Raw genomic sequence first — 57,671 nt, 5'->3', positions numbered from 1 at the left:
GCTGAAGCAAGTATTTGAATTTAAAACTAGCTTGCTAGGGCCGCTCTAAAGAAATGATGTGCATTGTCCTAGGGCTCAGTGATTAGCTATTATTCTTATTCGTTGGGCGCTAGGCACGCCATACATGGACCGGCCTTATTAATAACCTGTTTAATCAGTTTAAAATAACCTGCTATCACCCACATCTATTGGTAAAAAGTGCTTTCGTTTCATAAATTACTCCTTGTATTGCAAATGCTTACTGTGTTGTAAACGCTGATTTGATAGGCGTTTTTTGCTGAATATTACGGGAGTTAACATGCAGGTTGAGAATATGAACGGCCTCGAATTGATGCAGGCAGTGGTGCGCGGTGAGCTGCCGCATCCGAATATGGCCGATACCATTCCAATGAAATTCGTTTCGGTGGATAGGGGATTTGTGGTCTTTGAAGCCTCTGCGGATGATAGACATACTAACCCTCTTGGTGGAGTACACGGCGGTTTTGCAGCGACAGTTATGGACTCTGTCACAGGCTGTGCGGTGCATACTATGCTTGATGCGGGTGTAGGTTACGGCACTATCGATTTGAATGTGAAGATGCTTAAAGCGATACCCAAAAAGACTGCCTTGATCGCTGAAGGTAAGATAATCAGTATGTCAAAATCACTTGGTGTGTCTGAGGGCAAGCTTATTGATAAAAGTGGTAAAGTTTACGCGTATGCTTCAGCCACGTGCATGATTTTACGCCCTAAAAAACCGTAAATTTACAGATTATTTATCGTTAAGCCTTGAGTATTTTGTACCGATAAGTTTTGATTGTCGGCAAGTTGTCATATTTTTATGGGCATAATCGCCTTTTTATTTTCTGGAGTACAAGATGGGTTTGAAGTTTGTGAGTCGCCGCTTGACTAAAAGCATGTGGTTGAAAAGCGCGTTGTTGGTATTGTCTTTTGGAAGCAGTGTTAGCGTGCTTGCTGAAAACAGAATAGACACTCAGCGTCCAGATGCGCCTGAGTTAGCCGGCTATGGTGAACACAGCATTGGTGTACGCCAGCTTGAGGTGGTTAACCCAAAGCAAATTGATATTTTAAAACTTGACCCATCTAAGGCTGAACCGGTTGAATTGCCGCACTATGATCGACCGCTTATCCTTGAAGTTTGGTACCCTGCGGTAAAAGGTAGCCAAGGCAATACTAAGTTAAACGCGTATATACGTGACGGTAAAACCGAAGTTGTCTTGCACGGTAAAGCGCTGCGCGATGCCAAACCTGAGGCAAGCAAAGTCGCCTTTCCTTTGGTGCTGATCTCACATGGTTACCCAGGCAATCGCTTTTTACTGGCCCATTTAGCAGAGAATATTGCGTCGAAAGGCTATGTGGTGGTCTCTATTGATCACACTGATTCGACTTATCGCAGCAAAGCGGCTTTTGCTTCAACTTTGGTTAATCGTCCTGTGGATCAATTGTTTGTTTTGTCTCAGGTTGAAGCGATGTCAAAAGACAAACAATCATTCTTATATGGGCTAGTTGATGCGTCAAACACTGGCCTTATTGGTTACTCAATGGGCGGCTATGGTGCAGTAATTAATGCCGGCGCCGGCGTGACCGAGCAAGCGGTAAGCAGTAAATTAAGCGCACCTTTTGGCACGCTCAAGCGTCATCAAACAGGTATTAAGGCAAGCGCGGATAAGCGCTTGAAAACCGTTGTCGCCTTTGCGCCTTGGGGCATGAATTACCATATGTTCAGCAACGACACGTTAAAAGAAGTGACTGTGCCTATGTTGTTGATTGCAGGGTCGCAAGATGATGTGTCTGGTTATGAAAATGGTGTTAGGGCTATTTGGCAAGGGATCACAAATGTAGACCGTTCATTATTAACTTATGATAATGCTAACCACAACGCGGGCGCAGTAATGCCAGCGCCTGAAGAGTCTTTTGTCTTTGATAAAGAGCTGGGCTTTAATGTTAGCGAACATTATCTTGATGCGGTGTGGGATAACGCCCGCATGAACAATATTGCCCAACATTTTGTTAGCGCTTGGTTAGATAAATATCTGAAGAATGACAGCACGATGAATGCGTATCTAGATTTAGTGCCGAGCTCAAATGATGGTGTTTATGCTGTTGATGAGCAGGGAAATGCAAAACCGGAAAATAGCTATTGGAAGGGGTTTGCTAATCGTACCGCGAAAGGGTTACATTTCGAGCACTTGGCGGCGTCAAAATAATTCGTTATCAACCTTCAACTGATATCAGTTGAAGGTGTTTCTTAAGCGTATTTATCCCTGTTAGCGTAGGCCTTCAGGGGCTAGGTCACGCAGGTAAATTTTACATACTCTTTCGTTTATATTAGGGTTAAATTTGTTGTTGGCATGGATAACCACATGATTTTTATGGTTTATCTATCTGGCTCTAGTTTTGCTTCTGTCACCTGCATGATACAAATAATACTGCGCCAAAGCGCGAAGCCGGTGACCAATCATGGATTTAATACCCGAACATCTCATCAACTTTGAAATTGATTTACAGATGGTGATTTATCACCTGTTTCAATTAGGTTTAGCCTTTTTGTTTGCGTTACCCATTGGACTCAATCGAGAAAGCAGCTCAAATGGGGCAGGGCTTAGAACCTTTCCATTAGTAGCGCTGGCGTCTTGTGCATTTATGCTCATTGCCATGAACGCTTATTCGGCTGGCGACGGTGAAGCTGAAGCAAGGGTGATGTATGGGATTATTACAGGTATTGGCTTTATCGGCGGTGGGGCAATCTTTAAACAAAATGATGGTGCAAGCGGCACGGCAACTGCTGCAGGTATTTGGAATACCGGAGCCATTGGTATTGCGGTAGCGTATCAAAACTACGAAATTGCGCTCATTCTGTCGATCTTGAATTTCTGTATTTTTCAATTTTCACGACAAATTAAACCAAAGAAAGTCAAAGAGTTAGCGGACTAACTGAATTCAACTTAAATTTCTATATTGCAGTCGCTAAATGACTAAGGTGGGGAAATAAAGGATAAGATACATTAACATTGAGCGATAATGCGGTAGCTGAATTTATTATCGTTTAGTCACTTATAATAAAAGCGGGCACATGTCATATGCCGCACAAGGAGTAAAAATGAAAAGTAAACTGATCCTGATACTAACGACGATGCTATTGGCTGGCTGTGCTAGCCAACCTGATTACCGTGAGGCCACAAAAGGCGGTTTCGGCTATACCGAAAGTAAATACAGTGATACCCAATACCGAGTTCAGTTTAAAGCGCGTGGCACCGATAAAGGCAAAGCAATGGATTACGCCATGTTACGTGCCGCAGAGCTTACGCTCGCGCAAGGTTACGATTGGTTTTTGGTGACGGATAGAGAAACCTTGGTAGACAAAGAAAATGTGCAACTCAGCCCTCAAGTCGGGTTTAGTCGCCGTTATGCCACGGTGACGGATTGCGGGGTGTTAACCTGCCGCACCTCACAATTCCCAAGCAACCAATTTGAAACAGGTGTGTTTATTGGTGGTTCAGAGCAAAGTGAAATAGAAAGCACGCTGAATATTGAAATGGGCAAAGGCGCCCGCCCTGACAAAGGATCTAGCTTTGATGCACTGCAAGTGAGCGAAAACTTGACGCCACAAAAAGAGTAGTCAGTAGGCCTTTGGTGTATGCGCAAGTAAGCTAAATACTGACCGCTAGTACGCTTTATGTAAGCAGTCAAGGCTAATGCCAGTCATTCGAAAGACTGGCATTTTTTGCACTTAAAAAGGCAATTTATCAAGAAGTATTTTATAAATAAGTAAAAAAGTGCTTCACTTGATAAATAAATTTGAAAGTGCTCGAGTTAAATATGAAATCTTTGCAAGATATTCGTAGTTTTTTAAAGGTCATACGTCATGGCAGCATCTCTCGTGCCGCTCGGGAAAATGGCCAAACCCCCGCCGCGTTAAGTGCGTCTCTAAAACGCTTGGAACAAGAAGTCGGTGGGACGTTGATCATACGATCTACCCGCAGTTTACGCTTGACTACCGCCGGCGAGCAGTTTTTAACCCACGCGCAACAAGCAATTGAATTACTCGATAAAAGCGTACAAATTATTCAACATTCGACGCAGAACATAAGCGGCAAGTTGCAAGTGTCTATGCCCTCAGACTTAGGGCGCAACACGGTTATGCCTTGGCTAAACGAGTTTATGGATAATTATCCCGATGTCAGTGTGAGTTTATTTTTAACGGATGAGCTGAGCGACGTATATCGGCAAAATATCGACCTCGCCTTTCGCTACGGTGTACCAGAGGATTCGGGCTTGGTGGCATCACCACTTTATACCGCTAATCGACGGGTGTTGTGTGCCTCGCCCGCTTACATCGCAAAGTTCGGTTTAATTACCACGCCCTATGCGTTAGCCGAGCACAAGTGCATTAGTTTTATTCGCCATGAGCGTGTGTTTGATCATTGGCTTTTTTACCATCAAGGCCGTGAACATAAAATTAAAGTTAGCTGTCATCGGGTAGCAAATGATGCTGACGCCGTGCGTCGCTGGACTCTAGATGGCTATGGCATCGCTTATCGCTCACGTTTGGATGTATTGGCCGATTTAAGTCATAAAAAGCTGGTGGTCTTATGCGATGATTGGCGTAGCGATCCGTTGCCACTGTATATGATGTATGCCGACAGACGGCAAATTACCCCTGTGGTACTCAGGCTTAGGGATTTTCTACAAGCTAAAATTAAAGACTACTTAGTGCGCTATGAGCAAAATGAGCAAATAACGGAGATTGATTGAATATTGCTAGCCAACAGCTTAACACCTATTGGTGCTGAGCTGCGGTCTAGCGCATGCTTTTACTTTGTACTGCACGAATGGATGCGCTCTCGAGTAAATGCAGATTTAAGCTTAATATGCAACGCTGATACGTTGGTTAACGTGAGCAGCATTTTCAGCTTCATCAAGCATCGCTTTGGCGTAATCAGTTACTGATATTTTACTCTCACCATCACTGTTAGTGAAAAAGGTGTCTCCACCTATGCGAAATGCATCTTCACTCGGACCGGGATAAATTTGTGCCGCTGGGCTGATAAATGTCCATTGGGTAGCATGTTTTGTTTCTCGAAACACAGCTAGAGCTTCACCTTGAGCGAGGGCTTCATCTTTGTAATCTGCAGGGAAATCAGGGGACGACACTAAAACCATACCTGGCGCAACTTCTAAACTGCCTGCACCGCCGACCCATAATAAACGTTGCTCAGTGCCTGCTAATGAGGTCAATAACCGTTCTGCAGTTTTTGCTACTAATGCATGCTCACCGTTAGCTCGGGCGCCAATTGCTGCGATAACAACGTCAGCGCCTTTGGCCGCATCAGCAAAGCTTGCACTGCTGTTTAAATCAAATTTGCGCGAACTAATGCCTTCAGCTGTTATTTTCGCTGGGTCACGAACGATAGCGATAACCTCGTGTCCTCGGGCTTTCGCTTCTGCTGTAATGGTGCTGCCGATCCAGCCTGTTGCGCCTAAAATTGCAATTTTCATAATGATATTCCGTTTCGTTTAAGGGTTGAGTTAAGTAAGTGAAGCCAGTTTACTTGTGCTCATATTGATGATAAATACACATTTATGATTCATATTGTTTCAATTTAGGATGCTAATGGATAGGATCACATCGCTGCAAAGCTTTGTCGAAGTGGCACGCTGCGGCAGCTTTACCAAAGCCGCTGAACATATAGGGTTAAGTCGTTTACAGGTCACTCGGCACGTGCAAGACATCGAGCAATGGTTGGCACTGCGATTATTTCATCGTACGACACGTAAAGTCAGTCTAACTCTGCAAGGTGAAGAAGCACTTGAGTTTGCCCAGCATATTCTCAGCTCAGTATCTGAGCTTGAAAGCCGAGCCCATAGCCATAATCATGAATTAGTTGGCTCCATTCGTGTGGCTACGCCTATTGGGTTAGGTCAGCATCTGTTATTTGATGCTATCGAACAGTTTGTCGCCGTGCACCCAAAAACGCAGATCCAAATGGTGTTGTCCGATGGATTATCCCAATTGGTTGATGAGCGGGTGGATATTGCCTTACGCTATATTGACCAGCCTCATCAACAATTGATTGCCCGGCGACTGATGCACATTGATAACGTGTTGTGTGCCTCACCTGCCTATATTCACCAACACGCCTCGCTGGAACAGCCCAGTGATTTACTCGCGCATAACTGCCTTGTTCATAGCAACAGTGCGCAGTGGCGTATAGTATCGGCTACCAGCGACGAGAAAATTACGGTGAAAGGCAATATACAAGCTAATGAAATGGGGGTGGTGCTGAAGGCTGCACTGCGTGGCCTGGGCGTAGCCAACCTGCCATGCGATTTAGCTAACCGCTATTTGCTCAGCAATGAACTTTGTCAGGTTTTGCCCAATTATTACGCCCCGGGTCATAATTTATGGGCTGTGTATTTATCCCGTGATCATCAGCAAAACGTCGTGCGGGCTTTTATTGATTTTCTTGCGCTGCGTTGGCAAGACGATGTACACAAGGTGCAACAAGCAACAAGTTGATGGAGCATTCGCTTTGATATGTAGCCGGAGCCAATTAAACTATAATGTGCTTATTATGTTAGGGAATATTGATTCATGTTGAAGACAAAAAGCGTTGTGATACCCGCTGCGACACGCAAATTGAGGGTCGATTTCATATTGGTTGGGGCACTGTTGTTGACCCTTGTTGGGTGCACCAATAAGCAACTTTATCAGGTAGGGCAGTCCTATCAAAAAAGTGAATGTGAGCATGATGCACTGACTGATGTGCAATTTAAAGCGTGTCAAGGTATCGAAGCCAAACGTTACGAAGATTATGACCAAGAGCGTGAAGACGTGTTAGCAAACCCATAATGTTGAATACTCACCTTTAGACTTTGGTCTAATGCTGAAATCTCATTGTCAGTGCACTTTCACTAGTATGTTGAGGATTTGTAGTTGTAAATGTTAAAAAAATGTCAACTTAATTTACAATTCACTGGCTACTCTAATTGTGAAATATATAACTTATTGATACTTTGGTATTTTTCAATGTGGTGTTTTTCTTGCTGTACAAGCTGTGATTTCATAAAGAGGAATGTCACATGCAGAGAAAAAACAGCATAAAATCGACGGCTATGTTGGCTAACAAAATGGTCAAAATACTTAGCTTAACGACAGCACTGAGTTTGTCTTTTAATGTGTTAGCAACGCCAATAAATGGCACGGGCAATATCACGCCTGATGTGATCTTTGGTGATGGTAATGCAAACGGCTCATGGACCGGTGAAACAGTTAATGGCGTGGAAGTAGCCCTGCGCGGTAAGTTGCGTTTTAACGCAATCGAGAGACCAGAAAATGTCTTTAATTACGATGGAAACCGAACTTATACCTTTGATCCTAGTTTAAGCTCGATCCCCGCAAATCGTTCGGTCTTTAATTTCGAATATGCGGTAAACGTTGATGCTTTTGCCAATCCATCTGGCGCCACATTAGATGACTTCACCTACCTATTTGAGTTCGATTTAGACCCAACCGCAGGCACTAATTTTAATAGTGTCGATATGATTACTCTGAAAGACGATAATTCCCTTGGCGACCGCTCGACGGGGAATGGGGACGGTATTGAAGACCCTGATAATTATGCTGCGGTTTATGGTGATTACAGCGTCGCACAAAATTCTCAGAACCGTGGTTTTGGATTTTCAGGTGCGTTAGATGCCGGGACTGAAGGAATGTTTACCTACAATCTATTGGTATTTGATGCCAATGGTACTGAGTTCGCCAGAAGTTCGATTGATATCATAGTCGGGGATGTACCTGTGCCTACACCATCGACTCTTGTGTCTCTGTTTGCGGGCATGTTTGCGTTTGGTTTGTTGGCTTTGCGTCGCCGTAAAACGTAATCAGTTAACGTGACTCTATGTTATCTATAGTGGCATTTACGGCTGTATTATCGCAACCGTAAATGCTTTTTCCTAGCTGAGTTAACGATTTTCCAATCGATTATAATCCAACAAACCGCCCTCAATAGGATTGTGTTGCATAAAGGTTTGGTTAAGTTTGTCGCTGAACTCCCAGAAGTCTTTTGTGGTGCGGCGCACGGCAAATAAATCTAGAAATGCGGCGTAGTCTTGTTCCGTTTTAATTTGCTGCGCTTTAGCGACCAGCTTTGCTAGGTCAGCTTCTTTTACCCGCCAAAATACATCGGGGTAACTACCGAGTAAGCCGTGCACCAATGTCACGTCATCATTTTGATGGTCGCGATTGGCGTCTTCAGAAAACAAACTATTCACATTGTAATGGGCACTGTTGCGTACCAGCGTGAATATCTCCGGGTTATCGCTATCTTGTGGTTCAACCATGATCATGCTTAGTTCTGGCAGAATGGAAGCACTGATGCCCTTTATATTCGCGAGTTGCCCTAATAGTGCTTTGCTGTTTCTACCTAGTTCACTGTCTTGCAGCCTAAATCGACGGGGTTGAACCTTTTTTACATGCTCAGCAAAAATAGCGTATAGCTCTTGTTTGTGATGCTCGGTGGTAAACTCTATGCCTGTAGGTTGATCGAATGGATTGATTTTTCCTTCAACGAACTGAGTCAATTCAGGACTGGCTTTTTGATACCAAGATGCCAATTCTTCACGACGACTTTGCGGCGGTAAAAAGGCTAAAAAGTTAGACTCTCCTTCCATACGTAGAAAGTCCATATACAAACGCGTTAGTAGTTGATGGCCATAATTACCGTACACATCGAAACCGGCGACCAATAGATAATGAATTCGTTCGAGTAAGGCATAATCGATGACCCAAGCGGTTTTCGGCGGTTTACCCACTAAGCCTTTTATCACAGTTGCATTGTCGAAATGACGAAAAACCGTTAGGGTCGCATTGTCATTTTCACCATCGCCGTTCCAGATATCTTGCGGGATGAAATGTTGCCCATCTTCCAATGTGGTACGCATAAATTTATTTCTAGCGCGCATATAGTCACCTTGGCGCGACGCGTATTCAAGCCACGTCACCGCTAGTACGGAGCTTTCTTGTTCCGCAGGCAGGCGCAGATTATCTTGTTGCGACAAATAGAAATCATTTACTTGGGGGGAGTTTGCCACTTCAGGCTTAACAAAATATACCCAGAAACGATCATTGATAACGTTCAACGCGACTTGGCCGCGACAAACCGGGCCTTTTATATAACCCATAATGGTATTTTGAGCGCGCTCAAGCATAAAGCGATAACGGGCATTCACGGGTAACTGGGCAAATGCAGTCAGTGGATTCGCCGCTATGGCAGGTTTATAGCTGGGTAATTCAGTGACCTCATAGTTAGCGTCGACAAACCATTTTTGCCATTTGTCCGTGAGCTGTTTGTGAATAGCATAGGGTTGATGGGTTTTATTGACGATCGTCGACATCACGGGCTGTAAACGGTAGTAGACTCGCTCGACACCTGGGGCATCAAATGGGCGTCGACTGGCGATAACGTCTATAGGTTGTCCTGAGGGAGTAGTTGAGCGCACCACATTGAAAAACTGTGGTTGATGATTTAGATCGCTCAGTTCACTAAAATACAAATGAGTACTAAAGAGGTGCTCATAAATATAACGAGCACTTAATTGCATTTTTAGGCTGTCGTCATTTAAAAATGCCTCGAGTTCATTGACCGCGTGTTGCAGGGGCTCAGAAATGGGAGTGTGGGCCGGCATATAGGCACCGCTTTCTAGCCAGCTCATTAATGTATTGTGCTCATTATCTGTCAGTTCAGGTAGCGCATAGGGCATACCGCCAAACGCTTGGCTCTTGGCATAGCCGCTAAATTCTTGCACGGTTGGACATTGTTGACTGCGGTCCACCGTCACATCGAACCGTTCATCTAATAATTTGGTGTCTGGTAAAGGGTGTTGTTGTTTTAGAGTCAACATTTGTGCCAGCACAGATGCTTGTGTATTGGCGCGCGGGGACTGCTCTCGTTCATTTAATATTGTGTAAAAGCCACGTTCACGCCATTCAGGGGAGTCCAATGCATCTATGAATAAACGATTTGGGGTCGCAGCAAGAATACGTGAGCCGTGGTAGACCTTTTCTTTATTAGCGCCTCTGTCGATCCCTTCGGCAGAGCTCATCTTGAGCTGGCATGGTGCATCGTAGCAAGCGTGGCAAACAACGCAGCGTCCTTCGATAATAGGGGCGACTTTGTTTTCATAAAATACCGTCGCAGGGCTACCAATTGTTGCTTGTGCCGCGGTAGCGGGAGCACGGTTTTCTGAACTTTCGTGACCGTATAGCTTGTTTAAATCTAAGTTTGCTATGGTTGCGCAGCCTGAAGATAATAATATGACGGCGATGAATATCTTGATCCATCTGGTGTGTGTGTGTTGCATAGAGATCCAATATTGGCTATTTACAGCGACATTTTTTGATCTTTAAGAGCAGCGTACAGCACTAGCATAAATCAAAAAGATTGGTTGATTAAATGAAGGTTGGAATTTGCCGCGCAGTTTACCTTGTGTGGGTATTTGCCTCAACTAAGTTACCCATAATGAGTGATATATTTGTATGCTGAATCTCCCTTTACTGAGGCTTCTCCTTGACAGAATTGACAAAAAAATGAACTCTATTTACATTTAATCGATATTTTTTGGGCTGCCTATGACTCGTGAGAGCAAAGTGACATCAGTGTTTGGCCATATACTGATTATTATTTTGGCGGGGGAGCTGATTTTTGCCTTACCATTTCATTTGGCGCGCTTTTTTAGGCCAACTTTCTTGCAAGCTTTTGAGCTAACGAACACCCAGTTAGGCGATATTTTTGCGGTTTATGGCGTTGTTGCTATGTTGTCTTATTTCCCTGGGGGCTTGATTGCCGATAGGTATGCGCCTAACCGCTTGATGAGCTATTCCTTGCTGACAACCGCCGCAGGCGGACTGTATTTACTGAGTGGACCGACTCATTTGGGCCTCACCTTGTTATTTGGCTATTGGGGCGCTACCACAGTATTGGTTTTCTGGGCGGCGATGATAAAAGCAACGCGATTATCCGCTGCGCCTAATCGACAAGGCTTTGCGTTTGGTTTGTTAGATGGAGGGCGTGGGCTGGCGGCTAGTCTATTCGCTAGTGTGGGAATACTACTTCTGAGTCAAGGCACGTTTAATCCCCAAGGTGACTTTACCAGCAGCGACGAGGCCTTCAGAGCGATTAGATTGCTGATCATTTATTATACCTTGCTCACCATTATCGCTGCTGGGCTGACCTGGTTTTTTGTTAGTGCCCAGCGCCCGGGATCACAGGAGCTTGATGCGCAGTCGGCCGGTGGTTCTTCTTGGGGAACCTTACGTACAACGCTGGCTAATCCATTGGTATGGTTGCAAGGTGGTGTGGTGATTTGTGCCTATTGTGGTTACAAGGCATTGGATAATTACAGTTTATTCGTGGTTCAGGCATTTGATTGGTCACAAGTTGAAGGCGCGCAATTTATTACCTTCTCTAGTTATATGCGACCGGTTGCCGCACTTGCCGCAGGAATATTAGCGGATCGATTACGAACGAGCCGAATGACCTATCTGCTATTTGGTTTGCTTGGATTGGTATTTGCAGGCATTGCTTGGTTAACCCACATCAACTCAGCTTTGACATTGCTTTTCGCTATGCTGCTATTTACCTTTTTTGCGGTGTTTGCTTTACGTGGCATTTACTTTTCGCTGGTTGATGAAAGCCAGATCCGCATGGGCGCCACAGGTACAGCAGTAGGAATTATTTCGGTATTGGGTTTCACGCCTGATATTTTCTTTGCATCGATTGCTGGACGCATGCTTGATGCAGAGCAAAACGGTTTTGCATATTATTTTTTGTTTGTCGCCGGCATTATGTTTATCGGCTGTTTGTGCGCGTTATTATTGGCCCGTAAGGTGGCTAAGTTACGCCACGTGAAGGAGGTTAATTAGAGCGCATAAGATAAGTTAATGGCACGCAAGGGCAAACGATAGCCTTGTAAAAACGGGAATATGAAGAGTGGCAGCATGAATTGTCATATTCGTAACATATCATTAACCCTTAACATCTGTTTTAATTAAGAAAATTATAAGTAGCAGTAAATATTATATGTTCGGTATTTTCAAACCCGCCCCCCATCAACCTAGATTGCCCAAAGAAGAAATTGATAAAGAATACAAAGCCCTGCGTTGGCAAGTGTTCATCGGTATATTTGTCGGTTATGCAGGCTATTATCTCGTCCGTAAAAATTTCTCGCTGGCCATGCCTTTTTTAATTGAAGAGCAAGGCTTTAGCAAAGGACAGTTAGGCATCGCTCTATCGGCTGTGTCTATCGCCTATGGCTTAAGTAAATTTCTCATGGGCAGTGTGTCTGACCGTAGTAACCCGCGTTATTTTTTGATGACGGGTTTGCTGATTTCATCTGCTGTCATGTTTTTGTTTGGCTTCACCGATTGGGCGACACAAAGTGTAGCCAGTATATTTGTGTTGTTGTTTATCAATGGTTGGGCGCAAGGAATGGGCTGGCCAGCCTGTGGCCGTACTATGGTGCATTGGTATTCAGGTAATGAAAGGGGTCGAACCGTATCTTTTTGGAATATTGCCCATAATGTGGGAGGAGGTTTAATTGGGCCGCTTTTCATTCTCGGAATGGCATGGTTTAACGACTGGCACAGTGCATTTTACATACCTGCTGCGGCGGCTTCGTTGATCGCCGTCTTTGTTTATTTCATTATGAAAGATACACCGCAATCTTGCGGCTTACCCCCTATTGAAGAGTACCGTAACGATTACCCCGCGCAGTACTCAAAATCCCATGAAGAAGAACTCACGGCCAAGCAAATTTTCATGCAGTTTGTATTGAATAATAAACTGTTGTGGTTTATCGCGGTGGCCAACGCGTTTGTATATTTAATTCGTTATGGGGTGCTTGATTGGGCTCCGACTTATTTGTACGAAGTGAAAGACTTCTCGTTCGACAAGAGCTCCTGGGCATATTTTCTGTATGAGTGGGCTGGGATCCCGGGCACACTTTTATGTGGTTGGATAAGTGACCGCTGGTTTAAAGGTCGCCGGGCCCCTGCTGCTATTTTATACATGGTGTTAGTGTTGTTTGCCGTCTTAGTGTATTGGATGAACCCGGCAGGAAATCCAGGTGTTGATATTGCCGCCCTAATGGCAATTGGCTTTTTGATTTACGGTCCTGTGATGTTAATTGGCTTATTTGCGCTTGAGCTCGTTCCGAAAAAGGCCGCTGGCACGGCAGCAGGTTTAACAGGCTTATTTGGTTACTTGGGCGGTGCAGTTGTGGCTAACATTGCCTTAGGTTACACGGTGGATCACTTCGGCTGGGACGGCGGATTCATCTTGCTGGTTGGCGGATGTGTCGGCGCAATATTGCTGATTGCGTTAACCTTGAAACATGAAGTCGCCCATGAAAGTCATCAGCGAGAAGCTGCGTCGACATAGGTCGATAGTAGTTTGCATGTACACACCTAGCTGAGGTCAATCACAAAGTATGCGAGGAGGGTTTAAGGCTATCCTCGCGTATTTTTGCGTAACTTGCTGGGGTATTGATCCCTTGAATATGTGTTTTTTGCTCTTTGTTACAGATTAATCGCTGAGTGGTCCCCCCTTTCAAACCCACGTCCGGCGCCACAACACTTAGCTTAACCATTCAATTTCCGCAAAAATAATCTAGCTACACAGCTAAACAATTGAACACTCATGACATTTCCTCTACAAAGCGATAAGCTAACGGGATATTTCAAGTGGAAAGACAAACATGACAAATTCTGTAGTGATCAGTGGTTCAGGATTATGGAATCCACCACACAGCATCTCAAACGAAGAGTTAGTTGAGGCATACAATGCTTATGCACAGCAGTTTAACGCGCAAAATGGAGATGCAATTGAAGCTGGTACGTTAAGCGCAAAGCCATTATCAAGCGCTGAATTTATTCAAAAGGCATCGGGCATACGCAGCCGTTATTGTTATATCAAGGACGGTGTACTGGATATAAACCGCATGCGACCGAATATTCCTGAACGCCCGGAAGAGGCATTATCGGATCAAGCTGAAATGGCAATCCCTGCGGCTAAGTTAGCCTTAAAAGCAGCCAATAAAACCGCACAGGATATAGACGTGGTCATAGTGTCTTGTGCCTATACTCAGCGCTCATACCCTGCACTGGCCATCGAAGTGCAAAATGCGCTTGGTATTAAAGGTTTCGGCTTTGATATGTTAGTGGCGTGTTCTGCGGCAACCTTCGCGTTACACCGCGCCTATGAAATGATCAGTGCAGGTACGGCCAAAGGGGTGCTGGTTATCAATCCAGAATTAACTTCCCCCCAGGTGAATTATTGTGACCGTGATAGCCACTTTATTTTTGGCGATGTGGCCACTGCCATGGTGGTTGAAAATGCTGATACCGCATCATCGCAGCACGTTTTTGAAATTGTTAGCACTAAAGCGGTGACTCAATTTTCCAATAATATACGTTCAAATTTTGGTTATGTTAGTCGTGCCAACGATGTTGACCCTTACGCAGCGGATAAACTGTTTCATCAAGAAGGGCGTAAAGTCTTTAAAGAAGTATGTCCTATGGCAGTGGTGCATATCAGTGAGCATTTGGCGCGTCATGAATTAACCAGTGCGGATATTAAACGCTGGTGGTTGCATCAGGCTAACATTAATATGAACAGTCTGATCAGTAAGAAGTTATTGGGCCGTGAGGCCACGCTGGAAGAAGCGCCAATTGTATTAGATCAATATGCGAATACCGCTTCTGCTGGGTCTATTATCGCTTTTAGTTTGCATCACCAAGATTTACAAGCTGGTGATTATGGCTTGCTGTGCTCTTTTGGAGCGGGATATTCCATTGGCAGTTTGCTGGTCAGAAAAAAATAAATCACGTCGCCGACAGGCGTTTACCGTAAAAGGCGATGGCTTTTTACGCCATTAGCATAAAAACGGAATGATACCAATTTCGAGGACAACATCATTATGCTAGCAGTTTGGGGATACGCAGCCAGCGCTTTAGGTTACGCGCTGTTGCTGTTGTTATTGCTAACGTCCCGTAAATCGGGGTTAGCTAAATATTTGTTGATATTAGCTACGGCTGCTACATGCGTGTGGTCTTTATCACCGTTTTTTATTGGTGAACTGACAGTTGAACGCTTAGTTATATTCGATAACATCAAGCAATTTTTCTGGCTGCTTTTTCTGGCAGCCTGCTTAAAAGACAATTTTACCAGTCTGGTGGGTGTGTTAAAACGCCCCGAGACTTGGTTAATTTTAGCCCTGCCTATCATCGCGTTAGTTGTACCCTTGTATTTAGACTTAAACGACAGTTGGTTATTTCTGATACAAACTTTGTTGGCTTTGCAAGTCTTGATACTTCTGGAGGTCATCTATCGACAAGCGGGGGAGAATCGCTGGGCGTTCAAGCCACTTATTTTGTACCTTGGTGCGACCAACCTATTTGAATTTGTGACCTTTGCCAATGCCCTGATGGTTGAACAACTCGACCTGACGTACATCGCTGCCCGAGGTTTTATTTATACAGCATTGATCCCGTTTTTGGTGTTGGCCATTCGCCGGGTGCAGCATTGGGGTGTCGACATTTTCGTCAGCAGGGAAGTGGTGTTGCACAGCTCGTTGCTGGTGGTAGCTGGGTGTTACCTGTTCGTTATGTCACTTATCGGTTATGTGGTGAAATATTTTGGCGGGCAGTGGAGCGCAACGATTCAGATCATTCTGATTTTTTTGTCTTTAGCCTTGCTGGCCACCTTGTTTTTATCCGCAAGCTTTCGCACTAAGGTCAAAGTGTTTATCACTAAGCACTTTTTTGCTAATCAGTTTGATTATCGTCATGAGTGGGTCAAGTTAACTCAATCGTTAGAGAACACCCGACCAGGCCAAACCGTTTATCAAACTATTCTCAATGCATTCCTTCAGGCAATGGGTTATCAGTCAGGTTTGTTGATCAAGCGCGTGGACAATCAAGTGGAATATCTCGCCGACCAAGAAGCTGAACCATTATGTGCAGAGCAATTGGTTGTGATTCAGCAATTCTTTGATTTTTTTCAGCAGAAAAACTGGATAATTGATATTGCAGAATTACGTAGCAAGCCTTTTGTTTACGAAGGATTAAAGGTTAATCACGCGACGCTGGACAAAGTTACCTTCCAATTGGTGTTACCTATCTATCGAGGAGAGACCTTTTGGGGTTTGGTACTGATGACCAACACCAAAGAAAAACCTCGCAGTTTAAATTGGGAATTACGTGATTACTTAACGGCTGTAACTGCCCAAGTGACTAATTTTTTGTTTCACCACGAAGCGGCTAAAGAAGTCGCTGAAAATGCCCAATTTGCGGCGTTTACCCGCATGTCTGCGTTTGTATTACACGATTTGAAAAACGTATTAGCGCAAATTGATCTGATTTTGTGTAACGCTGAGCAACACAAAGACAATCCTGAGTTTATCGATGACACATTTGAGACCTTACACCACACCAAAGCCCGTATGGACAAAATGTTGCGCCAGCTATCTGAAAAAAACGCCGAGCCGGCGAGTCATCAGAGTTTATGTTGCCTGTCTCAATGTATTGAGAGTGTCATTAATCAGCGCTGTGCAACGCAGTTGCCACAGGTTGAATTAACCGTGAGCAGTGAAACCGATGTGGTGCTTGATCAAGATAAGTTCGCCAACGTTATGTATCACTTAATCAGCAATGCCCAACAAGCCACGGCCGATGATGGGTTTGTTCGAGTTGAGTTAAGCCATGCGCCGCAAAGTGCGCAAATGGTGGTGACCATTTCAGACAATGGTTCAGGTATGAGTAAAAGCTTTATTCAGCAGCGCTTGTTTACGCCTTTTGATACCACCAAAGGCAATGCTGGTATGGGAATAGGCGCTTACGATGCTAAGGCATTTTTAGAAAAAATAGGTGGATTTTTATATGTTCAAAGTGAAGAGAATGTTGGTACAGTCTTTACTTTGAATATTCCCGCTGACTAATAGCATAAGTTGCAAGGACATATACATGGATAAGATTTTAGTAGTCGATGACGACTTAGGCATTCAAAAGCAACTGAAGTGGAGTTTTACTGGGTATGACGTGGTGTTTGCTGACGATCGTGCTTCGGCGATTACGCAATTGCGCCGCCATGAACCCAAGGTTATTACCTTAGACTTAGGCTTACCACCTGATCCTGCAAACGCGACGGAAGGCCTAGCTGCCTTGCAAGAAATATTGGCACTCTCACCCAATACCAAAGTGATAGTGGTGACGGGTAACAACGATAAAGTGAATGCGTTAAAAGCCATTCAGCTTGGTGCATACGATTTCTATCAGAAACCAATTGATTCAGATACCATTCAGATATTGGTCAGCAGAGCTGCCCAACTTTACGATTTAGAGCAAGAAAATCGTCATCTGTCGGCGGTCGCCCCTTCGATGGACCGAGTTATTGGTAACAGCGAGCAAATATTAGCGGTCAGTAAAAAGGCTGAACGTATCGCTCAAACGGATATCAGTACCTTACTGCTCGGTGAAAGTGGCACAGGTAAGGAAGTGTTTGCCCGTAGTATTCATGAACATAGTTTGCGTAAAAACAAGGCCTTTATCGCCATTAACTGTGCGTCTATTCCTGAAAATTTGCTCGAAAGTGAATTGTTTGGTTATGAAAAAGGGGCCTTTACTGGAGCGAATAAAACCACTCCTGGTAAAATTGAAAGTGCTCAAGGCGGAACCTTATTTCTCGATGAAATCGGTGATATGCCTGTAGGGTTACAAGCAAAAATGCTGCGTTTTTTACAAGAGCGCGTAATAGAGCGGGTCGGCGGACGCTCAGAAATTCCGGTGGATATTCGTGTTATCTGTGCCACGCACCGTGATTTAAATGCCATGGTGGCAGAGGAAACCTTCCGGGAAGATTTATATTACCGCATCGGTGAAATTAATATTTTAATTCCCCCTTTACGCGACCGTGGTAATGATGTGATTTTACTGGGGAAGACCTTTCTAAACCAGTACAACGAAGACTTCAAAACCAAGGTGAAGGGATTTAGCGATAGTGCGATCCAAGCAATGTTGCAACATCGTTGGCCAGGCAATATTCGTGAATTGCAGAACAAGCTTAAATCTGCCGTGATCATGGCTGAGTCAGCTTATATCCAGCCAGATGATTTGGGCTTGCGCCTAGATGAAAATCAAAGCACGATTACCACTCTAAATTTGCGTGAAGTACGTGAAGAGGCTGAAAGCAGAGCGATCCGCCACGCCTTTCAGGTTGCCGAGCGCAATATGTCGCGCACCGCTGAACTGCTTGGTGTAACGCGTCCCACGCTTTACTCGCTGATCGATAAATACCATTTAGAAGATATTAAAACAGGCTCCTAATGTGGGTTTACGCTAGGGCTATCAACAATATGCCAAGTAATGTTTTGGTCTGAGAGGCGTTAGATGTTGTGGTTGAAATATGCACTTGCGCTGACTACTCTGGTCGGGTTTTGGGGGGCGGGTTTAGGCCTGAGTCCGTTCATTCCCTTACCAGCGTCTTTGTTGGGATTATTGCTGCTTTTATTGGGCTTAGTTTGGCTTAAGCGCATTCCTAGTGCGCTGTTACGGGTGTCGCAATTTGTCTTAGGCCATATGCTGATATTATTTGTACCAGCGACTATGGGCATCTTATTATTTGCCGAAAAACTGGCAGACAATCTACTGTGGTTAGTCTTAAGTATCATGCTCAGCACTCTTGTTAGTCTGGGAGTGACAGCTTGGATTTGTCAGCGTCAGTGGCAAAATCACGCTCACGCGAATACCGATAATGAACATGTTAAGCGCTAGCAGTAATGCGGTATTATCAGCCGTGTTCTGGTGTGCCATCACACTGGCAGTCTACTTAGCCTCACTTTTTATATTCCGACGTCTTGGCAGCCGCCCGATATTTCATCCTATGGTTTTTTGTATTGCTATATTAGCGGTCATTTTATTTTATACCGGTGTGAGTGTTGAAGGTTATCAGGCTAAAACAGGGCTGTTAACCTGGTTGTTGGGGCCCGCTACCGTTGCTTTGGCGATCCCTTTGTATTCTCAACTTAGCAGTGTCAAGCAAAACGGCGTGGGGGTGTTATTACCTATCGTTATCGGTGGTTTGTTAGCGCCGATATTAGCGTTATTGGTGGTGTACTTTTTGCCCATGGAAGCGGGCGTCAAGCTAAGTTTACTGACCAAGTCAATTACGACGCCCCTGGCAATTGAAACGAGTCAACATATTGGCGGTATACCTGGGCTTGCAGTAGTGATCGTTATTTTCACCGGTATTGTTGGGGCCGTATTTGCCTCCAGTATTTATCGTTTGCTGCGTATCACCTCACCCCAAGCACAAGGTCTTGCCCTTGGCACAGTAGCCCACGCCATAGGTACTGCACAAGGGTTTCAGATGAGTCAAAAAGTCGGGGCATTCGCAACCTTAGGCTTATGTATCAATGGTGTGTTGACCGCAATAGTCCTGCCTGTGATCTTTTATATCGTTAGTTAGTGGTATGAATTCTGCTTACATTGTCGTTAGTTAAGCAAAATCACTTCGTCATCGAGCAGTAATATGACACCGACATTGGTTAGTAAATATATGCGTAAAATATCAAATGATTTCACTTCGTTTTGCTTGTTAGTTTTATTCACTAGCTTATTTTTAACCGCTTGTGGCGGCGGTGGTTCTTCAGATTCGAGCACCGATAATACACCAAGAGTGATTGTTAATGCCGGCCCAGGCTCAACGGTTAACGAAGGTACTAGCGTTAACCTGCAAGGTGATGCAGTGGGAACCACGGACGAGCTGACTTATGCTTGGTCAGCGTCACCAACACTTGTTATTACCCATGCTGATACAACATCTGGAGTCGCCTCTTTTATCGCGCCGACTACCAGTGGTACCTTGACCTTTCGTCTTACATTGCAAGCCACTGATGGCAATGGCAATGTTGGCTCAGACAGTCTAGAGGTCAACGTACTCGCCTTAAACACCCAACCAAACGCATTGATTTCTTATCCACCCATCGATGGTTTTGCCAACAAGGTATTTCCAGCAAGTATGGAAGTGACCCTTGATGGCAGCACGAGTACTGATGCCGATGCTGCGGATGTGAGTGACCCCATTGCCGCGTTTCAATGGCAACAACTTGCCGGGGCTGATGTATTAGCCGGTGTTAGCAGAGACGCAAGCAGTATTACCTTTACGACGCCTATCCTAGATGAAGACAATAATTTAACCTTCGAGCTAACGGTAACGGATCAGGAAGGAGCCACAGATACCCAAGAGTTGACCGTGACTATTTTAAGCGCCAGAAATAATGTCCCCACAGCAGACGCCGGTGTCGACCATCAGGTGTTTTCAGGAGAGAGTATTTTATTGTCTGGGGTCGCTGATACAGCGATACCGTCGGCTAAACCACTGACGTATTTATGGCTAAATGATTCACTACTTGAACCTAAGATCAACAATGCCAACGTGTTACAAACCTTTGCGGTCGCGCCTATGGTCAATAGTACCCAAGTGTTAACCTTTACGTTGAAAGTGACGGATGCGAACAACAATGAAGTTGATGACAGCATTTCAGTGACGGTTAAGCCATTTCCCCGCAGTCTGCTTAATGACACTGGGGTAACACGCCAGGGCAGCAGTAACGCAATCAACAGTTCTCACCAAGCAGATTACCCCGGACAAGACGGTCAACGAGGCCGAGATATTATCGCCAGTAACAATATGTTGACCAAAGCGGGACGGGGTGAAGGAGGGTTTGATTTCACCCGTTTAGATGACATAGGTGATGAGGTCGATGATGTGAGTCAACCTTGGCGCTGTGTGCGTGACAACGTGACGGGTTTGGTATGGGAAATAAAAACCACCAACGGTGACTTACATGGTCGTCGGCACACCTATAGTTGGTATGCACAAGAAAATAATGGTGGTTATAGTGGGCCATTGAATCCTGCCACGCCAAGCTGTTCCTTAAGTGATTGCAACACAGAGGACTTCGTAGAGGCGGTCAATGCCCAAGGATTATGTGGTTTTTATGACTGGAAACTGCCAAGTCATAATGAGCTGTTGTCCATAGTCCACCTTGGTAAGTCGACTAGCCCTATGCTGGACACGGACTATTTCCCTTATTCGGATAACGGCTCAACGAGCATCTTATGGTACTGGACGTCTCAAGCCAGTGTCGATGGTACCGACGAAGCTGCGCAAAATGCTTGGGCGATTGATTTTGCTTCCGGTAACGATAACTTCCTAAATAAATCTACAGCAGTCAATGTACGCTTAGTCAGAGCAGGACGATGATATGAAAAAGTTAGTTATTTTAGCCTTACTTAGCCTCAATGCGAGTGCGCAAACCTGCCTAGATGATGTTACGGAAACAGCAAGTGCAGAGCAATTTGTGGTCAATACCGATGGTACGGCTACACACACTGAAAGTGGCCTAATGTGGATGCGTTGTAGCCTTGGTCAAACATACAGTAACAACGATTGCATTGGTGAAGGCGATGAATTGAATTGGCAGCAAGCGCTAGATGAGGCACATGGCTATACGTTCGCCGGCAAAAGCGGCTGGCGGGTTCCGAATCTAAAAGAGTTGGCTACATTAACCGAGCGTGCTTGTGTGCGTCCGGCGATTAACGAAACAGTTTTCCCTAGTACGTTATCAGACGATTATTGGACATCAACCCCTGCGGTGACGGATGCGAATCGAGCTTGGGTGGTGGCTTTTTTTAACAGCAGTAATGCTCTGAAAGAAAAACGTCTATTTGTTTACACTCGGCTGGTGCGAACAGTCGATTAACCTATATTTTAATTCGATTATCGTATCGTGCTTTCAAAACCTAGACTTAATGGTCAGAATATCCATGTCTTTTTACGTTAGCGATACGATATGCGTTTTTTGTGGTTAATTTTTCTGTGCTTTTATGTAGCCAATGTCAAAGCCGATTATAAGTGTGATGTTGAGTTAAACTATGGTTTGGTGGTGACGAATGATCAGATCCGAGTGATCGATAATAGTCGTACCGTTTACCAAATTAACCAAGACAATCAACTTATTGTGCAGGGGCAATGGGTGTCGCTTTCCCCTAAACAACAAGCTGAACTGAAAGAACTTGCCGATGGTGTGCATCACGTTGTGCCTAAGATGATCTTACTTGCCAGCGAGGGCGTTGAGTTAGCCATTGAAACCGTTGAGCATGTGTATATCGGCTTAGTGGGAGAAGAACACGAAAGTTACGAAAAGCTACGCTCATCTCTTGCTCGAGTACAATCTCGGGTCAAAGAGAAATTCATCCATGCGGGTAGCAGCTTTTATATGGGCCCTGGCACACTCGAAAACGTCGACGATCTTGTTGATCGTGAGCTCGAAGAGCAAATCGAAGAAGCCATGAACACCTCATTAGGTGGGATATTATCGGCAATTGGAGGCTTGGTTTCCGAAAGTACCAGCACCGAAGAGAAAATCGCCAAACTTGCGGAAAAAATTGACACGATCGGCTCTACTGTAGAAGAAAAATTCTCACCTAAAAGTCAGACTCTGCAACAAAAGGCCCATTGGTTCTGCAATGAATTTAAACGTCTAGATCGGGTTGAAAACCGTTTACGTCAAGACATTCCCCAGTTAACGAAATACGATGTGGTAAGTAGCGCACAATCCCATTCCCACTGATTTTCTATTCGTGGTTTTATCTTGTATTAACGCTGGGGTTCGTGTGACTACGCTGCTAGTATATGCGCCGTTTTGCCCTCAGACCTAAGCATTAATCCATGAGTTTATTTGACCAAGATGCCATTGAATGGCTACGAAGCTTACCTAGCGATAGCGTTAATTTAGTGATAACGGATCCCCCTTACGAATCGTTAGAAAAGCACAGGGCAAAAGGTACAACGACGCGATTAAAGCACAGTAAATCATCGAGTAATGAATGGTTTGCTATTTTCCCTAATGCCCGATTCACTGAGTTATTTGCAGAAATTTATCGCGTGTTAAAAACCAATAGTCATTTTTATTTGTTTTGTGATCAAGAAACCATGTTTGTGGTAAAGCCCCTAGCCGAAGCGGCTGGCTTTAAGTTTTGGAAGCCTTTGGTGTGGGACAAGTGTGCTATCGGCATGGGATATCACTACCGAGCGCGCTATGAATTTATTTTGTTTTTCGAAAAAGGTAAACGTAAATTGCACGATTTAGGTATGCCTGATGTGTTGCAAGAAAAACGCGTTTGGCGGAGTTACCCCACCGAAAAGCCAGTGCCACTGATTGAAAAGTTGATCAGTCAAAGTTCAGTTGCAGGGGACACAGTCATCGATCCCTTTTTTGGTTCAGGCGCGACGTTAGTCGCGGCGAAAAACCTAGCAAGAGTATGGCAAGGCACGGATGTATCACCGTCAGCCCATGAATTTGCCGCTAAGCGGCTGGATATTTAAGTTTGGTGTTATACATCCAATAATTCGTCGGATTGCCTCTAGCTCATGTACGTAGAATGCACCCTAAACCAGCATTTCCAATAATGAATTCAGGTAACGCCGACCAAGAGGCGTGACCTGCCAATGGGTATCGGTTTCAGCTAACAAGCCTTTGGTGAGAGCCGTGTTTAGGTTAGCCATTAATTGGCTTTGCGCTGTCAGCAGTAGCCCGGTGAAGTCGGTAAACTCTTGCTTAGGGCAAGGTTCAAGCAAACGTAGACGATTCATAAAGAACTCAAAAGGAAGTTCGTCATCTTGCACGTTATGCCGTTGATGCAGGTAGGAACGCGTGAGATCCATATAACCCTTGGGATGTTTCACCTTGACCGTACGTATTATCTGGCCGCAGTCAGGTAAGGTCACTTTGCCGTGCGCACCGCAGCCGATGCCTAAGTAGTCACCAAAGCGCCAGTAATTAAGATTATGCCGACATTGTTGACCAGCCAAGCTGTAACCGGAAATTTCGTATTGCTGGTACCCCGCCGCGGTGAGTATGTCATGGCCTTGCTCTTGTATGTCCCACAATATGTCATCTTCAGGCAGTGTAGGTGGTTTAGAGTGAAACTGAGTGTTTGGCTCAATGGTCAGTTGATACCAGGATAAATGGGGTGGTTGCTGCGCAATACCTTGGCGTAAATCAAATAAGGCATCGTCAATGGATTGCTCTGGCAGGCCATGCATTAAATCTAAATTGAAGCTATTTAGGCCCGCATTTCGGGCATAACCCGCGGCATTTAACGCCTGTTGTTCATCGTGAATACGCCCTAGTCGCTCAAGCTTTTCTTGCTGAAAGCTCTGCACTCCTATGGATATTCGGTTAACACCTGCTTTGGCAAAACCATTGAAACGTCCACTTTCCACAGTGCCAGGATTAGCCTCAAGGGTAATTTCTGCGTCATGGGCTAAATTAACGCGCTGACGCACACCAGTCAGTAATCGGTCTATCGCCTCAGGTGAAAATAAACTCGGAGTGCCACCACCGATAAAAATACTGTGAACTAGGCGCGAGCCAATCAATTTGGCATCTTCAGTTAAATCATCAAGTAAATGACTGACGTATTCCGCTTCTGGCAAGGTACTTTGTTTCTGCCCGTGGGAATTAAAATCACAATAAGGACACTTTTGCACGCACCATGGGATATGGATATACAAAGCAACAGGTGGCAGCCTGAGTGTTTTGATTGAGGTGTGCAACGCGTTTTCGTCACCCTTGTGTGAATTAATCAAAATCAGCGCTTAACGTGATCAATAGCTGATCAAGGGCTTGACCACGATGACTCAAGGCATTTTTTTGCTCTTTGCTTAGCTGGGCTGAGGTGCACTGTTTTTGTTCCACCCAAAATACCGGATCGTAACCAAAACCACTGTCGCCAGTGCGCTGAGTGGTAATTTTTCCGTGCCATTCACCTTGGCAAATAATTGGGGTAGGGTCATCAGCACTGCGCATATAGACCAACACACATAAAAAACGGGCATGGCGGGCTGCGGGCGCCACGTCCTTTAATGCCTCAAGTAGCTTATCGATGTTGTCAGTATCGGTGGCATGGCTGCCCGCATAACGGGCTGAATACACGCCAGGCGCACCGTCCAATGCATCAACCGCTAAACCTGAGTCGTCGGCTATAGCAGGTAGCCCAGTAATTTTAGCGGCATGACGCGCCTTGATAATTGCATTTTCGACAAAGGTGGTGCCGGTTTCAGCTACATCCGGCACGTTAAATTCACTTTGTGGAACGATATCAATATCAAGGGGGCTGAGTAATTGGCTTAACTCGGCAACTTTGCCTTTATTGCCTGTGGCTAATACTATTTTGCGTGACAAGGGAGTGGCTCTTCAATTTGATTAGGTTTAGGCGAATTTTACCTGTTTCAACACATAATTGATATTGTACCTTACTCGTCTTTGATAGGGGTACTTGCTCTCTCATTTGAGAAATACATCTTGCTGTTGCTGGGTAAATTATTTAGTCTTGATAAGGTTATTTTTTCAAGTTAACCCATTTATTACCGCAAGGACGCTTTATGAATTTTCCCGCCAATGCACTTCTTCTTGTTTCACTAAGCTTAGGCTCTGGACATACGCTGTGTGCAACTGAGTCCCAGCCTCAGCCAATCGAATTAAACGAGCCAAGTGCTGTACTATTGGAATCAGCTAAGCTACCTGAACCAATAAAGCGTGTTCACCCTAAATATCCAACTAACATGGCGCGTAAAGGCGCTGAAGGTTGGGTGCAGTTAAATTTTGTAGTGGGAACCGACGGCAGTGTGAATAATATAGTGGTCGTTGATTCAACCGGTATGGAGGGATTTGAAAAGGCTGCAGTGAATGCGCTCAAAGAGTGGCAGTACAGCCCAGCCTATGTTGATGGTAAGCCAATTGAGCAATGCTATAACAAAGTTCAATTAGACTTTAAATTAACTGGGTTAAATAAAGGGGTAAGGCGCAAGTTCAAACGGGCCTATCAAGGAGTACGAGATGCGTTAGACAAAAATGATCTTGGGTTAGCCACTCAATTAAGTGAAAAAATGAAAGACAAAGGTTTGCTCAATAGCATGGAGTTCACTTTTTACTCGCTGCTACGAGCAGATATTGCAAAGGCGCAAAACGACAGTGTGGAAGAGCTGAAATATGTTAAACACATCATTAGGACGGACAATAATGGTGAGTACTTGGGGGCAGAAGCTTACCCTTTGCTGTTAAACCGTATGTTCGTATTACAGCTTAACCAGTCTCAATATCTTGATGTACTGGACACCTTCCAGCGTGTTGAAACCCAAGCCAATAACCAAGAAAATATTGCTTTACTTGAGCCCTATGTCATCAAGGTGTTAAACCTGCTCAAAAGCCAACAGGTCATTTCGATCCCAGGTAAAGTTAAACAAGATGGTGATTGGTGGCATGACTTAAGCCGCAGTGCTTTTAGCTTGAATAACGTCAGCGGCAACCTAAATACGGTTGAGTTACGTTGCCATAACAAGCGAGAGTTATACAGTGTGGCGACCGATAGCGTGTGGCATATCCCTGAAAGTTGGGGGCGATGCAGTGTCCGAGTCTCCGGCGACCGTGATAGTCAATTTACCCTACTGGAATTGCCCCAGCAGGATGTTCCGAGTTAGCGTGTTTGTTCCATAATCATAAAAAAAACCTGCAGTTTGCAGGTTTTTTTATGGCAGAAAATCGACGACTAATAAGTTAAAAGTTTAACTAGGATTCTTGTTCTTCTTCACTTTCTTTTTAACTGTTTTGCCCGCGGCCTTTTTCGCGCGATTGCTCATCTTTTTCTTGGCAGGTGGTTTTGCTTCTTTGTTTTTTGGCCGAAGCTCATCGATGACTCTGCGTTTAAGCGGCTGATCGGTGTAACGTTCAATTTTAGGCACAATCCCTATGTCGTGAGCTTCCACAATTGAAATAGCCGTCCCTTTATTGCCAGCCCGGCCAGTACGGCCTATACGGTGTACATAAATGTCTGCAGTGCGAGGCATGTCGTAGTTAATAACGTGACTGATGTTTTCCACATCAATTCCCCGTGCGGCAACATCAGTAGCAATAAGTATCTTCACTTCACCTGAGCGAAATTTAGCCATCGATAAATTGCGTTTATCTTGCGGCATTTCGCCTTGTAGCCAACAGACAGTGAAGCCATCGCGCTCTAAAATTTGCTTCAACTCGTTTAGACGATCCCGAGTTTTCACAAACACCACGGCTGATTCAGCTTGATGGGTCAGAATATGTTTAAGCAAGGCATATTTGTGCTTGGCATCGTCAGCAAGGTGCAGCCATTGATGGATTTTACCTTGTTCTTTACGACTAGGAGCCGCCTCAAGTTCTACAGGTTCATTGAGAATGTCTTTAGCAAAACGGCTAATACCGGCGCCTTCAAGTGTGGCTGAGAACAACATACTCTGTTTACGCCAGCGAGCCTCGGCAGATATTTGATTGACGATAGACGAAAATCCCATGTCGAGCATGCGATCGGCTTCGTCCAAAATCAAACATTCGATATCGCGACAATCGAAACTTTCTTGCTCTATATGCTCAAACAAACGTCCAGGGGTGGCAACTAAAATGTCGAGGTTTCTCTCCAAGGTATCTCTGTCGGTACCGTAGTTGATACCGCCTGTGATCACGCCGCAAACGATGTCTGTGTATTTACTTAGCTCTAACGCTTGCTGGTAAACTTGCTGAGCGAGTTCCCGAGTGGGCGTTAATATCAAAATTCGGGTCGAGCCGATCCCTCGGCGAGGGTAATCCAATATAAATTGGCAAACTGGCAGCAAAAATGCTGCAGTTTTGCCTGTGCCCGTAGGGGCTGAGGCCAGAATGTCTTTGCCTTCCATCGCGGCTGGAATAACCAACTGCTGAATACTGGTGGGTTCGATGTAGCCTAATTCGGCGACAGCGCGGCAAAGTTCATCATCTAGATCTAGTTGCTCAAACATGGCGTTTTTATGCTTCTTAAAGTTGTACTTAATATAATGGGAGCGTTAACACGTGGTTTCGCCCCCGAGATGCCCAAGGCAATATACGAGTTTAGTTCGTTGGGTAGCGTTGCTGCAAACCTTGATACACTTTGTCGCTGTAGTCAGGCACAGCGATGTCTAAAGTATTTAACACATCAACGAGGTGTTCATTGTCTTCACGACCGTTCCACAATTTTTGATAACTGCCTTCTTTGTAGCCATTGTCCTGACGGAAGAAGTTTAAAACGTTCTTTCCCACGTACTGGCGATATAACTCATCAGCATTCATTTGGGCTTGCTCAACAATTGTTATAAACAGAGGCACATCAAAACGGTTTGCGGCACATAAGCCGGCCATTAGCTGTAAATTATCGACTATATCCAGGTTGGTGAACGTGTAATCTTTACCGTCAAATGTTACCTGGCTGGTGCCCGAAGCAAGCTGTTGAGCAATAGTGTTAGCCGATTGCTCTATGTCACCGTCAAATTGTATGATAATCGCCGACAAGGCAAAATGCCAAATATCGACTAATTCCATTTGTAGCTGAGGTAAATCTTTGTGTTGGGCTTTCCACCACTTCCAGCCGTGATGCTCAATGCCTTCCACTGATTCAATCATAGCAGCACGCAAATACGCATAATTCGCGCCTAGCCAATCAGGGTTCACTTTACGATTCATGCCGTCTTGTAATCTCAGCATAGTGTTTAATTGCGTGGTGGATAACATGGTAAGCCTTGTTTGAGTCTGTTTATGATTTGAATGCTACAAAAAGCGGACCGCTATTATGCCACGTTTGCGGCGATAGCATGAATGCGTTTTTGTCTGAGTTGCTGTTTTATTTCAGCGCCTTTATAGCCCGCATGTACAATTTCCTGCACGTCGACTTTTTTGGCGGCTAAATAAGTTTGCCAAATATAATCAGCGTTAGGGTAGGGGCTATCTTCAAAACCTGTTCTTCCTTTGGCATCTGCTGTGCAAGCAAGTAGCAAATCGGCAAAGCGTTCAGGTTTACGCCATACGTCACAACTGTCTAGTAAGTCGTTAATGGTCGAGGGCTTTAATTTAAACGCGTGGTGAACATGGCTGTGAAATTCGCTCATTAAGAGGGCGAGGTCTCGGCACTCGTTTGGCACTTTTAAACGCGCACAAAGGGTGTTGATCGGCGCCAAACCGAGTTTTTCATGTCCCCGATGAGACGGCCATTGGTCTGGATCCGTTAAGCCTTTACCTAAGTCGTGTACCAAGGCGGCAAAACGCACACTGAGTTTATTGGATACGCGTACCGATTGTTCCAACACCATCATACTATGAATACCGGTATCGATTTCTGGGTGCCATTTTGCTGGGTTTGGGATCCCCCATAGACAATCGAGTTCCGCAAACCACACCTTGAGCGCTGCGCATTTGCGCAACGTTTCAAAATACACTTGCGGGCTGTCTTCAAGTAGGCTTTTGGCGGTTTCAACCCACACACGTTCTGGGCTTAAATTAGTTAACTCACCGGATTGACTGATGTGACTCATCAGAGCTTGGGTGTCAGGTGCAATGGTAAAACCATAATCGGCGTAGCGCGCAGCGAAGCGGGCAACACGCAATACCCGCAGCGGGTCTTCGATAAATGCATCTGATACGTGGCGTAAAATGCGTTGAGCGAGATCCCGCTGACCATTAAACGGATCGATAATACGGCCATTATCATCCATTGCCATGGCATTCACCGTTAGATCTCGGCGCAGCAAATCTTGCTCAAGGGTGACACTGGTGGATGTATCACATTCAAAACCAGTGTAGCCTTGGCCGACTTTACGTTCAGTGCGCGCCAAGGCATATTCTTGTTGGGTTTTTGGGTGCAAAAATACCGGAAAATCTTTACCTACCTGCTGATACCCTTTGGCGAGCATATCTGCTTCGCTGGCACCGACCACAACCCAGTCTTTATCTTGTACTGGGCGTTTGAGCAGTTGATCACGTACCGCACCGCCGACTAAATATACCTGCATACATACCTTAATTTGAAAAATCAGCCCATTATGCCTGATTTATGTCAGTAGCAAAAATTCCTAATCGTGGTTAATTTTCTTTTGTTGATGGATTTACACCAGTCAAAAATAGAAAATCTAAGTAGCTTCAAAGCGTTAGGACATACGCTGTTTCACTAAAGCCGGGCATATCTTTGACAAGTTTCGCTGAAGTGGTTAGTTTATCTTCCGCTTATCCTCAACCTGCTATTAGAAGCGCTGTTATGTATCTTAATTATTTCGGACTTTCAGATAATCCGTTTTCCATTGCGCCTAATCCTGCGTACTTATATATGAGCCCTAGGCATAAAGAGGCTTTAGCACACCTTACGTTTGGTTTGCGTGAAAGTGGCGGTTTTGTGATGTTGACCGGCGAAGTCGGGACAGGAAAGACCACGGTCTCGCGTAAATTAATGCAGCAACTTCCTGATAATACCCAAGTGGCTATGGTGCTTAACCCGACCTTATCAGCCATTGAACTGTTAGCCACTATTTGTGATGAGCTGAGTATTAAATATCATTATGAGCGCGCCAGTCTTAAATACTTCACGGATTTAATTCTCAATAAACTAGCTACAAACCATAATGGTGGGCTGAATACGATTTTAATTGTGGATGAAGCCCAGCATTTATTACCCGAGGTACTTGAACAGCTGCGTTTGTTGACCAATCTTGAGACCAATCGTGAAAAGCTGCTTAAAGTTGTATTGATCGGTCAGCCCGAATTGCAGCAGTTACTTAAACGCAATGAATTACGTCAATTGGCCCAGCGGATAACAGCCCGCTATCATTTATTGCCCCTTAGTGCGGTTGAAGTCAAAGCCTACATTCATCATCGTTTAGGTGTGGCGAATGGCGATAGCAGTGTTTTCAGCTCTGGTGCATTAGGCGCTGTATATCAAGTGACAGGCGGTATTCCCAGAGTGATTAATTTACTTTGCGACCGCGCACTAACATTAACCTTCACTAAACAAGCCCCGGTTGTACAAAAGCATATTTTTTATGCTGCCGCAGAGCAAATCTTGGGCACAGATGTCGTTGTTCAGCGACGAGGTAAGCGTCGAACGCTGATATTCATCTCCCTGTTTGTTATTGCCTTAGGTCTAGGTTTTTTGGGAGGCAGTTGGTATGGATAATATCGTGAACATAGGCGACCTGTTGCCTGGCATGGTGATTGTCAAAATTACTAAACAAAATGGTCCGATTAAAATTCGTAAATCTGGGTTAGTGACCAGTATTGAAATGGTCGCTGGGTTGGGGGAGATGGGAGTGCAACAGGTAGAAATCGACCCTGCGCAAACCGTGGGAATCGATCAACCGAGAGTACAAAAGTCACAGACGCAAAAATTGTTAGAAAGTGATCGCTTAGGCGCACATGGAGCCGATGTCGCTGTATCAGATCAGTTTAATCGCAGTTTGTTCTTACCCTCAGTACAAGCGCTGCCTTCTCGTTGGCAATATTATGCTAAGCCTGTGGTGCTAGGTTTTGTGGTGATATGTGTGGGGTTAGTATTAGGTTGGGGGGCAGCCATTGCACCCACTTGGCTGGCTAAATTTGATGGGCCACAACACAAGATGACTGCTAGCGACGTGCAGAGTAGCAAGTCTAAAAGTGAAAGTCGTGTAGTCGGTGCATCCGAGCAAGCGGTGCCAGCAAAATCAGTACTGCCAGTGCCGAAAGATGCGTTACAACAGGTTGACGCAGCATTGCCCAGCGAAGCAAACTCGCTGCCGGTGGAAATAGAACCGGCCAAAATTGCAAGTACAGCGAAGGATAATGAAGCGACAAACATAAAGATTTCCGAACCCCGTCCGCAAATTTCTGCTGATCTGATGAGACGCTTTGAAAAAGCAATCACTGAATTGGACAACGAACCGGATAAGCCTTTTACCGCTACACAAACGAAGAACGAAGATACCCCTCGTATCGACCAGCTTCCTGCCTGGGTGCTCACGCGACTGCCCCCTATGATATTTTCGATGCATATGTATGCGTCGTCAGAGCAGGAACGTTGGGTGGAAGTTAACGGCAGAAGGCTGCGCGAAGGCGACATGATTGACGACAAAGTGCGCATCGAACACATAGAGCAACAACACGTTATTCTTAATTTTCAAGGGCAAACTTTTAGCATGTCTGCACTTAGTGAGTGGTAAATATTTAACACCGCAGACCACCTGTGTTAAATGATCGAGGGTATGAAACTTGGTGATTTAATATGCATAATGCGTGTATTGCTCATCGGATTTTACGCGATTATGGATATTCCTGAGACATGGTAGCCAAGGAACTGCAGTATATCACTGGGGTATTGTCGTCTTTGTTGATTACGTGGCTCAGTTACGCTGGCCCTGTCAGTGCGTTTGACAGTCCTAGTTACCCAAACGCTCAATATCCATCTGAGCTGAAGGAGGCTCGGGTCATTTTCCCCGATGAAGTTGGTTCAATCCCTCCTCCTTTAAAAGCAACAGATCAGCGCATCAGATTGGCTACAGGGCAAGGCTATTATCCTTTTGTTTCTGCCAGCTTACCTCAGGGAGGGTGGTCCCAAGCATTGGTAACGCGGACTTTTATTGAAATGGGCCACAAGGTCGATATTTATATTTTGCCTTGGAGCCGCGGTCAGATGTGGACCGAAGAACAACGATTTTTAGGCACATTTCCTTATGTATATTCCCCCGAACGAGCTGGTAAATATTTCTTTTCTACCCCTATAAATTACATTCCTGTGCGTTTTTTTGTTAGTAAAGCTTCAAATATAACGGATATTAAACAACTGAAAAATAAACGGTTATGTCTTCCCTATGGTTACACAGATGATTTTGTTGCAGGCGGTGTCATTGAGCAGCTCGACCTGAAAATTAATCGTGTGCTCGATGGTGCTGGGTGTATCGGCCATGTACAACGGGGATGGAGCGATGCCGGGCTGACTAACAGTTATGTATCATTAAATGAATTAACCAATACGCGTTTAACCGATAGTAAATTACGCGTGCTGCCCGGCGATATAGAACGAGTTTCACTGCATTTCATCATTTCAAAATCTTATCCTGATGGTCGAGCCTGGATGGATAAATTCAATCAAGCATTTGAGCGCATCACTTTAGACGGCAGCAAAGAAAGTATTGATCACACTTTTATTCGGTTAATTGAATCGCAATAGGAGCGCGTTCATTAGCTTCTTGCGCTACACTTTTATTGAAAACGTTTTCTTGCGTGGTCTGTCAAATTGCTCTGGTTTATCAGCATTAGCCAGTAATTAATTTCATATTGATTTAACGTAAATATTTGAAAAATATCATAAATAATATTTTTTAGAGGGATGTGCTAATACCCTTAGGAGGACAAATGATAAAGCCAAATACTCCCCCCTTGGTGGTCATTATGGGTGTGAGTGGTTGTGGTAAATCGAGTTTAGCCACAAGGTTAGCAAAGCACTTCGACTATAGGTTTCTAGAAGCTGATGATTTTCACTGTGAGCAAGCAAAAAAAAGAATTCAACAAAACCTGCCTTTAACAGAAGAAATACGTGAGTCTTGGATTAATCGCATAACGGTTTTTTTGTGTCAAAATCTTCAGCCGCCAACAGTTCTCGCTTATCCAGGACTTCGTCGTGAGCATCGACAGCGTCTTCGTGAGTTAGGATATCATTCAATTTTTATTTTACTTCATGGCGATAAAGATCTCATAAGCCAGCGAATGAATTCACGAGATGGACATGTTTTGCCGAGCTCTGTGTTAACTAGTCAATTTTCAGCGTTACAGTTACCTGAAAACGAGCCTGATATTTTCACGTTAGATTTGCAGCAAAGTCCAGAAACGCTGACTACCACCAGCATTGCCTTATTGAATCAAGCCTTTGCCCTTTAGTTTTTATCTTAAGTTATCACTGAAAATGCTTTGCTTATGTTTTCGTTTTCAGCTTAAGTTGTGTCCGAAGGGTCCCTTGGTCGGTTGTTATTTTACCTATATCTAATTTTAATGATTAAATATGTTAATTTAAATGATGAGATTTCAGCCTGTTTTTCACCTGACCCTTTGGCATATTTTTAACATTATTCATTTCTTTATCATAAAAATCGTTTATTTCATAAAATATAAATGTCCATGAAAACCCTTATATTAAAGCTCTTTACGGTGTTATTGGCTTTTTCGGCGCCGAATTTGTCTTATGATTAACCGATTTTGTGATACCTACCTTTGAAGTAATTACATTAATCTATTTGTAACATTTCATTATCTTGTTGTAATGAGCAGGTGCTTCAAAACTTCGAAAGGTAAAAATGTTGACGAATTGTTAAAATAATCTTAGCATGATGAAAACGTTTACATTGGTGTGGGTCAGCCTCTAAGTAACAAGTGAATCGCATATCGAAAAATGCCGGTGAGATGCGTATTACCACGCAGTATTTAGCCGCACAATGCATTTACGTGACGCGTTTCTTAGTCATAGTGAGCATGAAATAGCTGAATTATATTTACGCTTATTTCAAATTTGTATGGTTTTTCACATAACTTTACTCATTAATAGAAACACAAAGGACGCACAATTATGAACACATACGCGAAATTCAATAAATCTCTGTTGACTAGGAGTATTTCGATACTGCTAGGAAGCGCTGTACTTGCGCCTGTCATTGCCGTTGCACAGGAAACGGCAAGTGATCTCGAAGTCATTCAGGTCCGAGGTATGCGCTCAAGTATCCAAGAGTCCATGGGTATCAAACGAGACTCAGCAGGGGTGGTTGATGCAATTTCTGCTGAAGATATTGGTAAATTTCCAGACACCAATTTAGCGGAATCGCTGCAGCGTATTACCGGTATTTCTATTAGTCGTAGTAATGGTGAAGGAAGCCAGATTACCGCTCGTGGTTTTGGTCCTGACTTTAATATGGTGACCTTGAATGGTCGAGCTATGCCGGCGGCTGCTATACCTGGAGGAGGAGGAACGCCAAATTCTCGTGCCTTTGACTTCGCTGATTTGGCTTCAGAAAGTGTGCGCGGTGTAGAAGTTTATAAAACCGGCCGAGCGAGTATTGCCACCGGTGGTATTGGGGCAACGGTTAATATTAAAACTGCTCGTCCTCTGGATGCACTGGAAAGTGGCTTCACCGGCTCAGTTGGCGCTAAAGCATTAATGGACACCACAAATCGTGTGGGGGATGACGTGACACCTGAAGTATCAGGTTTCTTTAATTTTGTGGATGACGATGGCATTTTTGGTGTATCGCTATCTGCCAGTGTGCAGGAACGTGACAGTTCAGCGGTTGGCGCATTTGTCAACGAGTGGCGCGTAAATCCTTATGAAGGCACTATTCCGCAAACACCGAACCAGACGGATCCGAGCTTACCTGGCTTTAATGGCCCAGCCGTGGTCGTCAATAATGGCCCCGCAGATGGCCAGTTGTTCGCGATCCCTTCTGATTTACGTTACTCCATCGCTGATCGCGAGCGTAAGCGTACCAATGCTCAACTGACATTCCAGTATGCGCCGACAGAAGACTTTACCGCAACACTAGATTATACCTATTCAAAGCAGGATTTGTTTGAAGCGCGAGCGGAGCAATCAATTTGGATGGATGACGGTTATTTCTCTGAGTTAACCTTTGATGATGAAACGGTTAAAACGCCCATTTTGATTGAGCAAGAGCGCCGTGACTTATTACCACGCGATTTAGGCTTGGCAATACAAGAGCGTAATCAGGTTAACGAAAACAAATCGATTGGTTTGAACCTCGAATATCATGTAAACGACAGTTTAGTGATGTTTTTTGATGCCCACGATTCATCTGCAGAAGGTCGCCCTGATGCGCCATATGGTACGTGGACAAACTTAGGCTTAGGCGCAAACGTAAACCGTGGTCAAGGTGCGGATTTCTCTGGTGAGTTCCCTATCATGACGGTGGATTTCGACGATGCCGCTCGCGGTAACTTGAATCCAAACGGTGTACTTGACCAAGACGATGTGGGTACTGCGATCTTAGATATGAATTTTAATTCACAGCGCACCGATATTACCCAATTTCGCTTAGACGGTGAATATTCATTCGACGATGGCGGCATTAACTTTGGTGTTGAATCGCGTTCGATGGAAAGCACGTCATTACAAGCACTTACTCGTCGTACCATGGGCAACTGGGGTATTGAAAATCCTGGTGAATTACCGGCTGATTATTTAACGCCATTTAGTTTCGCTGATGAGTTTGATGACTACAACACAAACGGTATTTTCAGTCAGGGCTTTACCGGCAGTGTCGCACAAGTTGGTGCTTTTGCGGCTCAAGAATACGGCTTTGCGTTTGAAGCTGACAACCCGTTTGCCACTAACCGCACTATTGAAGAAGATATCTTCGCAGCCTACGTTGAATTTGAACTAGACGGTGAGTTAGGCGGACGTCCATATAACATATTAGCCGGTGTACGTTACGAGAACACAGAATCGAAATCGATTGCTAATATCAGTTTACCCAATGGTATTGCGTGGGAAGGTAACAATGACTTTAACGTGCGTTTTGGCGCAGAAAGCCAAGATGTATCGGTAAGCTCTGATTACGATCATGTTCTGCCTAGCTTAGATTTCGATATTGAAGTCATGGATGGTGTTAAGGCAAGGGTGTCATACAGTAAAACCATTGCACGTCCTACTTACAATAATTTGAGTGCGGCTTCCTCTGTGGGCACGCCAAGCGGCCCAACTTTGATTACGCAAGGGGCAACCGCAACTGCCAGTTCGGGGAACCCAACCTTGGTGCCGCTGGAGTCTGATAACTTAGATCTCTCGGTTGAATACTATTTCGAGGATACCAGTTATGTTTCGGTTGGTTTCTACGACAAACGCGTGAAAAACTTCATTGGTAACGAGCAGGTCGAAGAAAGCATTTTCGGTTTACGGGATGCCACCGCGGGTCCACGAGCACAAGCTGCAGCTGCGGAACTTGAGCGCATTGGTCAGCCATTGACGGACACTAATTTGTTTAACATGGTTGCCGCTATGGAAAACAACATCGCTTATGACTCGTTGACGATTGAACAGTTTGAGGCTCAATATGATGTATTGCCCAATGAAGATGACCCTTTGCTAACGTTTATTAACGCCAAACCGATTAATAACAAGAGTGCGAATATTTATGGTTTTGAGCTCGCTGCTCAGCATTTCTTCGGTGAGACCGGCTTTGGTGTTCAGGCAAACTATACGACGGTGAATGGTGACGTTAGTTATGACACGACAGCGGATCCGTCAGTGACTCAGTTCGCGCTTGTGGGCTTGAGTGATACTGCTAACCTAGTTGTTATGTACGAAAAAGAGGGATGGCAAGGACGTATCGCCTATAACTGGCGTGACAAGTTCCTTGATACAACGAGCCAGTACGTGAATGAGCCTGGCTTTACTGAGTCGTACTCGCAAATCGATTTTAACGTGTCGTATCAAGTAAATGATGATTTATCGGTATTCCTCGAAGGGATTAACATTACCGAAGAGAACAGCCGTCGCCACGGTCGTACGTCAGCCCAGTTGTGGAATTTGGAACAACTTGGCGCGCGTTACGCCCTAGGTGCGCGTTATACATTTTAAATAAAGTGTGTGTGTCCTGAGCCGACGTTATCGGCACCCAACAAGCCGCGATATCTCGCGGCTTGTTTTTTGGTTATATTAGAATAAGTAGAACAGTAATTGTTCAATCATATGTATGTCGAGGTATCGTCTTGAATAACGAAAAAGTACAAAATGTTGTTATCGCCGGAGGCGGCACTGCTGGGTGGATGGCTGCGGCGTCTTTATCCAAGCTGCTTGGGAAAAGCTTAAATATCACGCTTGTGGAGTCTGATGAAATCGGCACAGTAGGTGTGGGAGAAGCGACGATACCGCCAATTCGCACTTTGCATAAGTTGTTAAATATCGACGAGCAGGCATTCATGCGGGCGACTAATAGCACCTTTAAATTAGGCATAGAGTTTAATCATTGGGGGCAAAGAGACGACAGTTACATTCACTCCTTCGGTATCACTGGAAAAGAGTGCTGGGCGGGGGAATTTCATCACTTTTGGTTGCGCGGAAAAGAGCAAGGCATCAATGCGCCATTTGGTGATTACTGTTACGAACTTCAAGCATCCAAACAAGGTAAGTTTGCCTTTTCAGTCAATGCGCCAATGAATTTCGCTTATCACCTTGATGCGACACTTTATGCTAAATTTCTACGGGATTTTTGCGCGGATGCCGTGACACGTATTGAAGGTAAGATTCAATCCGTCAGTAAAGACCCACACAATGGATTTATTACTGCTCTTACGTTGGCTTCTGGACAACAGATTGAAGGTGACTTCTTTATCGACTGTACTGGCTTCAAAGGAATGTTAATCGAAGAGGCACTGCATACTGGGTACGAAGACTGGTCGCATTGGTTACCTTGCGATAGTGCGATTGCCGTACAAACACAAGCGATTGCAGACCCATTACCTTACACCCGTTCCACGGCACATGATTTTGGTTGGCAGTGGCGTATTCCGCTGCAAAATAGGGTGGGCAATGGCATGGTTTTTTGTAGTCGTTACGTCAGCGACGAACAGGCTGAAGAAACCTTGTTAGCCAACCTAGATGGCGCACCGATTAATGCCCCCCGGGTGATAAAATTTAAGACCGGCCGCAGACGTAAAGGCTGGAACAAAAATTGTGTTGCCCTGGGCTTAGCAAGCGGTTTTGTCGAACCCCTTGAATCCACCAGTATTCATTTGATCATGACCGGCATAGTGCGCTTAATGCGCTTATTCCCATTTGATGGTGTACGCCAATCTGCGATTGATGAGTACAACGAAAAGCTGACCAGTGAATTACACAGTATCCGCGATTTTATTATCCTACATTACAAGGTGACTCAGCGAGATGACACGCCGTTTTGGCGTCACTGCCATAGCATGGACGTACCAGAGTCTCTATCCCATAAAATTCGTTTGTTTAAAGATACCGGACGCGTATTTTTAGATGATGGGGATATTTTTAGGGTCGATTCATGGACGCAAGTAATGCTTGGGCAAGGATTAGAGCCGAAGCAATATCACAGGATCGTCAACGAGATGAGCGATGATGAACTGCAGCGTTTTCTGGCCGGTATGCGCAGCGCTATCGAGCAAAGGGTTAACAGTTTGCCGAGTCATCAACAGTTTATTCGGCGTTACTGCCTGGCAAGCTAACAGAAAACATAAATGATTGTTTTGGATTAAATGCCGCTGAATACGTTAATATTTCGCTACTCTACCTCGCTCACTGATCTACCGTGAGCGCGTTCCGTTTTTGATTGGTAACACAGATGAATAATCGCAGTATTAAAAAAATAGTCATAGTCGGTGGTGGAAGTGCCGGTTGGTTGACCGCCGGGCTCATCGCCGCTGAACATCGCTGCGGCTCAGATCAAAGCCAAATACAGGTAACACTGATCGAGTCTCCTGATGTCAACATAGTCGGTGTTGGCGAGGGCACGTGGCCTTCAATGCGCAATTCATTGCAACGTATGGGCATAAGTGAAACTGAGTTTATTCGCTACTGCGGGGCGGCATTTAAACAGGGCTCCAAGTTTGTGGGTTGGCAAAACGGCGCCAAAAACGACTTTTATTACCATCCGTTTGTGGTACCTACTGGCTATGGCCAAGCGAATCAATACAGTTCATGGCAAACCTATGGCAAGGATCATCCTTTTGCTGACGCGGTAAGTGCGCAAAGCCAAATTTGCCAAGCCGGTTTGGGCCCCAAGCAAAATGCCACCCCTGAATACGCAGGGGTACTCAATTATGGTTACCACTTAGATGCTGGTAAATTTAGTCAGATGTTGCAGCAGCATTGTACTCAGCAGCTCGGGGTCACTCATATCCAGGACCACGTTGAAGGAGTACTCAGTAACGACAATGGCCATATTGCGAGCTTGCAAACACGACACAGCGGCGAGCTGGTAGGCGACTTATTTATTGATTGCTCAGGTGCGCGTTCACTATTATTAGGCCAACATTTTAACGTGCCTTTTATTGATAAAAAATCAGTGCTGTTTAACGACAGTGCAATGGCGGTACATGTACCGTATATGACACCTGACGCGGCAATTGCATCGGCAACGGTATCCACAGCACAAGCGTCCGGTTGGGTTTGGGATATCGGCTTACAAGATAGGAGAGGCGTGGGATATACTTATTCCAGTGCGCATGCCACAGATGAACAAGCAGAGCTGACACTCAAGGCCTATATCGCCAAGTCCATTGGCCGCGAACAAGCCGCTGCATTGACCGCACGCAAGATTGTTTTTAACCCAGGGCATAGAGCGCATTTTTGGCATAAAAACTGTGTAGCGGTAGGCTTGTCAGCTGGATTTTTAGAGCCCTTAGAAGCATCGGCATTAGCCTTGGTTGAGCTATCTGCCACGGCTATCGCTGAGAATCTGCCTGTCACCCCGGAGCACATGGATGTTATCAGTGATAATTTTAATCAACGTTTCTTGTTGCACTGGGAAAATATCGTCGAGTTTCTGAAGTTACATTATGTACTGAGTGAAAGAAGCGAACCGTATTGGCAACAAATGCGTAACCCTGACTCGGTTTCTCCGCGACTTAAGGCTTTGCTCACACAATGGCGTTATCAGCCGCCAAATCGCAGTGATTTTGTGCAGAACGAGATTATGTTCCCTTCTGCCAGCTATCAGTATGTCTTATATGGCATGGGCTTCAACACATTGAATGATGTGTCGTCACGGGAGTTTGATCAACCACAAAGTGCCATGAAATACCTACAAGAAAACCAACAACTTGTACGCAAACTAATGGGCGGCTTGAAAAGTAATCGTCAACTGCTTGAACATGCCAAACATCAAGGTTTTCCAAAGATTTAGCAGCGAATTAAGCGCTTTTTAAGGCGTTATCGCTAACTATAAAGCCACTCTATTTATTCTTTCTGAGCGGCCTTTTGATCTTTGCTGATGGTATCGTTTTTTGGCAGCTGTCGTCAGTGACGATCGTTGTGTTGTGTATGGCATGAAGCAGTCGTTCTATGGCGCTATCAACCTCTTTGTATCCTGTGCATCAGAAAATACCTTGAAAACGTTTTCATTTGCATTTAACGTTAGCTTAACAATGTATTTAGTTGCGCATTTTGTATCTGAATTGCTCAACAACGATGTGTTGGTACACATGCTCAAAGGACAATGAAATAACGGGATACGTACAATGCGCGATTGCATCCAGCACATAACCGGTAGGGAAGCACTGTTATGAGTAAATTGCCCTTATATGAAAAAGTCGGCTACGCCATGGGAGATGCCGCCGCCAATTTAGTCTGGCGTGGTGCGCTTGCTTATTTGGCGGTGTTTTATACCGATACTTTTGGATTAACCGCCTCAGCTGCAGCCATTTTATTTTTGGTCGTGCGACTCTCCGACGGTGTGACAGACATTATTATGGGCATGATTGCCGATCGAACTCATACCTCTTGGGGGAAATTTCGCCCTTGGATATTGTGGTCTACCCCCTTTCTGTGCGCCTTTATGGTGCTGTGCTTTACCACCCCAAACTTAAGTGAAAGCGGTAAATTGCTTTACGCTTACTTAACGTATATCGGTTTAACACTGGCATACACGGTTAACAACGTGCCTTATTCCGCGTTAATGGGCGTGATGACCGAGGACGACAAAGAACGTACTAGCTTGTCTGGTTTTCGCTTTGCTGGAGCCTTTTTGGGTGGGTTATTTGTGATGGGATTTTTGCCCAGCTTGGTGGCTATGCTTGGGGAAGGGGACGACGTTCAGGGTTACCAGTACACTATGTATGTATTTGCCGGTTTGTTGATGGCACTTATGGTGACTTCAGTGGCGACAACCAAGGAACGGGTTATGCCTATTGAACAAAAGCGCGGCAGTTTGTGCAGCGAACTATGGGATTTGACAAAACAATCGCCTTTTGTGCTCGTTCCGCTGTTGTCCATGTCCTTATTCTTCTATTACCGCAACGTATTGACCTGCGCTATTTTTGTATTGGTTTTCGCGACTGCCACTTGGCTAGTGCGCCGTATGTTGAATCGTCCTCGGGGCGACGTGTCTGGTACGCAACAAGACATGCTTGACTTGATGACCAATAAACCTTGGTTAATTCTGCTTGGCATGGGCTTTTTGACCATGATGTTTAACGGCATCAAATACAGTGTTATTGCCTATTACTTTAAGTACTTCGTTGGCGATGAGTTACTCACAGGGCAATATTTTATTGCCTTGCTGGTGGTGTCTATTCTTGGTGCTTTGTGCACAAGTTATCTTGCCAATAAGTTAGGCAGACGTAATTTATTTATCGTCGCGTTGGTGCTTAGTAGCGCGCTGACGAGTGGTTTCTATTGGCTGCCGGGAGAGAATATTAGCTATATCTTTGTGCTGGGTTGCAGCGCAGAGTTTTTTGCCGCAATGATGCCCACTTTATTTTTTAGCATGCTCGGGGATGCGGCTGATTATTCTGAATGGCGTAATGGGCGTCGCGCAACTGGGTTAGTGTACGCTGCTGGTACCTTTGTGCAAAAAACCGGAAATGGTTTCGCCGGCGCTTTAGTACTAGTCGTGTTAGCGGGCTACGGTTATGACGGAATGGACGCAACAACCATCGCTAATGCGCTACCGGGCATGCAACAACTCATGAGCTTTATTCCTGCTGCATTTGGCATCGCGGGCGCCTTTTTAATGTTGTTTTATCCGCTGACGGATGAAAAGCAGCAGCAGATGAACGCTGAGCTTATTGAGCGTCGTAACGCGTTATCCACTCATCATTTATAACGCGTTTGCCTTTGTGCAGCGTCATTTACCAAGAGAGATAGTTAATCATGACCAAGCCATCCACTGACGCCAAAAATAATGAATTTGGCTATTTTGATGATCAGCAAAAAGAATACGTAATCTCTACGCCGTTTACCCCGACTCCTTGGATCAATTACTTAGGTAATGATGGGTTTTATGGTTTGATTTCGAATACTGCAGGGGGCTACAGCTTTTATCAAGATCCAAAGTTTCGCCGCTTAACCCGCTATCGTTATAACAGTGTGCCAGTTGATACGTCAGGGCGTTATTTTTACTTGAAATGCGATGATCAGATTTGGTCTGCGACGGGCCGTCCAGTGACAAATCAGCCGCAAAGTTACGCATGTCGTCATGGTATGGGATATAGTCGATTTTTGGTTAGCAATCAGGGTATTGATTCTGAACTAACGTGTTTTGTGCCCCTAGGTGAAAAAGCAGAAGTACACAGGCTAACGCTAAAAAATAGTACGGTAAAACGTAAAAAAATTGACTTATTTTCATACATGGAATGGTGCTTGTGGAACGCAGAAGACGATGCGGCCAATTTTCAACGCAACTTATCCACCGGCGAAGTTGAAGTCGAAGATGGGGTTATTTACCACAAAACAGAATACCGAGAGCGCAGAGATCATTATGCGTTTTACTCGGTCAATCAACGGATAAGTGGTTTTGATACCGATCGTGAAAGCTTCTTGGGGCCTTATCGTGGTGTCGAAAACCCGCTCTGTGTTGAGAATGGTCAAGCGACGAACTCTCACGCCCAAGGTTGGTCTCCTATTGCATCTCATCATTTGCAAGTAGAACTGGCACCGGGAGAAGAGCATACGCTAGTTTTTGTGCTTGGCTATTGTGAGGTTGATAAAACACAAAAATGGCAATCCCCCGGTGTTATCAATAAAATACCGGCCAAACAGCTGATAAGCCGCTACGACAGCGCGCAAAAAGTGCAGAACGCGTTAGCTGCTCTGGCCGCTTACTGGGATCAGTTACTCGGTAAATTTCAACTAAACAGTCCTGACGACAAACTTAATCGCTCACTGAATATTTGGAATCAATACCAAAATATGGTGACTTTTAATTTGTCCCGCAGTGCCTCGTTTTATGAATCAGGTATTGGTCGCGGTATGGGATTTAGAGATTCAAATCAAGATACCATCGGTTTTGCGCACATGGTGCCTGAGAAAGTACGAGAGCGCATATTGGATTTGAGTGCGACTCAGAAAACAGATGGTTCGGCTTATCACCAATATCAGCCTTTAACCAAAAAAGGTAATGCAAATATCGGCGGTAACTTTAACGATGATCCTATGTGGATGGTGCTATCTACAGTCAATTACATCAAAGAAAGCGGCGATTTTTCAATATTGACCGAAAAGGTTGCATTTGACGGCGACAACGAAGGGACTCCTGATCACTTCGAGCACTTACGCCGGGCCTTTGACCACGTAGTGAATCATTTGGGCCCCCACGGTTTGCCATTAATTGGTCGTGCCGATTGGAATGATTGTTTAAATTTAAATTGCTTTTCCGAAGACCCTAACGAGTCTTATCAAACTACGCAACGTGGCCAATCGGACGTGGCTGAATCGCTTATGATTGCCGGGCAGTTCGTGTTGTACGGGCAAGATTTTGTGCACTTGTGTCAACGAGTGGGCAAGGTTGAATTAGCGCAATACGCCCAGCAGCAGGTGGATACTATGCATGCCGCCGTTTTACAGCATGGCTGGGATGGAAAGTGGTTTTTGCGAGCTTATGACGCCAGAGGACATAAAATTGGCAGTCAGGAGAATAACGAGGGCAAGATATTCATTGAATCTCAAGGTTTCTGTGTCATGGCGGGCATTGGCATGCAAGATGGTAAGGCGCGCCAAGCGCTTGATTCAGTTGAAAAACTGCTGGCCACCCCCCACGGTATCATGCTCAATCAACCGGCATTTAGTGGCTACGACAAGTACTTAGGTGAGATTTCATCCTATCCACCTGGGTATAAAGAAAACGCCGGTATTTTTTGCCACAACAATCCTTGGATCATGGTGGCTGAGGCCATGTTAGGGCGTGGCAATAAAGCATACGAATATTTTGCTAATATTTCACCTGCGTATCTACAAGACGCACAGCAGAAGCATAAAACTGAACCTTATGTATACAGTCAGATGATTGCGGGTAATGACGCGACGACCCCAGGACAAGCAAAAAATTCGTGGTTAACCGGTACCGCAGCATGGTGTTTCTACGCGGCAAGCCAATATATTTTGGGTATAAAAGCAGATTATGCTGGTTTGCGCATTGCGCCTTGTATACCCGCTGATTGGTCAGGATTTACCCTTTCTCGACGTTTCAGAAAGGCCCATTACATCATTGAAGTACGCAATCCTAATAGGCTCTGCTCAGGAAATGTGAAACTTGAAATCGATGGTGAGCAAGTCAGCGGAACGCTTATTGATTACGACAGATTTAACAAAGAACATCATGTTATCGCTACGATTTCTCCAGGCTAACATTATCCGTTAAGTGGTTAAGTGGTTAAGTGTTCTAGAAATCAGCGGGTAGTTTCCTCATTCGCTCCCTCTTTGCATTATAATAATGTATTTTGGGAGCGTTTTTTTATTCTCAGAGCTAGGAACCCGTATAAGTGTTATACGCTTTTGTCCCCCACAAAGGTACCGTTGACAGACTGTGTTTGAAGCTACCAGAGGTTTCTTTAGTGGAGTATGAGACATACATTAATGTTTGACTGCGGGGATCGAAAATTCGGCGTATTTTCATGCTTTTGAAAAAGACACTTTTAGATTTTTTGAACACGACTTCGCCGGATGCCGACTTATCAATTTGAGCAATCATTTCTGGGCTAATTTCGCCAGTTTGCCGACAAGCTATTGAGCTATCAGAGGGATCGGAGAAACTTAGGTCGGCTTCAATACTTGCTACATGACAGGTTACGCCGCTGATCAGTGGATCTTGCAGAATATTAAGTTTGATATCTTTGGTGGTGAACAAACCTAAACTCACATCACCGACTTCATTGGAATCACAAGCACTTAAAAGCAGCGCACTACCCAGAACAGCTAATATTTTTTTCATACATCACTCACTAAAGGGATTTCCCCTAGTGTAATGGATTTTAGGTGTGATAAAAATCCTGTTAATTTTACAAGGGGGCAGGGCCGGTACTTTGACGAACCATTAACTGAAAAGGCAGCTCGACGTAGCGAGCTTGTTCTGACTTTCCATCAAGTTGTTCGAGTAACAGTTCAATGCATGCCTTGCCAATTTCTTCGAGGGGTTGATGAATGGTCGTCAATGCGGGGGTCATTAAACGTGCGTAACGAATATCATCAAAACCCATGATGGATATGTCTTGGGGGATGCGAAAGCCGTTTTCTTGCAATACACTCATTGCGCCTATGGCCATGTCATCACTAAAGCAAAATACGGCTGTAGGTCGCAAGCGGAGCTTGAGTAACTGCTCCATCGCACCGATACCTGAGTCAAGTCCATAGTCTCCACGAATGATAAGTTGTTCGTCTATTTCAATTCTGGCGGTAGCCAAGGCCGTTTCGTACCCTTTGAGGCGCTCAAGTGTGCTGGGCGTATCACGAGGCCCCATGACGGCGGCGATACGTTTGTGACCTAAACTTAGCAGGTGCTCAACAGCTGTGCGTGCGCCAGCGATGTTATCAATCATGACCTTGCTGATCCCCTCGATCGGAATGGACTCGCAGGAGTTCACGATCGGCGGTAATTGCTTTAATACGGGTAGGGCTTTGTTCAAATTAAACGGCATATGAAAGGTAAACAGTAATACGCCATCAGCTTGGCCTGATTGCGCCATATTGGCATAATGCTTCTCTCGTTCGGCTAGGCCTTGGGTATCACCGAGCAGAATAGAGTAGCCTGCTTTTTGCGCTTCGCTTTCAATCGCGCGAATGATACCTGCGTTGACTTGGTTAGTGATATCCGGCATGACAACAATAATATTACCGCTCTTTTGAGTGCGTAGGTTAGCTCCGAATCGGCTTGGGGTATATCCGCCTTCTTCTACTGCCTTCATGACCTTTTTACGCGTCTCTTCACTGACGATATCTGGATTGCGCAAGGTGCGGGATACGGTAGCAGGTGATACACCAGAAATGGCCGCAATATCTTTAATACCTAACTTAGCCAACGAGTTCTCTCTTATACAGGTTTAAACGAATAGCAGTTAGATTAGCTGCTGAATGGTTGACTGTAAACGTTTTCAATTTTGCGAAATTTCAGCTCGATGGCGTAGGATGTAAAAAGGTTTATTTATTAGATGCTTAGAGAAATTTAGACGGTTATTAAAAAGGTTATTTTTAAAAATGATTTTATTTTCATTTATATGATAATTAGACTGAGGCAGCATAACCACTACTTTCTGTGGTTATGCTGTAGTTCTAAAGTACGATGGTTAGTACTGCCAAGCAGCCTGTTTGGCTTCAAATGCACTGATTTTATCATCTAACTCTAAGGTTTGACCGATGGCATCTAAACCTTTGAGCAAATTGTTTTTATGGTGAGGGGCAATGTCGAAACCAATGACCTGATCATTAAAACGAACTTGCTGTTGGGGCAAATCCACCACGACTTGGCAAGTCGAATCTTGTTCAACTGCGGCAAAAACGGTATCGATTTGGGCACTGGTTAATTGGACCGGTAACAAGGCATTATTGATGCAGTTACCATAAAAAATATCCGCAAAACTGGTAGCTATAACCACTTTGAACCCGTAATCATCTAACGACCAAGGAGCATGTTCACGGCTTGAGCCGCAACCAAAGTTCTCTCGAGTAAGTAAGATGCTGGCACCTTGATACTCAGGTTTATTAAGCACAAAGTCGGGGTTTGGCTCCTGTTCATGTAAGTCTAAATAGCGCCAGTCGTGGAACAAATGTTTTCCGTAGCCGCTCTTAGTGACCGAGGTTAAAAATTGCTTGGGAATAATTTGGTCAGTATCCACATTTGCTTGATTTAGCGGAGCGACACGGCCGGTATGTACACTGATCCCTGCGCCTGCTGGGTTAGATTGATTGCTCATGTTTATTCCTAATAATTAATCGTTGGCAACGAAGTCGCGAGTATCGGCGAAGTGGCCTGCTAATGCCGCTGCGGCAGCCATGGCTGGGCTAACAAGGTGAGTACGTGCCCCGCGGCCTTGACGTCCCTCGAAATTTCGGTTGCTGGTTGATGCACAGCGATCCCCTTGACTCAGAATGTCGTCGTTCATACCAAGGCACATAGAGCAACCAGGTAAACGCCATTCAAAGCCTGCATCGAGAAATATCTTATCTAGGTGCTCTGCTTCAGCTTGTGCTTTCACCGCCACAGAGCCTGGTACCACAATTGCGGTAACATGCCCGGCCACTTTGCCTTGCTTAGCAATCGCGGCTGCCGCACGCATATCCTCAATACGACCATTGGTACATGAGCCAATAAATACGTGATTAACGGTGAGCTCTGATAGTTTCTGACCAGGCTTAACATCCATATATTTAAGCGCTTTGACTGCTGAATCGCGATCAATCGGGTCACTAAAGTCTTCTGGTGCTGGAATAGGCTGGTTAACACCAATAACCTGACCTGGGTTCGTTCCCCAGGTGACCTGAGGTGCAATATCGTTAGCCGCAAGCTCAATTACGATATCAAATTTTGCATCATCATCAGATTTTAAGGTTTTCCAGTAAGCAATTGCGGCATCCCAATCTGCGCCTTTTGGTGCGTATTCACGACCGGCTAGGTAATCAAAAGTAGTTTGATCAGGGGCGATCAAACCGGCTTTAGCACCGGCTTCAATGCTCATGTTACACACGGTCATGCGCTCTTCCATGCTCAAGCCTTCAATGGTGTCGCCGCAATACTCAATCACACAACCTGTCGCGCCTGCATGGCCTATTTTTCCGATAATAGCCAAGATAATGTCTTTCGCTGTTAGGCCTAGTGGACGAGCACCCGTGACCTTAACTTGCATGCATTTACCTTTACTTTGTTTCAAGGTTTGCGTGGCGAATACATGTTCTACTTGCGACGTACCAATACCAAAGGCAAGGGCGCCAAAGGCACCGTGAGTAGCGGTGTGAGAATCACCGCAGACCACTGTCATACCAGGTTTAATTAAACCAAGTTCTGGGCCCATAACATGCACAATCCCTTGTTTTTGATGACCCACAGGGAACAACTGAATGTTGTTTTTTTCGTCAGTTATCAGCAAGGGTTTGCAATTGTAGTTTGTTGGCAGGGCCGCAGGCGTCAATCGCCAACGAGCGAGTTGATATACTGTGATCCATGGTCGCAAAAGTCAGATCTGGACGACGTACGTTACGTCCTTTTTGCACTAGACCATCAAATGCCTGTGGTGAGGTGACTTCATGGATAAGGTGGCGATCGATATACAATAATGCATCGTCGCCGATTTCATCGACAATATGTGCCTGAAAAATTTTGTCGTATAAGGTGGTGCTCATGTCTGGTCTTTCCTTTAAGCGTTTGCGGTGGCGATTATATTGGCGATGTAATCGCCTACTTCACTGGTCGATTTGGCTTGGTCACGATTTTCAGCGCTGAGTAGTTCACCGGTTAAGATACCATCAGCGAGGGTCTTCACGACGGCAGCATCAATTGCATCGGCAGCTTCGGTTAAATTCAAGCTAAAGCGCAGTAACATAGATGCAGATAATATTTGTGCTATTGGGTTAGCGATACCTTTGCCCGCGATATCAGGTGCCGAGCCGCCTGCAGGTTCATACAAACCGAAGTTTTCACTGTTGATGCTGGCTGATGGCAACAAGCCCATGGAGCCAGTGATCATGGCACATTCATCAGAGATAATGTCGCCGAACAAGTTCGAACACAGCATGACATCGAAATCACTTGGGTAGCGCAGTAGCTGCATAGTCGCGTTATCGATATAAATATGCTCTAAAGTGACTTCTGGGTAGTCTTTCGCGACTTCCTCGGTGACTTCACGCCATAAACGACTGCATAACAATACGTTTGCCTTATCTACGGAAGTTACTTTCTTACCGCGTTTCTGCGCGGCTTCAAACGCACTGATGGCTATACGGCGAATTTCTTTTTTGCTGTAACGCATGGTGTCATAGGCAAATTGTTCTTCGCCTTCACCTTCAATGCCTTTTGGCTGACCGAAATAAATGCCGCTGGTTAGCTCGCGTATTACCAGTACATCAAAACCACTGGCCGCGATATCAGCACGCAGTGGCGACAACGCTTCTAAGCCTGGGTAGATTTTTGCAGGGCGCAAGTTACTGAATAAATCGAAGTGGCCGCGAAGAGCAAGCAGGGCTGCGCGTTCTGGTCGCTCTTCGAGTGGCAGACTATCCCATTTAGGGCCGCCAATTGAGCCAAACAAAATGGCCTGGGCATCTTCGCAACCTTTCAGGGTGGCAGGTGGCAGTGCTTGACCGTGATTATCGATAGCGATACCACCCACATCAAATTCTTTCAAGGTAAACGACAGGTCAAACGCCTGCTCTACTGCGGATAAAACCTTCTTTGCTTCTTGCATGACCTCTGGGCCAATACCATCTCCTGCCAACACGGCAATATTATAATTCGACATCTGTTCTTTAAACTCCGGCAATCTGTACTTGTTGCTTTTTCTGGTGATCAATTTGATCGGCTAAATGGGTGTTGTTCAATACGTGGATTAACGCTTTAACCCCTGACTCGACGATGTCTGTGGCTAAGCCAATACCATTAAAACGACGGCCGTTATATTCAACGACAACGCTCACTTGGGCAAGGGCATCGGCTCCTTCGCCTTTGGAGTCAAGTTTGAAATCAACGATATCTAACTGTTCATGGCCTAATACTTTGATAATAGCGTTATAAGCCGCGTCTACAGGGCCATTACCGGTACACGATTCTATTACTTCTTCATCGCCTACTTGTAACTTTACCGTGGCGCTGGGGATAATCTCTTTGCCCGAACTCGCCTGTAAATAAAGTAATTTATAATGCTCATCTGCTGGCTTTTGCTTATCGAAGAACAACAAGGCTTCAAGATCGTAGTCAAATACCTGACCTTTTTTATCTGCTAGTTTCACAAATGAGGCATACAGAGTATCTAAATCGTAGTCTTGGGTTTTGTAACCAAGCTCCTCAAGACGGTGTTTGATAACGTGACGTCCTGAACGAGAGGTTAGATTTAAGTTATTCTTGTTTATACCTACGCTTTCAGGGGTCATTATCTCATAGGTATTCTGCGCTTTTAAGACGCCATCTTGGTGAATGCCAGATGAATGACTAAACGCATTTGCGCCAACAATGGCTTTGTTTGCTTGGACAGGCATATTGCATAGCTGACTAACTAGTTTAGATGTGCGCGAAATTTCCTGGCTTCGAATGTTGGTGTTCAAACCCAGCATGGCCTGACGGGTCTGCAAAATCATGGCTATTTCTTCTAACGAGCAATTACCCGCACGTTCACCTATACCGTTAATAGTACATTCGATTTGACGTGCACCGTACTCTACTGCCACCAAGGAATTCGCCACGGCTAAGCCTAAATCATTGTGGCAATGCACTGAAATGATGGCTTTATCGATGTTCGGAACACGGTTAAATAAACTCTGAATAATGCCGCCAAACTCAGTAGGTGTGGTGTAACCCACCGTATCCGGAATATTCACTGTTGTTGCGCCTGCATTAATCGCAGATTCGACCATACGACACAAATAATCGATGGGGGTCCGACCGGCATCTTCACAGGAAAACTCTATATCGTCCGTGTAACGGCCAGCGTGTTTAATGGCTTTTACGGCCATTTCAACCACTTCGTCCTGGGATTTGCGTAATTTACTTGCCACGTGAATATCAGATGTAGCGATGAAGGTATGTATTCTAAATTGCTCGGCAACGCTCATGGCTTCACCGCAGGCGTCTATGTCTTTCTCTAAAGCACGTGATAATCCACAGACGGTGGCATTTTTTATTTCTCTGGCGATACTGCGTACCGACTGAAAATCGCCAGGCGAAGAGACAGGAAAACCGGCTTCTATGATGTCAACACCAAGTCGCTCGAGCGCAAATGCAATCTGTAGTTTTTCTTTCATACTCAAACTTGCTGCTAGCGCTTGTTCGCCATCACGTAACGTGGTGTCGAATATTTTGACTTGGTTGGACATGTTTTTTCCTCTTTTGGATAATGTGCGCTTTTTTGAGCGCCTTAAACGAAAAAACCCGTGCTGGGCACGGGTTTTTAGTTATTGTTTGCGTTTCGCTTACAACCTACCCGTGCAATCTTGCTGCCAGCAGTAGTAGAGTTGATAGTAATAAAGTTTTCATTATATATAAGCTCGAAACGTCAGTGCGGTATTTGTAACTCTTTGGCTCCCATGCGTCAACCTTAGTTAACAAATCCATATATAACAAAAATGCATATAAGTTTGATTTACTTAGTAAAAGATGAAGGTACGACCAGTTTTGGTGGCCATGAAAAATAGATTCTTTGCACTGCTATGGGTTGTTTAGCGGAAATTCTTCCAGTTAATACTGCCAGATAATAAAAGTTCTCTTAAGGTCAACGTTCGGGGCTGACTTCGTCCTCTGTGGTTCCAGGTGTGTCCGCTGCAGGCTGCACTGAACGCCGGATTATTTGGGCGTAATAATGTACACTCGTCAGCGGCTAATTGCATAGCTTTATGACTGTTACCGCTTTGTGCAACATTGCGTCCATCCATATGAAACCAACCAAATTTATTACTGTGTAGGCGTTGCTCCGTCTTGTCGATGCGATCAATAGAGTCTAATTCTAAGTATTCACCATTTATGTTTTGCACATAAACTACAACCGGTAAACCCGAGCGAGCATGTTGAGTAAACCATTGCTGGGCTTTATCTAAGTCGTGTTTCTTACCTATGCAGTGGGCACTTTGTTTGGCTTGCCAACTGGCATTGTGAACATCGACCGTTAAGGGGCCCGTGTGATGAATGAAATGATAGGCTGCGCGTTTAACGTGATGGCGTAGGCCACCTAATTTACGCTGTAATAAACTGATGTTCGTAAACGAGGCATGAGCGAGAGTTATGAGTTCGCGTTCATATAGGGCATTGCAGATTTCAGCAAAATGGGTCTGCTGCTGTGAGTCAGTGAATATATTTACTTGGGGCTGCGCGGGTGGCGTCACCATAATAAAGAAGGGGCAGCATTCGCTGCCCACTTACATCCAAAAGGCTTCAGCATTAGCAAAAGCCGTTCAGATATAGGTCTTATTGACCCTTTATTTCTTTACGCCCGCCGTAGGTCGCTGCATCGCCTAGTGCTTCTTCGATACGCAATAGTTGATTGTACTTAGCAACACGGTCAGAACGACATAGTGAACCTGTTTTGATTTGACCAGCAGCTGTTCCCACCGCTAAATCAGCGATAGTTGCATCTTCAGTCTCACCACTACGGTGAGAGATAACCGCAGTAAAACCAGCCGCTTGCGCCATACGAATGGCTTCAAGAGTCTCGGTTAAAGAACCAATTTGGTTGAACTTGATCAAAATCGAGTTTGCTACACCATTGTCAATGCCGCGCTTAAGAATTTTGGTATTCGTTACGAACAAATCATCACCAACCAGTTGTACTTTGTCACCGATTTTTTTGGTCAAACTTGCCCAACCGTCCCAATCACTCTCGTCAAGTCCATCTTCGATTGAAATGATAGGGTACTTAGCTGCTAGATCGGCTAGGTAATCACCAAAGGTTTCTGAATCGAACACTTTACCTTCGCCTTTCAGGTCGTACTTACCATCTTTATAGAACTCAGATGACGCACAATCTAACGCTAGAGTAATGTCTTTATTCATTTCGTAACCGGCATTCTCAACGGCTTGAATAATTACTTTCAGTGCTTCTTCGTTAGAGGCAAGGTTAGGTGCAAAACCGCCTTCGTCGCCTACAGCAGTGCTCAAGCCTTTTGCTGACAATACTTTTTTCAAGCTATGGAAAATCTCAGCACCCATACGTAAGGCTTCACGGAAGTTCGCCGCACCAACTGGCTGCACCATAAACTCTTGAATATCAACGTTGTTATCAGCGTGCTCGCCACCGTTGATGATGTTCATCATTGGTACCGGCATAGAGTACTTACCTGGAGTGCCGTTAAGCTCAGATATGTGTTGATATAAAGGGATTTTCTTATCAAGGGCAGCGGCTTTGGCCACCGCTAGGGACACGGCAAGAATCGCATTGGCGCCAAATTTTTCTTTGTTTTCAGTGCCATCTAGATCGATCATGATCTGATCAATTTTCTTTTGCTCATATGCACTATTGCCAAGTAATGCAGGGGCGATATCGTCGTTGATCGCGGCGACTGCTTTCAATACACCTTTGCCTAAATAACGGCTTTTATCACCATCGCGTAATTCCAACGCTTCACGAGAACCAGTAGATGCGCCAGAAGGAGCCGTTGCTCTGCCCATTACGCCTGATGCTAAATATACATCTGCCTCTACAGTGGGGTTGCCACGAGAGTCCATGATTTCACGACCAATGATTTTACTGATATTTGACATAGTTGTTGCCTTGTTATAAAAAATTATCGTATACCTGCAAGCAGATACGCTTAGTTTTCAATCGTTTACTAATTATTATTTTTATAATATTCGCCCGCGGCTTTAACAAATCCTTCAAATAAAGGGTGTCCGTCGCGAGGTGTAGAGTTAAATTCAGGGTGGAACTGTCCAGCCACAAACCAAGGATGATCTCCTAGTTCAACGACTTCTACTAGACGTTTATCAGTAGACAGACCAGTTACTTGCAATCCTGATGCTTCTAATTTGTCACGTAAATTGTTGTTCACTTCATAACGGTGACGATGACGTTCGTAAATCTCTGTTGAACCGTAAAGGTCGTGTACTTTGCTGCCTGGAATTAAATGGCACAGCTGGCTACCTAAACGCATAGTACCGCCTAGGTTTGATTCTTCAGAACGTTGTGCTGTGCTGCCATCGGCATCTAGCCATTCAGTGATCAAGCCCACTACAGGGTAGGGGGTTTGCGGATCGAATTCAGAACTGTTGGCGTTTTCAAGTCCTGCAACGTTACGTGCAAACTCAATTATCGCCACTTGCATACCCAAACAAATCCCTAAATAAGGAACTTTCTGCTCACGGGCGTACTTAGCTGCTGTAATCTTACCTTCAATACCGCGTTCGCCAAAACCACCTGGTACCAATATAGCATCACAACCGTTGAGGATGTGTTCCCCTTTGCTCTCAATATCTTGTGAGTCAATGTAACGAATGTTTACGGTTAGACGATTTTTCAGGCCAGCATGTTTCAATGCTTCGTTAACTGATTTATAGGCATCAGGTAGCTCAACATATTTTCCAACCATGGCAATCGTAACTTCGCCTGTAGGGTTAGATTCTGCATATAAGACCTGTTCCCATTCGGTAAGGTCTGCTTCGGGACACTCTAAACCAAAACGCTGAACGACAAGCTCATCCATGCCTTGGGCTTTTAGTGCAGCTGGAATTTTATAAATACTATTCGCATCTTTTAAAGAAATAACGGCTTTATCAGCTACGTTGGTAAACAAAGCGATTTTTTGACGTTCATTTGATGGCAAGGCGTTTTCTGAGCGGCATACCAAAATATCAGGTTGAATGCCGATGGAACGCAGCTCTTTAACGGAATGCTGGGTAGGCTTGGTTTTCACTTCGCCAGATACCGCAATGTAAGGCACTAACGTTAAGTGCATATACATAGCGTGATCACGACCTACTTCGGTACCCAATTGGCGAATGGCTTCTAAAAACGGTTGTGATTCAATGTCACCTACCGTCCCGCCTATTTCGACTATGGCTACATCTACGCCTTCAGCACCTGCGACAATACGGCGTTTAATTTCATTAGTGATGTGCGGAATCACCTGAATGGTTGCGCCTAAGTAATCACCACGACGTTCGCGTTTAATGACTTCTTCGTATACTCGGCCGGTGGTGAAGTTATTGCGTTTGGTCATACGGGTACGAATAAAGCGTTCGTAGTGACCTAAGTCTAAGTCGGTTTCAGCGCCGTCGTCGGTGACAAACACTTCACCATGCTGAATGGGGCTCATGGTGCCCGGGTCGACATTAATGTATGGGTCGAGCTTCAACATGGTCACATTTAGACCACGTGCCTCAAGAATAGCAGCGAGTGATGCAGCAGCAATGCCTTTACCAAGTGATGAAACGACACCACCTGTGACGAAAATATAGTTTGTCATGAGTACCCTAAGGCGTTGGAGTTGAATAAGATTTTTTTAATACTGAGGTAGTCTAGCACCCTGTAAAAAGGCGTAACATAATTCAGTACCGGACGGCGCAATAGTATACTCAATCACGCCCGTTCAGACAATTGAAAACCGCCTTAGGGTTGCAAAAAAATATACAGATAATGCTATTTTAATGGTTTACACTGTGGACCAAATAGTCAAAGGATTAGCTTTATGGATAAAATGCGTCCCATTTTGGTGGTAGATGATGTTGAAGCCATCTGCACTTTTATAAGCACTGTATTACAAGGGAATGGATATTTGCAGGTTGATTCTGCGAGCAATTCGGCTGAAGTGATGGCGCGTGTGTGCCGTAAGGATTATCAGCTTATCTTGATGGACATCAAACTTCCTCAAGTGGATGGTTTGGAGTTATTGAGTATTCTTCACGAAGAAATCCCTAAGGCAAAAATTGTCATGTGCTCGGCAGATACCTCAGAAGAAACAGTGAATCTTGCCTATGAAATCGGTGCGGTTGGGTTTCTTGAAAAACCAGTGACGCCCATGAGCTTGCTCAGTTTGATGGAGCGCTTGTAGCGCCAACAATCAAATTTTTTACCATTATCGTCAAACAGGCGATATTAGTGCACTGTATTCTTAGTGCTCAACTCAATAGTTTCGGATCCAGAACCACACCATAAACGATTTTCGATACGTTGAGTGCAACGTTTATGGTGAGTTCTCTATTGGGCTAACAACACGCCACTGGTTTTACCTGACCAACTTCTTTAATTGGTATAAATAATCGAGGGCCTGTTTGGGCGTGAGATCATCTGGCTGAATGGTCTGGAGAAGATCCTCAGCTTCACTCACAGAAGCTAATAAATCTAATTGCGTTTCGACTTTTTCCTGCGAGCAGACCGGGCTGGATGATGCAGTTGTTTCAGGAGACAATATCGGTTTATTAGCAGTCGCCCCCGTTTCTAATTCGTGCAGTTTGCGTTTCGCCGCTAGTACCACTTGTTTAGGTACCCCTGCTAATTGCGCCACTTGCAAGCCGTAACTTTTATTGGCTGCACCATCTTGCACTGCATGCATAAAACGAATGGTATCACCGTGTTCCACAGCATCTAAGTGCACGTTGGCCAGCTCTGGCAATGAATCAGCAAGACCAGTCAGTTCAAAGTAGTGAGTGGCGAATAAGGTAAATGACTGCAAGTTAGTCGCCAAATACTCAGCGCAGGCCCACGCGAGCGACAGGCCATCATAGGTGCTGGTGCCTCGGCCAATTTCATCCATTAATACCAAGCTATTGGCCGTGGCGTTGTTCAGTATATTAGCTGTTTCCGTCATCTCGACCATAAATGTAGAGCGACCAGACGCAAGGTCGTCTGAGGCGCCAATTCGGGTGAAAATACGATCAATTGGGCCAATCTTGGCATCTTGTGCAGGTATATAACTGCCAATATAAGCCATTAATACAATCAAAGCGGTCTGGCGCATATAGGTTGATTTACCGCCCATATTAGGACCTGTGATCACGAGCATTCTGCGTGCTGGGTTGACGTCAATGGGGTTGGCTATAAAGGGTGCATCTGATACTTGCTCTACAACAGGGTGACGACCCTGATTAAAATGAATGCCACTTTGGGCGCATAAATCTGGGCAATGATAATCT

General features: G+C 44.9%; 48 protein-coding genes and 1 pseudogene. 31 read left to right on the top strand and 18 right to left on the bottom strand.

All coding sequences use genetic code 11. The features are described from left to right. The first annotated feature begins 298 nt into the window (after positions 1-298). The 5 genes from GPLA_RS19860 (at position 299) to GPLA_RS19840 (ending at position 4,755) form a co-directional block, all read left to right on the top strand. A complete protein-coding gene (locus GPLA_RS19860; RefSeq protein WP_007106796.1) occupies positions 299-742 on the top strand; it encodes a PaaI family thioesterase in 444 nt (147 codons plus the stop codon). 115 nt (positions 743-857) lie between these two features. Beyond that, positions 858-2,207 carry an alpha/beta hydrolase family protein gene (locus tag GPLA_RS19855; RefSeq protein ID WP_007106795.1) on the top strand — a complete coding sequence of 450 codons (1,350 nt, stop codon included), beginning with the start codon at positions 858-860 and terminating at the stop codon, positions 2,205-2,207. A gap of 253 nt (positions 2,208-2,460) precedes the next feature. Next, positions 2,461-2,934 (top strand): MgtC/SapB family protein, encoded by a 474-nt coding sequence (locus tag GPLA_RS19850; RefSeq protein ID WP_007106793.1) that lies wholly within the window; start codon positions 2,461-2,463, stop codon positions 2,932-2,934. 166 nt (positions 2,935-3,100) lie between these two features. Then, positions 3,101-3,619 (top strand): CC0125/CC1285 family lipoprotein, encoded by a 519-nt coding sequence (locus GPLA_RS19845; protein ID WP_007106792.1) that lies wholly within the window; start codon positions 3,101-3,103, stop codon positions 3,617-3,619. 200 nt (positions 3,620-3,819) lie between these two features. Then, positions 3,820-4,755 (top strand): LysR family transcriptional regulator, encoded by a 936-nt coding sequence (locus GPLA_RS19840; protein WP_007106791.1) that lies wholly within the window; start codon positions 3,820-3,822, stop codon positions 4,753-4,755. Positions 4,756-4,866: 111 nt separating this feature from the next. On the opposite strand, the gene GPLA_RS19835 is transcribed toward GPLA_RS19840, so the two are convergent. Further along, positions 4,867-5,499: an NAD(P)-dependent oxidoreductase gene (locus GPLA_RS19835; RefSeq protein WP_007106790.1), complete on the bottom strand. Its 633-nt coding sequence runs from the start codon at positions 5,497-5,499 to the stop codon at positions 4,867-4,869. Between the two features lie 115 nt (positions 5,500-5,614). On the opposite strand from GPLA_RS19835, the gene GPLA_RS19830 reads away from it, so the two are divergent. The 3 genes from GPLA_RS19830 to GPLA_RS19820 all read left to right on the top strand — a co-directional run bounded on the left by GPLA_RS19830 (position 5,615) and on the right by GPLA_RS19820 (position 7,884). After that, positions 5,615-6,520: a LysR family transcriptional regulator gene (locus GPLA_RS19830; RefSeq protein ID WP_007106789.1), complete on the top strand. Its 906-nt coding sequence runs from the start codon at positions 5,615-5,617 to the stop codon at positions 6,518-6,520. Positions 6,521-6,595: 75 nt separating this feature from the next. After that, entirely contained in the window at positions 6,596-6,853 is a 258-nt protein-coding gene (locus GPLA_RS19825; protein ID WP_007106788.1) for a hypothetical protein, read from the top strand. Between the two features lie 230 nt (positions 6,854-7,083). Next, positions 7,084-7,884, top strand: coding sequence for a PEP-CTERM sorting domain-containing protein (locus GPLA_RS19820; RefSeq protein ID WP_007106787.1), 801 nt, complete (start codon positions 7,084-7,086; stop codon positions 7,882-7,884). Positions 7,885-7,965: 81 nt separating this feature from the next. Here the strand turns inward: GPLA_RS19820 and GPLA_RS19815 are convergent, their stop codons facing one another. Continuing rightward, positions 7,966-10,362 (bottom strand): fatty acid cis/trans isomerase, encoded by a 2,397-nt coding sequence (locus GPLA_RS19815; protein WP_007106786.1) that lies wholly within the window; start codon positions 10,360-10,362, stop codon positions 7,966-7,968. Positions 10,363-10,630: 268 nt separating this feature from the next. On the opposite strand from GPLA_RS19815, the gene GPLA_RS19810 reads away from it, so the two are divergent. Further along, positions 10,631-11,923 (top strand): MFS transporter, encoded by a 1,293-nt coding sequence (locus GPLA_RS19810; RefSeq protein ID WP_007106785.1) that lies wholly within the window; start codon positions 10,631-10,633, stop codon positions 11,921-11,923. Between the two features lie 157 nt (positions 11,924-12,080). Further along, positions 12,081-13,439: a glycerol-3-phosphate transporter gene (gene glpT / locus GPLA_RS19805; RefSeq protein ID WP_007106784.1), complete on the top strand. Its 1,359-nt coding sequence runs from the start codon at positions 12,081-12,083 to the stop codon at positions 13,437-13,439. Between the two features lie 40 nt (positions 13,440-13,479). On the opposite strand, the gene GPLA_RS23545 is transcribed toward glpT, so the two are convergent. Beyond that, positions 13,480-13,647 (bottom strand): hypothetical protein, encoded by a 168-nt coding sequence (locus GPLA_RS23545; RefSeq protein ID WP_007106783.1) that lies wholly within the window; start codon positions 13,645-13,647, stop codon positions 13,480-13,482. A gap of 108 nt (positions 13,648-13,755) precedes the next feature. Here GPLA_RS23545 and GPLA_RS19800 point away from each other — a divergent pair, with 108 nt between their 5' ends. The 9 genes from GPLA_RS19800 to GPLA_RS19760 all read left to right on the top strand — a co-directional run bounded on the left by GPLA_RS19800 (position 13,756) and on the right by GPLA_RS19760 (position 23,444). Then, positions 13,756-14,880: a beta-ketoacyl-ACP synthase III gene (locus GPLA_RS19800; protein ID WP_007106782.1), complete on the top strand. Its 1,125-nt coding sequence runs from the start codon at positions 13,756-13,758 to the stop codon at positions 14,878-14,880. A 96-nt stretch (positions 14,881-14,976) separates the two neighbouring features. Continuing rightward, a complete protein-coding gene (prsK, locus tag GPLA_RS19795; RefSeq protein WP_007106781.1) occupies positions 14,977-16,995 on the top strand; it encodes an XrtA/PEP-CTERM system histidine kinase PrsK in 2,019 nt (672 codons plus the stop codon). Between the two features lie 25 nt (positions 16,996-17,020). Beyond that, on the top strand, positions 17,021-18,379 hold the full coding sequence (gene prsR, locus GPLA_RS19790; protein ID WP_007106780.1) for a PEP-CTERM-box response regulator transcription factor: 1,359 nt from the start codon (positions 17,021-17,023) through the stop codon (positions 18,377-18,379). A gap of 63 nt (positions 18,380-18,442) precedes the next feature. Beyond that, complete coding sequence (locus tag GPLA_RS19785; protein WP_007106779.1) at positions 18,443-18,826, top strand: CidA/LrgA family protein; 384 nt, start codon at positions 18,443-18,445, stop codon at positions 18,824-18,826. Continuing rightward, positions 18,807-19,520 carry an LrgB family protein gene (locus tag GPLA_RS19780; RefSeq protein ID WP_226993166.1) on the top strand — a complete coding sequence of 238 codons (714 nt, stop codon included), beginning with the start codon at positions 18,807-18,809 and terminating at the stop codon, positions 19,518-19,520. The genes GPLA_RS19785 and GPLA_RS19780 overlap by 20 nt, the downstream gene beginning before the upstream one ends. A 90-nt stretch (positions 19,521-19,610) precedes the next feature. Then, complete coding sequence (locus GPLA_RS19775; RefSeq protein ID WP_040515503.1) at positions 19,611-21,320, top strand: Lcl C-terminal domain-containing protein; 1,710 nt, start codon at positions 19,611-19,613, stop codon at positions 21,318-21,320. Between the two features lies 1 nt (position 21,321). Then, positions 21,322-21,819: an Lcl C-terminal domain-containing protein gene (locus GPLA_RS19770; RefSeq protein ID WP_007106776.1), complete on the top strand. Its 498-nt coding sequence runs from the start codon at positions 21,322-21,324 to the stop codon at positions 21,817-21,819. Between the two features lie 90 nt (positions 21,820-21,909). Then, entirely contained in the window at positions 21,910-22,689 is a 780-nt protein-coding gene (locus GPLA_RS19765) for a YggN family protein (protein WP_007106775.1), read from the top strand. Positions 22,690-22,787: 98 nt separating this feature from the next. Beyond that, positions 22,788-23,444, top strand: a complete 657-nt coding sequence (locus GPLA_RS19760) for a DNA-methyltransferase (RefSeq protein WP_007106774.1) — start codon at positions 22,788-22,790, stop codon at positions 23,442-23,444. A 63-nt stretch (positions 23,445-23,507) separates the two neighbouring features. On the opposite strand, the gene hemW is transcribed toward GPLA_RS19760, so the two are convergent. Both hemW and GPLA_RS19750 read right to left on the bottom strand, forming a co-directional pair. Beyond that, positions 23,508-24,710: a radical SAM family heme chaperone HemW gene (hemW, locus tag GPLA_RS19755; protein WP_007106773.1), complete on the bottom strand. Its 1,203-nt coding sequence runs from the start codon at positions 24,708-24,710 to the stop codon at positions 23,508-23,510. Continuing rightward, positions 24,703-25,305, bottom strand: a complete 603-nt coding sequence (locus GPLA_RS19750; protein ID WP_007106772.1) for an XTP/dITP diphosphatase — start codon at positions 25,303-25,305, stop codon at positions 24,703-24,705. Before GPLA_RS19750 ends, hemW begins: the two co-directional genes overlap by 8 nt. 200 nt (positions 25,306-25,505) lie before the next feature. Here GPLA_RS19750 and GPLA_RS19745 point away from each other — a divergent pair, with 200 nt between their 5' ends. Further along, positions 25,506-26,600 (top strand): energy transducer TonB, encoded by a 1,095-nt coding sequence (locus GPLA_RS19745; RefSeq protein WP_007106771.1) that lies wholly within the window; start codon positions 25,506-25,508, stop codon positions 26,598-26,600. 84 nt (positions 26,601-26,684) lie between these two features. Here the strand turns inward: GPLA_RS19745 and srmB are convergent, their stop codons facing one another. The 3 genes from srmB to GPLA_RS19730 form a co-directional block, all read right to left on the bottom strand. Then, positions 26,685-27,923, bottom strand: a complete 1,239-nt coding sequence (gene srmB / locus GPLA_RS19740) for an ATP-dependent RNA helicase SrmB (protein WP_007106770.1) — start codon at positions 27,921-27,923, stop codon at positions 26,685-26,687. A gap of 91 nt (positions 27,924-28,014) precedes the next feature. Next, entirely contained in the window at positions 28,015-28,671 is a 657-nt protein-coding gene (locus tag GPLA_RS19735; RefSeq protein WP_007106769.1) for a dUTP diphosphatase, read from the bottom strand. Between the two features lie 56 nt (positions 28,672-28,727). Further along, complete coding sequence (locus GPLA_RS19730; RefSeq protein ID WP_007106768.1) at positions 28,728-29,945, bottom strand: multifunctional CCA addition/repair protein; 1,218 nt, start codon at positions 29,943-29,945, stop codon at positions 28,728-28,730. Between the two features lie 242 nt (positions 29,946-30,187). Here GPLA_RS19730 and GPLA_RS19725 point away from each other — a divergent pair, with 242 nt between their 5' ends. The 10 genes from GPLA_RS19725 (at position 30,188) to GPLA_RS19680 (ending at position 45,265) form a co-directional block, all read left to right on the top strand. Continuing rightward, complete coding sequence (locus GPLA_RS19725) at positions 30,188-31,099, top strand: ExeA family protein (protein ID WP_040515495.1); 912 nt, start codon at positions 30,188-30,190, stop codon at positions 31,097-31,099. Further along, positions 31,092-32,117 (top strand): general secretion pathway protein GspB, encoded by a 1,026-nt coding sequence (locus GPLA_RS19720; RefSeq protein ID WP_007106766.1) that lies wholly within the window; start codon positions 31,092-31,094, stop codon positions 32,115-32,117. Before GPLA_RS19725 ends, GPLA_RS19720 begins: the two co-directional genes overlap by 8 nt. Positions 32,118-32,236: 119 nt before the next feature. Beyond that, on the top strand, positions 32,237-33,124 hold the full coding sequence (locus GPLA_RS19715) for a substrate-binding periplasmic protein (RefSeq protein ID WP_007106765.1): 888 nt from the start codon (positions 32,237-32,239) through the stop codon (positions 33,122-33,124). 185 nt (positions 33,125-33,309) lie between these two features. After that, positions 33,310-33,831 (top strand): gluconokinase, encoded by a 522-nt coding sequence (locus tag GPLA_RS19710; RefSeq protein ID WP_007106764.1) that lies wholly within the window; start codon positions 33,310-33,312, stop codon positions 33,829-33,831. A gap of 682 nt (positions 33,832-34,513) precedes the next feature. Then, entirely contained in the window at positions 34,514-37,534 is a 3,021-nt protein-coding gene (locus tag GPLA_RS19705; protein ID WP_007106763.1) for a TonB-dependent receptor, read from the top strand. A 131-nt stretch (positions 37,535-37,665) separates the two neighbouring features. Then, positions 37,666-39,147 carry a tryptophan halogenase family protein gene (locus GPLA_RS19700; RefSeq protein ID WP_007106762.1) on the top strand — a complete coding sequence of 494 codons (1,482 nt, stop codon included), beginning with the start codon at positions 37,666-37,668 and terminating at the stop codon, positions 39,145-39,147. Positions 39,148-39,263: 116 nt separating this feature from the next. Continuing rightward, positions 39,264-40,826, top strand: coding sequence for a tryptophan halogenase family protein (locus GPLA_RS19695; protein WP_007106761.1), 1,563 nt, complete (start codon positions 39,264-39,266; stop codon positions 40,824-40,826). Between the two features lie 100 nt (positions 40,827-40,926). Further along, positions 40,927-41,142: a hypothetical protein gene (locus tag GPLA_RS19690; protein ID WP_007106760.1), complete on the top strand. Its 216-nt coding sequence runs from the start codon at positions 40,927-40,929 to the stop codon at positions 41,140-41,142. Between the two features lie 62 nt (positions 41,143-41,204). After that, positions 41,205-42,746 carry an MFS transporter gene (locus tag GPLA_RS19685; protein ID WP_007106759.1) on the top strand — a complete coding sequence of 514 codons (1,542 nt, stop codon included), beginning with the start codon at positions 41,205-41,207 and terminating at the stop codon, positions 42,744-42,746. Positions 42,747-42,793: 47 nt separating this feature from the next. After that, positions 42,794-45,265 carry a GH36-type glycosyl hydrolase domain-containing protein gene (locus GPLA_RS19680; protein ID WP_007106758.1) on the top strand — a complete coding sequence of 824 codons (2,472 nt, stop codon included), beginning with the start codon at positions 42,794-42,796 and terminating at the stop codon, positions 45,263-45,265. 118 nt (positions 45,266-45,383) lie between these two features. Here the strand turns inward: GPLA_RS19680 and GPLA_RS19675 are convergent, their stop codons facing one another. The 9 genes and pseudogenes from GPLA_RS19675 to GPLA_RS19635 form a co-directional block, all read right to left on the bottom strand. Further along, positions 45,384-45,848: a CreA family protein gene (locus GPLA_RS19675; protein WP_007106757.1), complete on the bottom strand. Its 465-nt coding sequence runs from the start codon at positions 45,846-45,848 to the stop codon at positions 45,384-45,386. Between the two features lie 67 nt (positions 45,849-45,915). Next, complete coding sequence (locus GPLA_RS19670; RefSeq protein ID WP_007106756.1) at positions 45,916-46,932, bottom strand: LacI family DNA-binding transcriptional regulator; 1,017 nt, start codon at positions 46,930-46,932, stop codon at positions 45,916-45,918. A gap of 264 nt (positions 46,933-47,196) precedes the next feature. Further along, positions 47,197-47,823, bottom strand: a complete 627-nt coding sequence (gene leuD, locus GPLA_RS19665; protein ID WP_007106755.1) for a 3-isopropylmalate dehydratase small subunit — start codon at positions 47,821-47,823, stop codon at positions 47,197-47,199. Between the two features lie 15 nt (positions 47,824-47,838). Then, a pseudogene (gene leuC / locus GPLA_RS19660) lies at positions 47,839-49,246 on the bottom strand (3-isopropylmalate dehydratase large subunit). A 14-nt stretch (positions 49,247-49,260) separates the two neighbouring features. Beyond that, positions 49,261-50,361: a 3-isopropylmalate dehydrogenase gene (gene leuB, locus GPLA_RS19655; RefSeq protein ID WP_007106754.1), complete on the bottom strand. Its 1,101-nt coding sequence runs from the start codon at positions 50,359-50,361 to the stop codon at positions 49,261-49,263. A 7-nt stretch (positions 50,362-50,368) separates the two neighbouring features. Further along, a complete protein-coding gene (leuA, locus tag GPLA_RS19650) occupies positions 50,369-51,928 on the bottom strand; it encodes a 2-isopropylmalate synthase (RefSeq protein ID WP_007106753.1) in 1,560 nt (519 codons plus the stop codon). A gap of 342 nt (positions 51,929-52,270) precedes the next feature. Further along, positions 52,271-52,933, bottom strand: coding sequence for a hypothetical protein (locus GPLA_RS19645; RefSeq protein ID WP_040515491.1), 663 nt, complete (start codon positions 52,931-52,933; stop codon positions 52,271-52,273). A gap of 79 nt (positions 52,934-53,012) precedes the next feature. Further along, on the bottom strand, positions 53,013-54,305 hold the full coding sequence (gene eno, locus GPLA_RS19640; protein ID WP_007106751.1) for a phosphopyruvate hydratase: 1,293 nt from the start codon (positions 54,303-54,305) through the stop codon (positions 53,013-53,015). Positions 54,306-54,373: 68 nt separating this feature from the next. Next, positions 54,374-56,005, bottom strand: a complete 1,632-nt coding sequence (locus tag GPLA_RS19635) for a CTP synthase (RefSeq protein ID WP_007106750.1) — start codon at positions 56,003-56,005, stop codon at positions 54,374-54,376. Between the two features lie 222 nt (positions 56,006-56,227). Between GPLA_RS19635 and GPLA_RS19630 the strand changes: the two genes are divergently transcribed. Beyond that, positions 56,228-56,590, top strand: a complete 363-nt coding sequence (locus GPLA_RS19630; RefSeq protein ID WP_007106749.1) for a response regulator — start codon at positions 56,228-56,230, stop codon at positions 56,588-56,590. A gap of 174 nt (positions 56,591-56,764) precedes the next feature. Here GPLA_RS19630 and GPLA_RS19625 read toward each other — a convergent pair. Further along, positions 56,765-57,671, bottom strand: a 907-nt coding sequence (locus GPLA_RS19625) for a MutS-related protein (protein WP_040515488.1), incomplete at its 5' end; no start/stop codon positions are given.

The organism is Paraglaciecola polaris LMG 21857 (assembly GCF_000315055.1).
Classification (GTDB): Bacteria; Pseudomonadota; Gammaproteobacteria; order Enterobacterales; family Alteromonadaceae; genus Paraglaciecola; species Paraglaciecola polaris.
The sequence above is the reverse complement of the archived record's forward strand: the minus strand, read 5'-3'. Positions and strand labels throughout refer to the sequence as shown.

Coding starts and splice junctions, on each gene's coding strand:
- GPLA_RS19860 (WP_007106796.1), top strand. CDS start 299: ATGCAGGTTGAGAATATGAACGGCCTCGAATTGATGCAGGCAGTGGTG.
- GPLA_RS19855 (WP_007106795.1), top strand. CDS start 858: ATGGGTTTGAAGTTTGTGAGTCGCCGCTTGACTAAAAGCATGTGGTTG.
- GPLA_RS19850 (WP_007106793.1), top strand. CDS start 2,461: ATGGATTTAATACCCGAACATCTCATCAACTTTGAAATTGATTTACAG.
- GPLA_RS19845 (WP_007106792.1), top strand. CDS start 3,101: ATGAAAAGTAAACTGATCCTGATACTAACGACGATGCTATTGGCTGGC.
- GPLA_RS19840 (WP_007106791.1), top strand. CDS start 3,820: ATGAAATCTTTGCAAGATATTCGTAGTTTTTTAAAGGTCATACGTCAT.
- GPLA_RS19835 (WP_007106790.1), bottom strand. CDS start 5,499: ATGAAAATTGCAATTTTAGGCGCAACAGGCTGGATCGGCAGCACCATT.
- GPLA_RS19830 (WP_007106789.1), top strand. CDS start 5,615: ATGGATAGGATCACATCGCTGCAAAGCTTTGTCGAAGTGGCACGCTGC.
- GPLA_RS19825 (WP_007106788.1), top strand. CDS start 6,596: ATGTTGAAGACAAAAAGCGTTGTGATACCCGCTGCGACACGCAAATTG.
- GPLA_RS19820 (WP_007106787.1), top strand. CDS start 7,084: ATGCAGAGAAAAAACAGCATAAAATCGACGGCTATGTTGGCTAACAAA.
- GPLA_RS19815 (WP_007106786.1), bottom strand. CDS start 10,362: ATGCAACACACACACACCAGATGGATCAAGATATTCATCGCCGTCATA.
- GPLA_RS19810 (WP_007106785.1), top strand. CDS start 10,631: ATGACTCGTGAGAGCAAAGTGACATCAGTGTTTGGCCATATACTGATT.
- glpT (WP_007106784.1), top strand. CDS start 12,081: ATGTTCGGTATTTTCAAACCCGCCCCCCATCAACCTAGATTGCCCAAA.
- GPLA_RS23545 (WP_007106783.1), bottom strand. CDS start 13,647: ATGGTTAAGCTAAGTGTTGTGGCGCCGGACGTGGGTTTGAAAGGGGGG.
- GPLA_RS19800 (WP_007106782.1), top strand. CDS start 13,756: ATGACAAATTCTGTAGTGATCAGTGGTTCAGGATTATGGAATCCACCA.
- prsK (WP_007106781.1), top strand. CDS start 14,977: ATGCTAGCAGTTTGGGGATACGCAGCCAGCGCTTTAGGTTACGCGCTG.
- prsR (WP_007106780.1), top strand. CDS start 17,021: ATGGATAAGATTTTAGTAGTCGATGACGACTTAGGCATTCAAAAGCAA.
- GPLA_RS19785 (WP_007106779.1), top strand. CDS start 18,443: ATGTTGTGGTTGAAATATGCACTTGCGCTGACTACTCTGGTCGGGTTT.
- GPLA_RS19780 (WP_226993166.1), top strand. CDS start 18,807: ATGAACATGTTAAGCGCTAGCAGTAATGCGGTATTATCAGCCGTGTTC.
- GPLA_RS19775 (WP_040515503.1), top strand. CDS start 19,611: ATGCGTAAAATATCAAATGATTTCACTTCGTTTTGCTTGTTAGTTTTA.
- GPLA_RS19770 (WP_007106776.1), top strand. CDS start 21,322: ATGAAAAAGTTAGTTATTTTAGCCTTACTTAGCCTCAATGCGAGTGCG.
- GPLA_RS19765 (WP_007106775.1), top strand. CDS start 21,910: ATGCGTTTTTTGTGGTTAATTTTTCTGTGCTTTTATGTAGCCAATGTC.
- GPLA_RS19760 (WP_007106774.1), top strand. CDS start 22,788: ATGAGTTTATTTGACCAAGATGCCATTGAATGGCTACGAAGCTTACCT.
- GPLA_RS19745 (WP_007106771.1), top strand. CDS start 25,506: ATGAATTTTCCCGCCAATGCACTTCTTCTTGTTTCACTAAGCTTAGGC.
- srmB (WP_007106770.1), bottom strand. CDS start 27,923: ATGTTTGAGCAACTAGATCTAGATGATGAACTTTGCCGCGCTGTCGCC.
- GPLA_RS19735 (WP_007106769.1), bottom strand. CDS start 28,671: ATGTTATCCACCACGCAATTAAACACTATGCTGAGATTACAAGACGGC.
- GPLA_RS19730 (WP_007106768.1), bottom strand. CDS start 29,945: ATGCAGGTATATTTAGTCGGCGGTGCGGTACGTGATCAACTGCTCAAA.
- GPLA_RS19725 (WP_040515495.1), top strand. CDS start 30,188: ATGTATCTTAATTATTTCGGACTTTCAGATAATCCGTTTTCCATTGCG.
- GPLA_RS19720 (WP_007106766.1), top strand. CDS start 31,092: ATGGATAATATCGTGAACATAGGCGACCTGTTGCCTGGCATGGTGATT.
- GPLA_RS19715 (WP_007106765.1), top strand. CDS start 32,237: ATGGTAGCCAAGGAACTGCAGTATATCACTGGGGTATTGTCGTCTTTG.
- GPLA_RS19710 (WP_007106764.1), top strand. CDS start 33,310: ATGATAAAGCCAAATACTCCCCCCTTGGTGGTCATTATGGGTGTGAGT.
- GPLA_RS19705 (WP_007106763.1), top strand. CDS start 34,514: ATGAACACATACGCGAAATTCAATAAATCTCTGTTGACTAGGAGTATT.
- GPLA_RS19695 (WP_007106761.1), top strand. CDS start 39,264: ATGAATAATCGCAGTATTAAAAAAATAGTCATAGTCGGTGGTGGAAGT.
- GPLA_RS19685 (WP_007106759.1), top strand. CDS start 41,205: ATGAGTAAATTGCCCTTATATGAAAAAGTCGGCTACGCCATGGGAGAT.
- GPLA_RS19680 (WP_007106758.1), top strand. CDS start 42,794: ATGACCAAGCCATCCACTGACGCCAAAAATAATGAATTTGGCTATTTT.
- GPLA_RS19675 (WP_007106757.1), bottom strand. CDS start 45,848: ATGAAAAAAATATTAGCTGTTCTGGGTAGTGCGCTGCTTTTAAGTGCT.
- leuD (WP_007106755.1), bottom strand. CDS start 47,823: ATGAGCAATCAATCTAACCCAGCAGGCGCAGGGATCAGTGTACATACC.
- leuB (WP_007106754.1), bottom strand. CDS start 50,361: ATGTCGAATTATAATATTGCCGTGTTGGCAGGAGATGGTATTGGCCCA.
- leuA (WP_007106753.1), bottom strand. CDS start 51,928: ATGTCCAACCAAGTCAAAATATTCGACACCACGTTACGTGATGGCGAA.
- GPLA_RS19645 (WP_040515491.1), bottom strand. CDS start 52,933: ATGGTGACGCCACCCGCGCAGCCCCAAGTAAATATATTCACTGACTCA.
- eno (WP_007106751.1), bottom strand. CDS start 54,305: ATGTCAAATATCAGTAAAATCATTGGTCGTGAAATCATGGACTCTCGT.
- GPLA_RS19635 (WP_007106750.1), bottom strand. CDS start 56,005: ATGACAAACTATATTTTCGTCACAGGTGGTGTCGTTTCATCACTTGGT.
- GPLA_RS19630 (WP_007106749.1), top strand. CDS start 56,228: ATGGATAAAATGCGTCCCATTTTGGTGGTAGATGATGTTGAAGCCATC.